The organism is Hyphomicrobium nitrativorans NL23, from assembly GCF_000503895.1.
GTDB classification, from domain to species: Bacteria; Pseudomonadota; Alphaproteobacteria; order Rhizobiales; family Hyphomicrobiaceae; genus Hyphomicrobium_C; species Hyphomicrobium_C nitrativorans.
Genome location: NC_022997.1, coordinates 816017 through 870794, shown reverse-complemented (window position 1 = coordinate 870794; position 54778 = coordinate 816017). Strand labels below are relative to the sequence as shown.

The 54778-nt window shown below is 62.8% G+C and carries 66 protein-coding genes (2 of these 66 cut by a window edge); 17 read left to right on the top strand and 49 right to left on the bottom strand.

The features are described from left to right. The 10 genes from W911_RS04095 to W911_RS04050 all read left to right on the top strand — a co-directional run. On the top strand, nucleotides 1–428 hold the final stretch of the coding sequence (locus tag W911_RS04095; protein WP_023786245.1) for a sensor histidine kinase. It extends 949 nt beyond the left edge of the window; 428 of the gene's 1377 nt are visible here — the last part of the coding sequence; the start codon falls outside the window, past its left edge; the stop codon is at nucleotides 426–428. A gap of 240 nt (nucleotides 429–668) precedes the next feature. Further along, on the top strand, nucleotides 669–1268 hold the full coding sequence (locus tag W911_RS04090; RefSeq protein ID WP_041316252.1) for a L,D-transpeptidase: 600 nt from the start codon (nucleotides 669–671) through the stop codon (nucleotides 1266–1268). Between the two features lie 217 nt (nucleotides 1269–1485). Then, nucleotides 1486–2529, top strand: a complete 1044-nt coding sequence (locus tag W911_RS04085; protein ID WP_081717624.1) for a flagellar motor switch protein FliG — start codon at nucleotides 1486–1488, stop codon at nucleotides 2527–2529. Beyond that, nucleotides 2529–3494, top strand: coding sequence for a flagellar motor switch protein FliM (locus W911_RS04080; RefSeq protein WP_023786243.1), 966 nt, complete (start codon nucleotides 2529–2531; stop codon nucleotides 3492–3494). Before W911_RS04085 ends, W911_RS04080 begins: the two co-directional genes overlap by 1 nt. 151 nt (nucleotides 3495–3645) lie before the next feature. After that, the gene (locus tag W911_RS04075) at nucleotides 3646–4179 is read left to right on the top strand and encodes a hypothetical protein (protein ID WP_023786242.1); all 534 of its coding nucleotides are present in this window, start codon (nucleotides 3646–3648) and stop codon (nucleotides 4177–4179) included. A gap of 38 nt (nucleotides 4180–4217) precedes the next feature. Further along, nucleotides 4218–4697: an Hpt domain-containing protein gene (locus W911_RS04070; RefSeq protein ID WP_041316246.1), complete on the top strand. Its 480-nt coding sequence runs from the start codon at nucleotides 4218–4220 to the stop codon at nucleotides 4695–4697. Beyond that, nucleotides 4694–6859: a hybrid sensor histidine kinase/response regulator gene (locus tag W911_RS04065; protein WP_051388508.1), complete on the top strand. Its 2166-nt coding sequence runs from the start codon at nucleotides 4694–4696 to the stop codon at nucleotides 6857–6859. Before W911_RS04070 ends, W911_RS04065 begins: the two co-directional genes overlap by 4 nt. Further along, a complete protein-coding gene (locus tag W911_RS04060; protein WP_023786241.1) occupies nucleotides 6856–7329 on the top strand; it encodes a chemotaxis protein CheW in 474 nt (157 codons plus the stop codon). The genes W911_RS04065 and W911_RS04060 overlap by 4 nt, the downstream gene beginning before the upstream one ends. Nucleotides 7330–7361: 32 nt before the next feature. Beyond that, nucleotides 7362–7727, top strand: coding sequence for a response regulator (locus W911_RS04055; protein ID WP_023786240.1), 366 nt, complete (start codon nucleotides 7362–7364; stop codon nucleotides 7725–7727). A 79-nt stretch (nucleotides 7728–7806) separates the two neighbouring features. Then, nucleotides 7807–8736, top strand: coding sequence for a CheR family methyltransferase (locus tag W911_RS04050; RefSeq protein ID WP_023786239.1), 930 nt, complete (start codon nucleotides 7807–7809; stop codon nucleotides 8734–8736). A 34-nt stretch (nucleotides 8737–8770) separates the two neighbouring features. Here W911_RS04050 and W911_RS17170 read toward each other — a convergent pair whose 3' ends face one another. Further along, nucleotides 8771–9565, bottom strand: coding sequence for a lysozyme (locus W911_RS17170; RefSeq protein WP_023786238.1), 795 nt, complete (start codon nucleotides 9563–9565; stop codon nucleotides 8771–8773). A gap of 172 nt (nucleotides 9566–9737) precedes the next feature. Between W911_RS17170 and W911_RS04040 the strand changes: the two genes are divergently transcribed. Beyond that, nucleotides 9738–9998 (top strand): hypothetical protein, encoded by a 261-nt coding sequence (locus W911_RS04040; protein ID WP_023786237.1) that lies wholly within the window; start codon nucleotides 9738–9740, stop codon nucleotides 9996–9998. Nucleotides 9999–10214: 216 nt separating this feature from the next. Further along, the gene (locus W911_RS04035) at nucleotides 10215–10439 is read left to right on the top strand and encodes a hypothetical protein (RefSeq protein WP_023786236.1); all 225 of its coding nucleotides are present in this window, start codon (nucleotides 10215–10217) and stop codon (nucleotides 10437–10439) included. A 403-nt stretch (nucleotides 10440–10842) separates the two neighbouring features. Here the strand turns inward: W911_RS04035 and W911_RS04030 are convergent, their stop codons facing one another. The 19 genes from W911_RS04030 to W911_RS03940 all read right to left on the bottom strand — a co-directional run bounded on the left by W911_RS04030 (nucleotide 10843) and on the right by W911_RS03940 (nucleotide 28181). Further along, nucleotides 10843–12330, bottom strand: a complete 1488-nt coding sequence (locus W911_RS04030) for a flagellar hook-length control protein FliK (protein ID WP_023786235.1) — start codon at nucleotides 12328–12330, stop codon at nucleotides 10843–10845. After that, complete coding sequence (locus tag W911_RS04025) at nucleotides 12330–13553, bottom strand: chemotaxis protein MotC (protein WP_023786234.1); 1224 nt, start codon at nucleotides 13551–13553, stop codon at nucleotides 12330–12332. The genes W911_RS04030 and W911_RS04025 overlap by 1 nt, the downstream gene beginning before the upstream one ends. Beyond that, nucleotides 13550–14704: a flagellar motor protein MotB gene (locus W911_RS04020; protein ID WP_023786233.1), complete on the bottom strand. Its 1155-nt coding sequence runs from the start codon at nucleotides 14702–14704 to the stop codon at nucleotides 13550–13552. Before W911_RS04020 ends, W911_RS04025 begins: the two co-directional genes overlap by 4 nt. Continuing rightward, nucleotides 14701–15390: a hypothetical protein gene (locus tag W911_RS04015; protein ID WP_023786232.1), complete on the bottom strand. Its 690-nt coding sequence runs from the start codon at nucleotides 15388–15390 to the stop codon at nucleotides 14701–14703. Before W911_RS04015 ends, W911_RS04020 begins: the two co-directional genes overlap by 4 nt. Next, nucleotides 15387–17066, bottom strand: coding sequence for a flagellar basal-body MS-ring/collar protein FliF (fliF, locus tag W911_RS04010; protein ID WP_023786231.1), 1680 nt, complete (start codon nucleotides 17064–17066; stop codon nucleotides 15387–15389). Before fliF ends, W911_RS04015 begins: the two co-directional genes overlap by 4 nt. 264 nt (nucleotides 17067–17330) lie before the next feature. Beyond that, nucleotides 17331–18290: a flagellin N-terminal helical domain-containing protein gene (locus W911_RS04005; protein ID WP_023786230.1), complete on the bottom strand. Its 960-nt coding sequence runs from the start codon at nucleotides 18288–18290 to the stop codon at nucleotides 17331–17333. A 173-nt stretch (nucleotides 18291–18463) separates the two neighbouring features. Then, a complete protein-coding gene (locus W911_RS04000) occupies nucleotides 18464–19399 on the bottom strand; it encodes a flagellin N-terminal helical domain-containing protein (RefSeq protein WP_023786229.1) in 936 nt (311 codons plus the stop codon). A gap of 197 nt (nucleotides 19400–19596) precedes the next feature. Next, nucleotides 19597–20523 (bottom strand): flagellin N-terminal helical domain-containing protein, encoded by a 927-nt coding sequence (locus W911_RS03995; protein ID WP_023786228.1) that lies wholly within the window; start codon nucleotides 20521–20523, stop codon nucleotides 19597–19599. A gap of 185 nt (nucleotides 20524–20708) precedes the next feature. Then, nucleotides 20709–21446 carry a flagellar type III secretion system pore protein FliP gene (gene fliP, locus W911_RS03990; RefSeq protein ID WP_023786227.1) on the bottom strand — a complete coding sequence of 246 codons (738 nt, stop codon included), beginning with the start codon at nucleotides 21444–21446 and terminating at the stop codon, nucleotides 20709–20711. Then, nucleotides 21443–21940 (bottom strand): flagellar basal body-associated FliL family protein, encoded by a 498-nt coding sequence (locus tag W911_RS17165; protein ID WP_023786226.1) that lies wholly within the window; start codon nucleotides 21938–21940, stop codon nucleotides 21443–21445. The genes fliP and W911_RS17165 overlap by 4 nt, the downstream gene beginning before the upstream one ends. A 29-nt stretch (nucleotides 21941–21969) precedes the next feature. Then, entirely contained in the window at nucleotides 21970–22746 is a 777-nt protein-coding gene (gene flgH, locus W911_RS03980; RefSeq protein ID WP_023786225.1) for a flagellar basal body L-ring protein FlgH, read from the bottom strand. Continuing rightward, a complete protein-coding gene (locus W911_RS17160) occupies nucleotides 22743–23777 on the bottom strand; it encodes a MotE family protein (protein ID WP_023786224.1) in 1035 nt (344 codons plus the stop codon). The genes flgH and W911_RS17160 overlap by 4 nt, the downstream gene beginning before the upstream one ends. Further along, on the bottom strand, nucleotides 23774–24886 hold the full coding sequence (gene flgI, locus W911_RS03970; RefSeq protein WP_023786223.1) for a flagellar basal body P-ring protein FlgI: 1113 nt from the start codon (nucleotides 24884–24886) through the stop codon (nucleotides 23774–23776). Before flgI ends, W911_RS17160 begins: the two co-directional genes overlap by 4 nt. After that, the gene (gene flgA / locus W911_RS03965) at nucleotides 24883–25428 is read right to left on the bottom strand and encodes a flagellar basal body P-ring formation chaperone FlgA (protein WP_081717622.1); all 546 of its coding nucleotides are present in this window, start codon (nucleotides 25426–25428) and stop codon (nucleotides 24883–24885) included. The genes flgI and flgA overlap by 4 nt, the downstream gene beginning before the upstream one ends. A gap of 24 nt (nucleotides 25429–25452) precedes the next feature. Further along, entirely contained in the window at nucleotides 25453–26241 is a 789-nt protein-coding gene (gene flgG, locus W911_RS03960) for a flagellar basal-body rod protein FlgG (protein ID WP_023786221.1), read from the bottom strand. Between the two features lie 28 nt (nucleotides 26242–26269). Then, entirely contained in the window at nucleotides 26270–26611 is a 342-nt protein-coding gene (fliE, locus tag W911_RS03955; RefSeq protein WP_023786220.1) for a flagellar hook-basal body complex protein FliE, read from the bottom strand. After that, nucleotides 26611–27030 carry a flagellar basal body rod protein FlgC gene (flgC, locus tag W911_RS03950; RefSeq protein WP_023786219.1) on the bottom strand — a complete coding sequence of 140 codons (420 nt, stop codon included), beginning with the start codon at nucleotides 27028–27030 and terminating at the stop codon, nucleotides 26611–26613. The genes fliE and flgC overlap by 1 nt, the downstream gene beginning before the upstream one ends. A 3-nt stretch (nucleotides 27031–27033) precedes the next feature. Next, on the bottom strand, nucleotides 27034–27414 hold the full coding sequence (gene flgB, locus W911_RS03945; RefSeq protein WP_023786218.1) for a flagellar basal body rod protein FlgB: 381 nt from the start codon (nucleotides 27412–27414) through the stop codon (nucleotides 27034–27036). A 131-nt stretch (nucleotides 27415–27545) separates the two neighbouring features. Continuing rightward, a complete protein-coding gene (locus W911_RS03940; RefSeq protein WP_023786217.1) occupies nucleotides 27546–28181 on the bottom strand; it encodes a MarC family protein in 636 nt (211 codons plus the stop codon). A gap of 240 nt (nucleotides 28182–28421) precedes the next feature. Here W911_RS03940 and W911_RS03935 point away from each other — a divergent pair, with 240 nt between their 5' ends. Then, nucleotides 28422–28697: an usg protein gene (locus tag W911_RS03935; RefSeq protein ID WP_023786216.1), complete on the top strand. Its 276-nt coding sequence runs from the start codon at nucleotides 28422–28424 to the stop codon at nucleotides 28695–28697. Between the two features lie 85 nt (nucleotides 28698–28782). Here W911_RS03935 and W911_RS03930 read toward each other — a convergent pair whose 3' ends face one another. The 4 genes from W911_RS03930 to motA form a co-directional block, all read right to left on the bottom strand. Continuing rightward, nucleotides 28783–29268 (bottom strand): hypothetical protein, encoded by a 486-nt coding sequence (locus W911_RS03930; protein ID WP_023786215.1) that lies wholly within the window; start codon nucleotides 29266–29268, stop codon nucleotides 28783–28785. An 11-nt stretch (nucleotides 29269–29279) separates the two neighbouring features. Continuing rightward, nucleotides 29280–30362 (bottom strand): flagellar biosynthesis protein FlhB, encoded by a 1083-nt coding sequence (flhB, locus tag W911_RS03925; protein WP_023786214.1) that lies wholly within the window; start codon nucleotides 30360–30362, stop codon nucleotides 29280–29282. 71 nt (nucleotides 30363–30433) lie between these two features. Further along, nucleotides 30434–30832 (bottom strand): flagellar motor switch protein FliN, encoded by a 399-nt coding sequence (fliN, locus tag W911_RS03920; RefSeq protein WP_023786213.1) that lies wholly within the window; start codon nucleotides 30830–30832, stop codon nucleotides 30434–30436. A gap of 100 nt (nucleotides 30833–30932) precedes the next feature. Then, complete coding sequence (gene motA / locus W911_RS03915) at nucleotides 30933–31805, bottom strand: flagellar motor stator protein MotA (protein ID WP_023786212.1); 873 nt, start codon at nucleotides 31803–31805, stop codon at nucleotides 30933–30935. A gap of 174 nt (nucleotides 31806–31979) precedes the next feature. Here motA and W911_RS03910 point away from each other — a divergent pair, with 174 nt between their 5' ends. From W911_RS03910 to fliI, 3 genes are all read left to right on the top strand, one after another. Further along, nucleotides 31980–32768, top strand: a complete 789-nt coding sequence (locus W911_RS03910) for a DUF1217 domain-containing protein (protein WP_023786211.1) — start codon at nucleotides 31980–31982, stop codon at nucleotides 32766–32768. Then, complete coding sequence (gene flgF / locus W911_RS03905; RefSeq protein WP_023786210.1) at nucleotides 32768–33493, top strand: flagellar basal-body rod protein FlgF; 726 nt, start codon at nucleotides 32768–32770, stop codon at nucleotides 33491–33493. The genes W911_RS03910 and flgF overlap by 1 nt, the downstream gene beginning before the upstream one ends. A gap of 119 nt (nucleotides 33494–33612) precedes the next feature. Beyond that, nucleotides 33613–34959 (top strand): flagellar protein export ATPase FliI, encoded by a 1347-nt coding sequence (fliI, locus tag W911_RS03900; protein WP_051388668.1) that lies wholly within the window; start codon nucleotides 33613–33615, stop codon nucleotides 34957–34959. Nucleotides 34960–35008: 49 nt separating this feature from the next. Here fliI and W911_RS03895 read toward each other — a convergent pair whose 3' ends face one another. The 15 genes from W911_RS03895 to W911_RS03830 all read right to left on the bottom strand — a co-directional run bounded on the left by W911_RS03895 (nucleotide 35009) and on the right by W911_RS03830 (nucleotide 45912). Next, a complete protein-coding gene (locus W911_RS03895; protein WP_023786208.1) occupies nucleotides 35009–35458 on the bottom strand; it encodes a hypothetical protein in 450 nt (149 codons plus the stop codon). Next, nucleotides 35455–35916 carry a hypothetical protein gene (locus W911_RS03890; protein ID WP_023786207.1) on the bottom strand — a complete coding sequence of 154 codons (462 nt, stop codon included), beginning with the start codon at nucleotides 35914–35916 and terminating at the stop codon, nucleotides 35455–35457. The genes W911_RS03895 and W911_RS03890 overlap by 4 nt, the downstream gene beginning before the upstream one ends. A 5-nt stretch (nucleotides 35917–35921) precedes the next feature. Continuing rightward, on the bottom strand, nucleotides 35922–36323 hold the full coding sequence (locus W911_RS17155; protein ID WP_244438585.1) for a rod-binding protein: 402 nt from the start codon (nucleotides 36321–36323) through the stop codon (nucleotides 35922–35924). Between the two features lie 43 nt (nucleotides 36324–36366). Beyond that, nucleotides 36367–36774: a hypothetical protein gene (locus W911_RS03880; RefSeq protein WP_023786205.1), complete on the bottom strand. Its 408-nt coding sequence runs from the start codon at nucleotides 36772–36774 to the stop codon at nucleotides 36367–36369. Between the two features lie 6 nt (nucleotides 36775–36780). Then, on the bottom strand, nucleotides 36781–37539 hold the full coding sequence (locus W911_RS03875; protein WP_023786204.1) for a flagellar biosynthetic protein FliR: 759 nt from the start codon (nucleotides 37537–37539) through the stop codon (nucleotides 36781–36783). Beyond that, nucleotides 37536–39623 carry a flagellar biosynthesis protein FlhA gene (gene flhA, locus W911_RS03870; protein WP_023786203.1) on the bottom strand — a complete coding sequence of 696 codons (2088 nt, stop codon included), beginning with the start codon at nucleotides 39621–39623 and terminating at the stop codon, nucleotides 37536–37538. The genes W911_RS03875 and flhA overlap by 4 nt, the downstream gene beginning before the upstream one ends. A gap of 190 nt (nucleotides 39624–39813) precedes the next feature. Next, nucleotides 39814–40080, bottom strand: coding sequence for a flagellar biosynthesis protein FliQ (gene fliQ, locus W911_RS03865; protein WP_023786202.1), 267 nt, complete (start codon nucleotides 40078–40080; stop codon nucleotides 39814–39816). Continuing rightward, nucleotides 40077–40508: a flagellar hook assembly protein FlgD gene (gene flgD / locus W911_RS03860; protein ID WP_023786201.1), complete on the bottom strand. Its 432-nt coding sequence runs from the start codon at nucleotides 40506–40508 to the stop codon at nucleotides 40077–40079. Before flgD ends, fliQ begins: the two co-directional genes overlap by 4 nt. Next, nucleotides 40509–40937 carry a flagellar biosynthesis repressor FlbT gene (locus W911_RS03855; RefSeq protein WP_023786200.1) on the bottom strand — a complete coding sequence of 143 codons (429 nt, stop codon included), beginning with the start codon at nucleotides 40935–40937 and terminating at the stop codon, nucleotides 40509–40511. After that, a complete protein-coding gene (gene flaF, locus W911_RS03850) occupies nucleotides 40934–41281 on the bottom strand; it encodes a flagellar biosynthesis regulator FlaF (RefSeq protein WP_023786199.1) in 348 nt (115 codons plus the stop codon). Before flaF ends, W911_RS03855 begins: the two co-directional genes overlap by 4 nt. Before the next feature lie 37 nt (nucleotides 41282–41318). Then, a complete protein-coding gene (locus W911_RS03845) occupies nucleotides 41319–42338 on the bottom strand; it encodes a flagellar hook-associated family protein (protein WP_023786198.1) in 1020 nt (339 codons plus the stop codon). 8 nt (nucleotides 42339–42346) lie between these two features. Beyond that, nucleotides 42347–43813 (bottom strand): flagellar hook-associated protein FlgK, encoded by a 1467-nt coding sequence (gene flgK / locus W911_RS03840; RefSeq protein ID WP_023786197.1) that lies wholly within the window; start codon nucleotides 43811–43813, stop codon nucleotides 42347–42349. 31 nt (nucleotides 43814–43844) lie between these two features. Next, nucleotides 43845–44447, bottom strand: coding sequence for a flagellar hook-basal body complex protein (locus W911_RS19070; protein ID WP_482793284.1), 603 nt, complete (start codon nucleotides 44445–44447; stop codon nucleotides 43845–43847). A gap of 2 nt (nucleotides 44448–44449) precedes the next feature. Continuing rightward, nucleotides 44450–45136 carry a flagellar hook-basal body complex protein gene (locus W911_RS19065; RefSeq protein ID WP_482793282.1) on the bottom strand — a complete coding sequence of 229 codons (687 nt, stop codon included), beginning with the start codon at nucleotides 45134–45136 and terminating at the stop codon, nucleotides 44450–44452. Beyond that, nucleotides 45133–45912 carry a response regulator transcription factor gene (locus W911_RS03830; protein WP_023786196.1) on the bottom strand — a complete coding sequence of 260 codons (780 nt, stop codon included), beginning with the start codon at nucleotides 45910–45912 and terminating at the stop codon, nucleotides 45133–45135. Before W911_RS03830 ends, W911_RS19065 begins: the two co-directional genes overlap by 4 nt. A gap of 282 nt (nucleotides 45913–46194) precedes the next feature. On the opposite strand from W911_RS03830, the gene W911_RS03825 reads away from it, so the two are divergent. Beyond that, nucleotides 46195–46668 carry a hypothetical protein gene (locus W911_RS03825; protein ID WP_023786195.1) on the top strand — a complete coding sequence of 158 codons (474 nt, stop codon included), beginning with the start codon at nucleotides 46195–46197 and terminating at the stop codon, nucleotides 46666–46668. 21 nt (nucleotides 46669–46689) lie between these two features. Here W911_RS03825 and W911_RS03820 read toward each other — a convergent pair whose 3' ends face one another. The 10 genes from W911_RS03820 to grpE form a co-directional block, all read right to left on the bottom strand. Next, a complete protein-coding gene (locus W911_RS03820) occupies nucleotides 46690–47145 on the bottom strand; it encodes a hypothetical protein (protein WP_023786194.1) in 456 nt (151 codons plus the stop codon). A gap of 110 nt (nucleotides 47146–47255) precedes the next feature. Continuing rightward, nucleotides 47256–47981, bottom strand: coding sequence for a tRNA (guanosine(37)-N1)-methyltransferase TrmD (trmD, locus tag W911_RS03815; RefSeq protein WP_023786193.1), 726 nt, complete (start codon nucleotides 47979–47981; stop codon nucleotides 47256–47258). A gap of 111 nt (nucleotides 47982–48092) precedes the next feature. Then, complete coding sequence (locus W911_RS18285) at nucleotides 48093–48251, bottom strand: hypothetical protein (protein WP_023786192.1); 159 nt, start codon at nucleotides 48249–48251, stop codon at nucleotides 48093–48095. A 113-nt stretch (nucleotides 48252–48364) separates the two neighbouring features. Continuing rightward, on the bottom strand, nucleotides 48365–48652 hold the full coding sequence (locus W911_RS03810) for a DUF1330 domain-containing protein (protein WP_023786191.1): 288 nt from the start codon (nucleotides 48650–48652) through the stop codon (nucleotides 48365–48367). A gap of 27 nt (nucleotides 48653–48679) precedes the next feature. Beyond that, nucleotides 48680–49417, bottom strand: a complete 738-nt coding sequence (gene pyrF, locus W911_RS03805; RefSeq protein WP_023786190.1) for an orotidine-5'-phosphate decarboxylase — start codon at nucleotides 49415–49417, stop codon at nucleotides 48680–48682. A gap of 93 nt (nucleotides 49418–49510) precedes the next feature. Next, on the bottom strand, nucleotides 49511–50326 hold the full coding sequence (locus W911_RS17150) for an outer membrane protein (RefSeq protein ID WP_023786189.1): 816 nt from the start codon (nucleotides 50324–50326) through the stop codon (nucleotides 49511–49513). A 109-nt stretch (nucleotides 50327–50435) separates the two neighbouring features. Then, nucleotides 50436–51026, bottom strand: coding sequence for an NADPH-dependent FMN reductase (locus W911_RS03795; RefSeq protein ID WP_023786188.1), 591 nt, complete (start codon nucleotides 51024–51026; stop codon nucleotides 50436–50438). Between the two features lie 37 nt (nucleotides 51027–51063). Next, complete coding sequence (gene dnaJ, locus W911_RS03790) at nucleotides 51064–52212, bottom strand: molecular chaperone DnaJ (protein WP_023786187.1); 1149 nt, start codon at nucleotides 52210–52212, stop codon at nucleotides 51064–51066. A 199-nt stretch (nucleotides 52213–52411) separates the two neighbouring features. Continuing rightward, a complete protein-coding gene (gene dnaK, locus W911_RS03785; RefSeq protein ID WP_023786186.1) occupies nucleotides 52412–54331 on the bottom strand; it encodes a molecular chaperone DnaK in 1920 nt (639 codons plus the stop codon). Nucleotides 54332–54710: 379 nt separating this feature from the next. Then, nucleotides 54711–54778, bottom strand: partial view of a nucleotide exchange factor GrpE gene (gene grpE, locus W911_RS03780; RefSeq protein WP_023786185.1) — the 3' portion only. It continues 619 nt past the right edge of the window; 68 of the gene's 687 nt are visible here — the last part of the coding sequence; its start codon lies beyond the right edge, outside the window; the stop codon is at nucleotides 54711–54713.

The window sequence follows — 54778 nt, the reverse complement described above, 5'->3', positions numbered from 1 at the left end:
TGAGCGACGCTGCCGAAGCCTACGCGCCCGTGATCGAGGACTCGGGCTATCGCCTCACGTGGAATATCGCGGGGACGCCGGCGGCGACAATCCGCGGCGACCACGAGTTGCTCTTGCAGCTCGTCGCCAACCTGATCGAGAACACGCTCCAGCACACCCCTGCGGGTACGACGATCACGCTCGCGCTGTCGGTCACGTCGCGCGGCGCCGTCGTTGTCGTCGCCGACGACGGCCCCGGCATCCCGGCAGCGGAGCACGAGAACGTCTTCCGCCGCTTCTACCGGCTGGAGCGGGAGCGTTCGAGCCCGGGACACGGCCTGGGCCTCAGCCTGGCACGCGCAATCGCAGACCTCCACGGCGCATCCGTCGCCCTCGGCGACAACAAACCGGGCCTCAAAGTCTCGGTCTCGTTCCCTGTCGTGACCTGACTTCGCGGAGCGAGCAAGCCTCGCACCGTTTCCGCGTAATGCATTAGGAATAGATGCAGAAAAACAACAATCGTTTCCGTCCCTCGCCGTGATGAGGGAAATTCCTGAGTTGCGCGGCGCACGCGACGAAGGCACGTTGCGTAGCATATCTGCGGAAGACGATAATCTCCGCGAAGTAGAGCCCGATTGACCCGCAGGTGCCCGCCGTCGCGGACCTGCCGAAAAGGGGAGGCTTCCCGCATGGCAACGGCCCGTTCCAGGATCATCTCTCTTCCCGCGCCCGCGCCGCACCTGGCGCTGTTCATGGCGGCTGTCGCGCTCGTTGCGTGCGCCCTCGCGCCGTCCCGCGCCGCGGCTCAGGATTTCTTCTCGTTCCTTTGGGACGGCGGCTCTCGCCAAACGGTCAAGTTCAGCAACCGCTATGAACCCCGCCAGCTCATCGTCTCCTTCGGCGACCGCAAGCTTTACTGGGTGCATCGCCGCGGCGAAGCGATCAGCTATCCGATCGCCGTCCCGCGCGAGCAGAGCCGTTGGCAGGGCGTCACCAGTGTCTCCCGCAAGGCCGTCAACCCGCCATGGGCGCCGACCCCCGCGATGCTTCGCGAAAACCCCAAGTTGCCGAAGTGGGTACCCGGCGGACATCCGCAAAACCCCATGGGCGCCCGCGCGCTCTATCTCGGCAGCTCGGCCTACCGCATCCATGGCACCGACGCGCCCTGGTCCATCGGCACAGCCGTCTCCAAGGGCTGCATCCGCATGTACAACCACGATGTGATCGACCTCTACCAGCGCGTCCCCGTCGGCACGCGGGTAACGGTGACGTGGCAACGCTTTAGCTGAAGCTGACCCGAGGGTTTCCGGGACACAACAGACCGGCTCGGAACCGCCGATTTGAGTTGTAGCGCACCTCGTCTCGCAAGCTTCGCTCAAGCCAAATCGTGGAAGCCTGTAACGAGCTTTGACGCTTCGCTCGGCCACGCCGAGACGCTGCCGAAGCTTCGAGATCGAGCCCGGGCCGGACGCGGCCACGGGCAGGCGGCGCCGACTAGAGCGACCAATGACCCAGGCCAACGCCGAGAGACGACCGAGCCGAGGCGAAGAGCCAGCCGAATCTGTGGAACTGACCGGCCCCAAGAAGGTGGCCGCGCTCCTCCTGTCCATGGACAAACAGGTCGCCTCACGCATCCTCAAGCACTTCGACGAAGACGACATCAAGCTGATCGCGCAGACCGCGACCGATCTCGGCGCCGTCACCAAGGAAACGCTCGATGCGTTGATCGAGGAGTTCGCCCAGCATCTGCGCACCGGCGGCGACCTGATCGCGACAGCGCATGAGGTCGAGCAGCTTTTGAACGGCGTCGTGCCTCCCGAGCAGATCGCCGAGATCATGCAGCAGGTACGCTCGAAGTCCCTGCAGTCGATCTGGATCAAGCTCGGCGAGGTCCCCGAGCTCTCGACCGCGCAATATCTCGCGAAGGAGCACCCGCAGGTCTCGGCCCTGGTTCTCTCGCGCACGCCGCCCCATTATGCCGCCGCAGCCCTCAAGATGCTCCCGGGCCCGCTGCGCAACGAAATCATGCGCCGGATGCTCTCGATGAAAGTCGTGCTCGAACGGCCGATCCAGCTTCTCGAAGGCGCCGTCAAGGAAGAGCTGCTCTACAAGAGCGCAAAGAATGCCGGTCCCACCATTCACGCCCGCCTTGCCGACATCATCAACAAGATGGAACGCAAGCAGATGGACGAGATCCTGAGCGATCTGGATGAGCACCGTCCGAAAGAGGCAGAGATGGTACGAAGCCTCCTGTTCACGTTCGACGATCTCACGAAGCTCTCGCCGCCCGCTCTCGTCACCCTGTTCGACGGTGTTCCGACCGACCGCACCATCATGGCACTGTATGGCGCCGAACCGCGCATGATCGAACTCATCCTCGAAGCCACGCCAGGCCGCGCGCGCCGCATGATCGAGCAGGAAGTCGCCACCGGCAAAAAGCCGTCGGCCAAGGAAATTCAGAAAGCCCGCCGCGCGATTGCCGACACCGCCATGGAGATGATCGAGAAGGGCATCATTGAGATCGGCAATCCGGAAGAGGAAGAGGATTGATGGCCGACGAGTATACCGAGATCCGCGAATCCGGCGGTCAGCCCGGAACCGACAAGCTTCTAGAGCCGCCCAAGCTCGAAGTCGAACGGCTGCACGTTCTGAAAGGCATTCTCGAACGTCTCGTGACTACGCTTTCGGAACGGTTCCGCGAATATTGCAACGTGCCCTCGTCGTTCTTCGTCAACCAGCTCGAAAGCGGCAATTCGTGGGACGTGCTCGAATCCTACGAAGACAGCATCGCCGGCATCTACTACAGCCGTCAGTGGGACAGCAAGATCGTCGTCGGCCTTGACCGCCGTTTCATTTTTTCGCTGATCGACGCCGCGTTCGGCGGAGACGGGTCCATGCCGCCGTTTGAGGCGGATCGCCCGTTCACGTCCCTCGAAGCACGCCTTGCGCGAAGCGTCTTCGGCATTGTCGTGCCTGAGCTGGAGTATCTCGTCTCCACCATCACGCCGGTAACCTTCGAACTCGAAAAGCTCGAAACCAAGCTCGACTTCCAGATCCTCGGCCAGACCGACGTTCCCGTGATCGCCGTCCAGGTTCTTTTCCAGATCCTCGATAACGGCGGACGGATGTTCATGATCATCCCGCAGTCGGCGCTCTACCCGATCCGCAAACTGCTGGAGCGCACCCGCGCGCTCGACGGCGCCAACGTCGACCCCGACTGGCAGAAAAAAATGCAGGACGGCCTTGCATCGGCAAGCATGGTCCTGACGGGGGTGCTGGAAGGGCCGGAACTCACGCTCGGAGACATCGCCGCCTTGAAGCCCGGCCAGATTCTGCGTCTCAATGCCGATCCGAAGAGCTTGATCGGTCTCGAATGTCAGGACGAGCGCATCTTCTGGTGCCGCTTGGCCCAGTCAAAGAGCCAGTTCGCTCTCGTTGTAGAGCAACCTATCGATCGCCAGAAAGAACTCGTCGCCGACCTGATCGGCACCCCTGTCCGCGCGCCTCCGAGCTAACGACCCGGCAACGGTTGCGCCAGCTCCTTCAGACTACGGCATTTTTATCCATCAGAATGCGCCCTTTTTCTCGGCGGTCGTAACGCATTGTTAGTCAACGCCGTGGAGTATCGTCCTTCATGTGACGAAACTTCAACGCGGGCAACAAGACATGGCAACGACCGACAGTGCGACCGGGGCTCAAGATACCAACAGGGCTTCACTGGAAGAGCGCGCGGCAAAGCTCGTCAACCCCGCGTCTGGCATCGCCAACGATTATCTCAACCACTTCAACGAGATCCTGCTTCTGATCGAGAACCTGCCGACTCTCCTCCCCGAGATGCTCGACGAGTTGCTCGAATGGCGCCCCGTCACCTATCGCGAATACTTCGCCAAGTCGGCTCTGCCCGGCTCGTCCGCGGCCCTTGAGATCTACGAGGGCCTGGACGAGGGCTTCCGCCGCGATTTCGAGAGCATCATCGACGGCATCAACGCCATGGCGACCGCCTCGATCGACGTCATCAGCGCCCACCGCGGCCCCGAGGGCGACATCGACCCGTCGCGTGTCTCGGACTTCTGTGAAAACGCCTCCTGTGCGATCCGGAGCGCCCTCAACCGCGCGTCCGACCTCGTCAACAATGGAAGGGCCAATCCGGTCGAGACGCCGCAAGGCATGGCCGACCGCCTGATTCCGTGCGTCGCGTAAAACAAAGACAACAACGCCGTCGCTGAGGGACCCGCTCCATGGACGAGCTACTGAGAGACTTTCTGACCGAGACCACCGAGCACATCGAGGGTGCCGAAACGCAGCTCGTTCATTTCGAGCGCAACCCGTCGGACGCCTCGCTGATTTCGAGCATCTTCCGGCTGGTTCACACCATCAAAGGCACGTCGAGCTTCTTGGGGCTCGATCGCCTTGAGCGCGTCGGCCACGCGGCCGAGTCCGTGATGGGTATGCTGCGCGACGGCGTGCCCCCCACCCAGCATTCGGTCACCATCATCCTGGCCGCCATCGACCGCATCAAGACGATCATCGAGGAGATCGGCCAGCACGGCGGGGAACCCCCGGCGACGACAGCGAGATCATCAACGCGCTCGAAGCTTATTATGCCGCCGGAACGGAAGCCGCCACCGCGGCAGCCTCGGCGGAGGCGAACGCCGAACCCGCGCCCGCGCAGGCCGCAGACAGCGCTCCGAACGCCGAGCCTGAACCCGCCCTCGTGATCGAGGCCGCAGCCGCCGTCGCGGAAGCCCCGAAGGCCGAAAAGGCGCCCGCGCAGCAGGCGCAGCCCGCTCCCGCCGCTAAGCAGGAGGAAACGAAGGGTGCGCAGGCGAAGACCGCCGCCAACCCGAATCAGGAAACCATCCGCGTCTCGGTGGACACCATCGAACGCATGATGCAGCTCGTCTCCGAGCTCGTTCTCTCGCGCAACCAGCTCCTGGAGTTGGCGCGTCACCGCGAGGACGACGCCATCAAGACGCCGCTCCAGCACCTTTCCACGCTGACGAGCGATCTCCAGGACGCGGTGATGCGCGCGCGCATGCAGCCCGTCGGCCGCCTCTACGCCAACCTGCCCCGCCTCGTGCGCGAGCTTTCGACGAGTCTCGGCAAGAACATCGACCTCGTGACCGAGGGCGCCGACACCGAGCTCGACCGTCAGCTCATCGAGGTCATCCGCGATCCGCTGACTCACCTCATCCGCAACTGCGCCGACCACGGCATCGAAAGGCCGGAAGAACGTCTCGCGAGCGGCAAGCCCGAGCGCGGCGAGATCCGCGTTTCGGCAGCCCATGAGGCCGGTCAGATCACCATCGACATTGCCGACGACGGCAAGGGTCTCGACATCGAGCGCATCAAGGCAAAGATCACCACGCAGGGCCTCGCGACGGAGCAGGATCTCCGCAGCATGAGCAACGAGGAGATCTATCGCTACATCTTCGAGCCCGGCTTCTCCACGGCCCAGGTCGTCTCCAACGTCTCCGGCCGCGGCGTCGGCATGGACGTCGTGCGCTCCAACATCGAAGCCATCGGCGGATCGGTGTCGTTGTCGTCCGCTCCCGGCAAGGGCAGCCGCTTCTCCCTCCGCATCCCGCTGACGCTCGCCATCGCGCCGGCGCTGATCATCGAGGTCGCGGGACAGCGCTTCGCGCTTCCGCAGACATCGGTCGTAGAGGCCGTCAGCCTCGGCAAGAACTACAAGGACCTGATCCAGAACGTCCAGAACGCGCTTGTTCTAAAGCTGCGCGAGGAAGTGATCCCCGCCGTCGAGTTGCGCGATGTCGTCGGCTTCTCCGCCGCGAGCGAAAGCGAAGAGACGGAAAAGCTCGCCGTCGTCATGCGCGTCGGCACGGATTCGTTCTGCGTCATCGTGGACGGCGTGGCCGACATCCAGGAAATCGTCGTCAAGCCGCTCTCCGCCTCGCTGTCTCACCTCAAGGTCTTCAGCGGCCACACCATTCTCGGAGACGGCTCCGTGGTGCTTATCCTCGATCCCGCAGGGATCGGCGCCAACCTCGGCATCGAGAAATCGACCGACAAGAAGCGCACCGACCTGCGCGACCAGGGCGCCCTCGAACGCCGCCGCCTCGTCATGTTCCGCGCCGGCCCCGGCGCTCCGAAGGTTCTGCCGCTCTCGCTCGTGTCGCGCATCGAAATGGTCGAGACGAGCCGCATCGAAAGCTCCGACGGCCGCCTTATGGTCCTGCTTCAGGGCCGCCTGATGCCGATCGTGCCGATCTCCCATCACATCGACATGTCGAAGCCCTCGTACCCCGTTCTCGTGATCGCCACCGAGAAGCGCTCGATCGGCCTCATGACGGACGAGATCGTCGACATCCTCGAAGAGAAGCTCGAAATCCAACTCGCAAGCGCCAACTCCGACATCGTCGGTTCCGCGGAAATCCGCGGCGAAGCGGTGGAACTTCTCGACGTATCGCACTTCATCCGGATGGCGGACCCGCCGACCAGCACCGGCACAAGCCCGCAGCGCATTCTCTTCGCGGCTGACGACCAGCTCGTACGCGACATGCTGTGCCCCGCACTCGCCGCAGCAGGCTACAACCTGTCGGCAGCCGCAGTCCCGGCCGACATCAACGAGCTTGTCGGGCAGTTCTCCGCCTACGATGCCGTGATCGTCGATTTCGACGCCCCGGCTTTTGCACTCCCCGGCGCCCTCGCCGCATTGAGAGATCGCAAAAACGCGAGCCTTATCCCCATCGTCGGCGTGGCGACGCATGCCACTACCCGCGCGGCGCGTAAAGCGACAGACAACGGCCTCGTCGCGCTCCTGAGCAAACACGACCGCCAGTCGCTGCTCGAAACGCTCGCGTTCGCGCTCGATACCGCCGCCGACGCCAAGGCTTCCAGCATGGAGCTTGCCGCATGAGCAGCATGAGCGCCGCCGTTCAGATGGTGTCGGACGTTCCGACCGCAGGCGAAGAGAGCTATTTCACCGTGTTTGCAGGCGGCGAGGCCTTCGGCCTTTCCGTCCTCCAGGCTCAGACGATCTTCCGCATCACGAGCGTGACCCCGATCCCGCTCGGCCCGGCCGACATCGTGGGCCTGGTGAATTTGCGCGGAAAGATCGTGACCGCCGTCAGCCTTCGCCGCCGCCTCGGGATCCCGATGGACGACGTGCAGAACGCGCTTGCCATCGGCATCGAGCATAAAGGCGAGAACTTTGCCCTCATCGTCGACGAGGTGGGCGACGTCCTCACCCTTGACGCGTCGATGAAGGTGCAGATCCCCGCCCACTTCGACCCGGCCCGCTCGCGTCTCATGACGGGGCTTTACAAGGTCGGCAACCTTCTGATCCCCGCTCTCAACATCGGGGCCCTCTTCGACTTTACGAACTGATGCGTACTTCTGTGTAGGTGAAGGTGAGTATCATGAAGACAGCTTTGGTGGTGGACGACAGCGCGTTCATTCGCAAGATCGCACGTCAGATCCTCGACGGCATGGGCTTCGAAGTGGCCGAAGCTCAGGATGGCGAAGACGCTCTCACGCAGTGTCAGGCTGAACTTCCCGATCTCATCCTGCTCGACTGGCACATGCCGGTCATGAGCGGCCTCGAATTCCTGCACAAGCTTCGCAAGATGCCGGGCGGCGGCGATCCTCAGGTTGTCTTCTGCACGACCGAGAACACGCGCGATAAGATCATCACCGCGCTCGAAGCTGGCGCCACCGAATACATCATGAAGCCGTTCGACCAGGAAATCATCCGCACCAAGCTCGAACAGATCGGCATGGTTTGAGACGTCATTCGATGCCTTGCGGTCCCCGCGAGACGACGAACCGCAGCAGGCTCAACCTTCTGGATTAGTGAAGCGTACCATGTCCCAAGCTTTCGAAGCTCTTTGCGAATTCCTGCGCCGCTCGTCCGGATTGGTGATGGAGAGCTCCAAGCAATATCTCGTCGAAAGCCGCGTCATGCCCATCGTGCGGCGTGAACGGCTCTCAGGCCTCGATGAGCTCGTGCTTATCCTGCAGCGCAAGCAGTCGCCCAAGCTCGCCAAGGACGTCATCGAAGCGATGACGATCAACGAAACGTACTTCTTCCGCGACAAGACGCCGTTCGATCAGTTCCGCAACCTCATCTTGCCCGCACTCATCGCCTCGCGCCAAAAGGATCGCCGCCTGCGCATCTGGTCGGCCGCCGCCTCCTCGGGACAGGAAGCCTACTCCCTCGCCATGATCCTCGACGAGCACGCGGCCAAGATGCCGGGCTGGAAGATCGAGATCGTCGGCACCGACCTCTCCGAGCCGGTCCTCGAAAAGGCGCGCAAGGGCATCTATTCGCAGTTCGAAGTCCAGCGCGGCCTGCCGACTCCCATGCTGCTCCGCCACTTCAATCAGATCGGCGAAAGCTGGCAGATTTCCGAAGCGATGCGCAGCAAGGTGACCTTCCGCCAGCTCAATCTTCTGTCGGACTTCACGTCTCTCGGGCGCTTCGATCTCATCTTCTGCCGCAACGTGCTCATCTACTTCGACGCCGCCCTCAAGGCCGACATCCTCAGCCGCATGACGCGCATCCTCGCGCCCGACGGCTTCCTGACGCTCGGCGCGTCCGAAAGTCTGATCGGCCTCAAGACCGATCTCGTGGCCCATCCCGAACAGCGGGGCATATTCGTTCGCCAGACGAGCGCGCCGCAAACGCAGCTTCAAGCCGCTCGGCCCGTCACGCCGCAGCCCGCGGCCAGTGCTCTGCCGCCTGGCTTTGCCGCAACCGCCATGGCCGCCGCACGTCTGCGCACGACGGGCTAAACAATCTTTTCAAGATGAGAAGAACGCGTCAGGATTAAATCCGGCGCGTTTTTTCGTTCTCGCCATCCTTGTTGGGCATGGCCAGTTCACTTCCGCGGCCGAGTTGCGCGGCGCGCGCCATGTCCGCCACCCGCTCCGACGTCAGCCGGTCCGCCTCTGAAAGCGCGAGCAACGCATCGCTCGCCGCGCGCGAGAGTGCGGCTGCGGTGGTCGTCCCGGCCATCTCGCGATCGACGCGCGATGTTTCGGCGCCGGCGCCCGCCTGATCTCCCGCCGAGTGCATCGCACGCGCCATCCGCTTTTGAATGAGATCCGTCACGCGTTGCGCGCTCTGATCGCGATCGCCGCCCGCAGACGTTGCCGCCGCCACCAGTTGCCCTAACCGATCGCTTGCCTCGCCCTGCGCGAGCTGGACGGCTGCCGGATTCCCGATCCACTGCGCTTCCGCGGTCCGTCTGCGCACGAGACCAGGAAGCACCTCGCCGCCCGCCTTGTTGTACTTCTGAAAGATCTCGCGCACCGTATCGAGATCGCCGGCCCGCACGGCCTCGCCGAGGCCGCTGCGAACCCATGTGGTGCCCGCGTTGTAGGTAAGCGACGTCAGGGCCGCTTTCGTCCCCTCGTCGACTTGCGGCGCCGCACGCTCGACGATCTGGCGAGCTTCCGAAATTTCGGCCTTGAAGCGGCGTTCCGCCTCGGCACGGTCGATCACCTCGCCGTCGAAGCGCGCCCGCGTCCCGTATCCGTTCGAGAATTGCGCGTAATCCCAGGAGGCCTTCGGCGTGAAGCCCTCGAAGTTGCGGATCGCATCCAGATAATAACTGTGCATGGCAGGGGTCTCTGGCCTCCGGCCTCCCTTGTTAAGGCCAGGCGCTTGCGCAAGGCTGATCCCACGGGGCGTTCATGGGATACGAGCCTCCTCACCCATGACCCGAGAGTATCCGGCCCAGACTTGGCACGGCAGTTGCGTAAAACGGATCATGTCTTCGTTTGGTGCAACCATGCAGCTTTCTGCTAACCTTCGCGCTCGTATCTCCGCCCTCGGCGAGCTCTCTCGCCCGCTCGGCGAAACGCGCGCCACTGTCCTTGCCCGCGACCTCGCCGGTGCCGTCGCAAATGACGTTGCGCGCGGCCGCGATCCCGAAGCCACCATCGACGATTGGATCCGCCGCATCGCGACCGAGATCGTCGCCCGCGCGCCCGCCCAGCCGAAACCCAAAGGGCCACGGCGCCTCGCAGACGTGCTGCCGGAAGTCCACTGAATCGCTGCGGAAACCTCGCAAACGCTCGCCTGCGCGCCCGGTCACGGTTGATGCACGATCACCATGTGTCCTATCCCGGCACGCAAGATCCGTACAATTTGAAGCAACTTTTCCTCCCCCCTCTAAGTGGCCCTCAAGACCACTACGGTAGAAAGGATGAGGCTGCTGCAAAGTCGCAGCGCGCCATCACAAAGAAGTTGCAGGGTCGGGCCTACAATGTTCCAGAAAGTCAACGCGACTACGCTTCGTCAGCGCCGCGATAACATTCGTGAGTGGCTGGAAGAGGAAGCACCTTATACGGATGTCGATCAGCGCCATCTCGATGCGCACACGCCTGAGCGGGCCTATTGGCACCATGGCTACCAGGCCGCGCTAACCGACATCTTGGCTATGCTCGTCCCTGAAGTCGGAAAAACCGACACCTCGGACATTCAAAATTAGTACCGGCAGGCCGGTCGGGATGCATCCGGTTTCCCGGTGGCTGGAAGTCGTGGAACAGGTCGCATTCGGCATGGAATGCGGCCTCCATGGAGGTCAGACATCTGTACTTGAACAGATTGCCTGAGCCGATGAGCTGAAGCAGCCGATCGCGAATATCGCGGTCGGCGCGCCCCACATAATCCACATAGAACCGGCCGTCCGGTCCCTTGTGTCCCAAAACGAAGGCCCCCGGCGCGACGCGCGGAATGGCATTGGTGATATCGTCGTAAGCGAGCCGGAAAGGCCCGAGAAGTCCTGTGCTTGACATCGCTCTCGCCGCTCTTGGACCAGACGGAAACGGAACCACGCTCATCACGCAACTCGCACCTAAAACGCCGACACACAAAACGCACCTAACGGCCGGTTAGACATAGACGCCATCGACGCCCTTGTGAGCGGCGGCCGTGTTGTCATCGTTACCGCCGGAACCGGATCTTTGATGATCGCCGCCCGAAGGCCGGCCCGAACGTCCATCACCTGATGAATCTTGCGAACCCTGGTTTTGGTTCCCAGAGTCTTGGAATCCAGCCGAACCGCTGTCGCCAGGCGCCGCGTAGCCACCCGGCCGCACGCCGTCGCCCTGGACCGCGGTAATCGTCTCCACCGTATAGCCTGCCGCCGAAAGCGCGCTCGTGAGCTTGGCCTGCTCCCGCTCGATGAGCGCCCTCGTCTCGGCGTGTTGCGCCTCCACATGGATGGAGATCACGTTGTCCTTGAGCTGCATCCGCACGGTCACCGCACCGAGGTTCGCAGGCTTGAGTTCCAGATTGAGCACCTTGACCACGCCCTCGGATGACGGCTCGCCGAGCCCGCCCGCGGTCAGCTCCGAGCGGATGCGGGCCGCGATCTGATCGGCGGCGGGATCGTGAGCGGCAGCCGCACCCGGCGTACCGCGCGCCGTGTTTATCGCTTGCAGTCCAACACCCTGCATAGCGGAAGCAAAGTTGGCGCCTGTCGCCTGCCCGCCCGTGCCCGAGTTCCGCCCGTCCTGCTGGCGTCCCTCTTGTCCGTGCTCGCCAAGCCCGGCACCGCCCTGTCCCCGCCCATCGGCGGCAAAGAGCGCACCGCGCCGTCCCGTTCCGAGTTCCGTTCCAAGGCGGGACGTATCATCGCCTTGGGCTTGGGCTTGGGCGCGCGTGCGCTCCAGAACCTCGCCCGCCGCATCGGCCTGAGAGGACAACACCGCCGCATTGCTCGCCGCGGCATTGGCGTCACTCCGCACCGTCGCTGCAAGATCCTGCTCCTGCGCAAGCGCGGTCGTGAGTTCGGGAGACATGCGGGCAAGAGCAAGATGGCGCTCCTGTCCAAGCACGGTCACCACCGTTGCGCCGCCGGTTGCATTCGCCCCCTGCGCGCCATCCGATCTCATGATCGCAAGCAGACGCGCCGCGTCGAACACCTCTCCGTCATTCTCCGCCGTGCCTGGAAGCCAGGGGCCGCCCTCCGCGTCCGCGCTTGTTTGTGCTGCCGCTTCGCCCTGTCCCAGCAGCGCCTGCAGCCGCGCCACGAGAGATGCCGGTTGATTTGCGGCCATGCCGCTCTGGCTCGCAGGTGCGCCGCGCCGCGCCTCGGCCGCCTGCACCGGAGGTGTGCCCATCGGTGCCGCATTCTGCTCGGCCGTGCCGATTTCAGTGCCGGTCCCGGACGCCTGCTGCGGATCGGAGTTCGACGGGGTCTCGTCCTGCCCCTGTTTCCGGGGCCGGGACGCCGCGGCATCCGGCGAGGCCTTCGCCGCGTGGTCGAGCGTATCGCGGAACGACGCCCCTCCACGCTCGCCGCCCGCCCCCGAAGCCGACGGCCGAGAGGACGACGGCGAAGACAATCCTGGTGCCAAAGCCTGTGCAGCGGTCACTAGAGCGACCCTCCCAAAAGCGTATCGATATCCGACAGCAAAGTCTGAGCGTTGCTAACCGATGACGGAACCTCCGCGTCCGGTTCCTCCCCGGCTTCCGGCCATGCACCGACCGACCTAGAAACGGCGAGGGCCGCGGCATGAACCTCCCGATCGGCCGCATCGAGTGCCGTCAGATCGACCTCGCGAAGCAAAGCCACCCCCGTCTCGAACTCATCCGTAGCCACGCGTGCCGCACCTTCGTACAGAAGAGCGCGCGCCATCTGCCGGCTTCCCGCATGCGAAAGCTCACGCGCCTTTCCGGCCGCGAATTTCGCGATGTCGAGATTGCCGCCCTTCGTCGCCTCTTGCGCGATCGCGAGATAAAGACCGACACGCTCGCCGGCCGGCACCTTCATCAGCTCGGTCTGCGTGCGCGAAATCCATTCCGACGCCCGCTTGAAGTCCTGTCGTGCCACACCGGCAAAGAACTGGCGGCGAAAACTTTGCGCGAACAGCGAATTCGGAAAGCGTCGCGAATACTGGTCCGTCAAAACATCGAAGCGCTCGATTTCCCCTTCGCGCGCGACCAGCAGGATCTCTTGCCTCAGCGCGGATTCCTCGATCAGCGTTCCGGGCGCCAGAAGACGCGCCTCATCCAATCTCTGAATGGCGTCCTTGGAGTTCGTTCGCGCCAGCAACGTTCCTTGAATGAGCGCAACCATCCCACCGAGAACAGGATCGAGATCGCGCGCCTTGATCGGATGCAACAGCCCAAGCGCATCCCTCTGGCGTCCCTCCCCGTACGCGAGCGCGCCGCGCAAAAGCCGACGCTCCACGTAGGGCGTTTTGGTTCGGCCGATGACGATCTTCAAAACCGCAGGATCGCCGCCGGACAGCGCGAAAAACACGGCCGCACGCACATTGCGCACGTCGTCCCAGACTTGGACGGGTAGGCCCCGCAATTGACTGCCGAGATCTCGCAGAATCTGCCGCTGCTGCTCGTGCGCCGTCGTGCTGCCGACCGCCACTTCATCCTGAACCGAGCGCAGCGCGCGAATGAGAACATAGGGCTGCTGATCCGCTTCCACCGCGGGCAGCTCGGGCCACAGCGGAACGACGGCAGCCGCAGCTTCCGCACCCTCTGCATCGGGCTCGCCGTCTTGCGGCGCATCGGCGGCGAGAGCAAGAGAACAGCCGAGCGTCAAAACAGAAGCCGCGAGAACGATCGCACGGAACATCATGACGCATCGTCCCTGATCAGGATCTCGATGCGGCGGTTTTCTGCCGCGTTCGGATCGGATTCGATCTTGAGGTCGCGATCCGCGCGCCCCTCGATGCTCTCGAAGCGGCCTTCGTCGACACCCCCGCGCGCCAGCATGTAATACGCGACCTTTGCGCGCGACATCGACAGTCGCCAGTTGTTGTTTCGCTCGCTGCGGAACGGCCGGGCGTCGGTATGGCCGCGCACCACGATGCGCCCTTCGCGCTCGGCCAGAACCTTCGCGATTTTTTCCATCACGACGACCATCTCAGGTTTCGGCTCTGCGGAAGCGCTCGCAAACATGCCGAAACGGAAATCGTCCGTCAGGCTGATCAGAAGCCCGTCGGACACCCTCTCGACATCGATGCTCGGTCTCTTCTCCGGAGAGATGCCGGCAAGCTCTTGCCCAAGCTCCGCTTTGAGCGTGCTCACTTCTCGGCGGGCCTCCTGGGACGCGGCCTCTTCCGCCGCCGAAGCCGGCGCTTTCGCCATCTCATCGGGCGCATCTGTCGGATCCGGCTGAAGGCCGGGGTCGTCCAAAGTCAGCGGCGCGCGCTCACCCGTCTCGGGAATGACCTGCCGGTCGGCAAACGGCTCGAACGGATTGCTGAACCCTTCGCCGCCACGCGCTGTCGTTTCGGATTGCCCTCGCGTTCCCTGCTCCGTGTCACCCTGAGACGCCTCTTGCGCAAGCCGCGCGAGCACGCCGTACGGATCGTTGAACAGCTCTTCTTCCGCCTTCTGCGGATCGCCTTCTTCGAGCACGCCATCGCCGCCGCGCTTATGGCCGCCCTGTTGCGTATCCTTACCCTCGACCTCACTGACCGTCGCGCCCTGATCGGTGGGCCCCTCAGCCAACGGAGCCGACTGTGCGGCGTCCCGCTCTTCCTGGACGCCTTTGCGTGTCGGAATTTTCGAGTTGAGCTTCATCGGATTGAAATAGGTGGCGATCTGCTGGATCTTCTCCTTATCGGAGACGTTCAGCAGCCACATCACGAGGAAGAACGCCATCATCGCCGTCATGAGGTCGGCGAAGGCAATTTTCCACGCGCCGCCGTGATGACCCTCGTCACCGTCGCCGCCACGCCGCCGGACAATGACGACTTCGTGTGGAACTTGCCCGTCGCTCATTCCGCGCCTCCCGTCGGGTAAGGCGGATTTTCCAACTCTGCGACAGAACCTTCCGCGCCCGAAAGAGTGGAGGTTGCGGGTTCCGCCCCGGCCTCGATAAACTTGCCCCAGGCACCGATGCGTGTTTCGAGAACCGTTTCGTCCGCATGGACAACGAGATCGACACGCTCGGACACAACGAAGCTCAAAGCGGCATCCACCTCGCCGACGCGAGCCTGCAATGCGGAAAGAAGATCGGACGGACCGGAAATCGCAATGCGCGTATATGCGCCCTTCGCCAGCATTTCCGTGAGCGTTTGCGAGAGAGCCGAAACAGCAGCGCGACGAACCTCATCGGCAAAAATCGGCTTCAGAATTCGTCCGACCTGCTCCGCAACCCGTTGCTCGACATCCATCAAGCCAGCGTGAAAGAGGTTGCCGAGCCGCCCGCCCTCGTCTACGGCCCACTTCTGCCGTTCCGACGCAAGCCTCTCCTCGAACGCCGCATCCTTGGCGGCAAGCAACGCGGCATATTCCGCGTCCGCAGCAGCACGTCCGTCGAGAATGCCGCGCGTGCGCGCTTCTTCTATGCGCGCTTCCGCTTCGACAGCCGCGTTGCGTCCCGGCCGCCCCGTGTCGTCCTTCGTCCGGACGGCGTCTCCGGAAATCTCCGTGAGGTAATGACGGACCGGAAAAGTAGCCGTCATGCCGCACGCTCGCGCATCCACTGCTTGAGGATGTTGGCGGCCTGCTCTTCGTCGAGCTGCACCATCTGCTCAAGCCGGCGCTGCGAAAGACGCATCACATCGCTCGTGATGTCTTCGATAAGGTTCGGCTCGCGTTGCGCCTTGATGCCGAGCAGCTCGGCCGTTGCAGCCGACTGTGAAAGCGCCGGATCGCCGTCGTCGTTGGCGGTCAGCAGCGAGCCGTCATCGGCTTCCCCATCCGCAGCCAACGCGCCGCCCGCAACCTGGTCCTCGCGCTGATCGAGCAGCGCCCGCGTGACCGGCCGGACGCCGAACATCACGACGATGAACACCAAACCGAGCACGGTGAGCGCCTTGATAAGCCCCGTCGCGAGGCCGATCAGAGGCCCGACCAGGCTTGCCGAGCCGGACATATCGGACAAGCGCGAATCCTCGGCAAACTCGACAGCGACCACGCTGATCTGATCGCCGCGCTCGGTATCCACGCCCGCCGCCGTCGCGACAAGACGCTCCACCTCTTTCACCTGCGCCTGCACCGTCTCCGGATCGGCGGAAACGCCGAGCGTCTCCAAAAGCCGCTTCCGGTTCACGACGACGGCGATCGTCAGCGCATCGATGCGATAGCCCTCGCTGATCGTCGATGTCGTCTTCGTGTTCAGCTCGAAGTTGCTGAGATCCTCGCGCCGGTCGTTCTTGCGCAGCGATTGATCGCCGCCTGCGCCGTTCGCACCCTGATCCGGCACGTTCTGCTCGACGCCGACCGGATTGCGCGACGTCGAATCCTGCTGACTGCCGCTTTCCTTCACCACGCGAAGCGAGCGCTCGACACGCGAATCCGGATCGAACGTCGTCTCGTTGGTCTGGCGCTTGTCCATGTTCAGGCGCGCGGCCACACTGACCTCGAAGTTATCGAACCCGAGATAAGGCGTGAGCGTCTTGCGAACGTTGTCGCCGAGATCCTTCGAGATCGTCTTTTCGAGCTCGATCATGCGGCTCGATGCCGTCGATGCGCCGTCCCCTGCGGAGGCCAGCACCGTCCCGTCGGTGTGCAGAACGCTGATATCGTCGATGGTGAGCCCCGGCACCGCAGCCGCCACGAGATGGCGAATGGCACGCGCGGTCGAGGCGTCCGCCGCCACTTCCGTCCGAATGACGACGGAGGCAGAAGCCGGTTGCCGCCCACGGCGGAAAGAGCCCGTCTCCGGCAGCACGATGTGCACGCGCGCGGCCTTCACGCCCTTCATGGCCTGGATGGTGCGCGAAAGCTCCCCTTCGATGGCCCGGACGCGCGTCACCTCTTGCATGAAGGACGTCAGACCGATGGGACCAAGCTTGTCGAACAGCTCGTAACCGGCATTCGAGCTTGCGGGCAGGCCCTTTTCAGCGAGAAGCATTCTAGCCTGCGCGGTCTCGCCACGCCGCACCATCACCCGCGTACCCTCGGAATTGACGTCGAAGGCAATGCCCGACTCGCGCAACGCAGCGCCGATACGGCTCACGTCCTGCGAATTGAGACCGGAGTAAAGCGTCTCCATATCGGATCGGCTGAGGTAGTAGCTGCCAAGCCCCACCGCAGCGAACACGGCAAGACCGACGACGCCGAGCGCTGCCAGGCGCCTCGGGCCCAGGGCAAGCAGATTGCCCCAAAGTCTCTCCAGTTGTTCAACCCCGAGCATTGCTCAGCCAACCCCCAACCAACCCATTGTGCGCTCTAGCGGAATGGTGCACCGGGATTCTGAGGGATCAAGCTTGCGCGGGGTTTGCCGCGCCAAACGTTTGCGCCGAAAAGAAGCGGAGCGAGGCACGGGCATCACCACGCCATCGCCTCCGCCAGCACCAACTGCGCCGAGCGAAAATGCGAAGGCCACGCCGGGGCGGGGTGGCGTGGCCTTCTTGGGGGCTCGGGTGTGATGGGGAGCCGGGCCCTGGAAATACCTGGATTAGCCCTGGAACAGTCTCAGGATCATCTGCGCCGACTGGTTGGCGATACCGAGCGCCTGCACGCCGAGCTGCTGGCGCACCTGCAAGGCCTGCAATCGCGTCGATTCTTCGTTCATATCGGCATCGACGAGCTGTCCGATGCCCACATCGATCGAATCGATGAGCTTGCTCACGAAGTCCTTCTGCAAGCTGATTCGCGACTTGGCGGCGCCGAGAAGCGTCGCGGCATCCGTCATGCTCCGGAGCGCCTTATCGACGATCTCCGCCATCTCCTTGAGCGCAAGGAGATCGTCCGGATCGTCGGTGATCCAATCGATCGTGAGCCCTGTGCTTTCGCCCGCAATCGAAATCTCGTTGTTCGGCGCAGTTGCGTTCGTGAGAGTGTGTGTCTTGTCGAGCAGACCGCCTGCGGAGGCCGAGGTCCCCAGATCGAACATCATCGTGCCGCCCGGCCCGACATCGACCTCGATCGTGCCGATCGAGATCGTCCCGCTGCTGTCACGGGAGAAAGAGGCCACGATCGTCTTGGAGTCGGGCCCCGTATCCGAGTTCCCCTGGAGCCAGTTCTCGCCTGAGAACACAGCCGACTGCGAGGTATTCCTCAGCTCGGCCTGTAGCTCCTTGATCTCGGTCTGGATCTTGTGGCGGTCGAGACCGGGTGCCATCGCCGCAACGAGCTTGGCGTGGATCTTACTGACGGTTTCGATCGAACTGTTCAGCGCGGTAGCGGCCACCTCCACCGTCGCGGCGCCGAGCCCCAGCGCGTCCTGAACCGTCGAGACCGCCATGTTGTCGCTGCGCATGGTCGTTGCGATCGACCAGTAAGCGGCGTTGTCGGAGGCGTCCTTAACCCTCAGCCCCGTGGAAACACGGTTCTGCGTGACCAACAAATCCTTGTTGGTCTGGCTCAGGGTCTGCAGCGCGGTCATCGCCGCGATGTTCGTGTTGATGCTGCTCATGCCAGCGCCCCTTTACCGATTCGTAAGACATTCTTTCTTTCGAACCTTGTGCGGGGATTGCGAGCATAACGGAGGGTCAGTTGTAGGAAGACGGAGCACGCGGAAAGACAAAAGCCGCGCTCCGGGAGGGAGCGCGGCTTTCGCCTTGAAAGCGTGCGTCGCCAGCGCGAGGCTTACTGGAAGAGCCTCATGATCATCTGAGCGGACTGGTTGGCGATACCGAGCGCCGAGATACCGAGCTGCTGGCGAACCTGGAGAGCCTGCAACCTGGTCGATTCCGCGTTCATATCGGCATCCACAAGCTGCCCGACGCCAGTATCGATGGCATCCATCAGGCTCTGTGCGAAGTCCTTCTGGATGTCGATGCGCGTCTTGACCGCACCGAGCGAGCTGGCCGCGTCCGTCATCTTATTGATGGCGCTATCGACGCCCTCGATCATTTTCACGAGGTCGGCGAGATCCTCGGCATTGTCTTCGAGAGCGGAAATGTCGAGATCGAGAACCGTCACGGTGCCGGTGCCGGTTGCGAGCGCGATGTCCGAATCGAGGATACCGCCGGCGGAAGCACCCGTGTCGGTATCGACGAGGCGCATCGCCTCCAGGTCGACCGTGATCGTACCGATCGAGATGCTGCCGTCCGAAGCGCGCGAGAAGGACGACACGATCGTCCGATTCTCATCCGCAGCGTCGGCACTGTTGCTCTGGAGCCAATTCTGGCCGTTGAACGTCGCACCCTCGACGACGGCCTTGAGCGAGTCTTGAAGTTCCGAGATTTCCTTCTGGATCTTCGTGCGGTCCACGCCCGGCGTACGGGCAACCATCAGCTTATCTTTGATCTCGCCGGCGATCTTGATCGCGGTCTCGATGCCCTTGGCGGCGATTTCCGCCGTGGCGGAGCCGAGGCCGAGCGCGTCCGCAACCGTCGAGATCGACGAGCGGTCGCCGCGCATCGTGGTCGCAATCGACCAGTAGGCCGCGTTGTCCGATGCATCCGCAACGCGCAAACCCGTCGAGACACGGTTCTGCGTCGTGAGAAGTTGCTTGTTGGTGGCGTTGAGGCTCTGCAACGCGGTCATCGCCGCGATGTTCGTGTTAATGCTGCTGCCCATGTCAGGTTTCCCTTCCGACCCGTATGTCCCGCTCCAAGTCGGGCTTTCAGAATCGAAGGTAGGGCAGCTTTACTTACCGAACTGTTAACGGGTGTCCTAAAACGAACAAGCCGTCTAAAGCAGGATCTCAAAGAGGAAAGGCCGCGCCCCAAGGGACACGGCCTTCCAGGATCGGTGGGTTTCGAAGGGACCGAACTTTACCGGAAGAGCGACAGGATCGACTGGGCGCTCTGGTTGGCGATACCAAGAGCCTGGATGCCCAGCTGCTGGCGAACCTGCAGGGCCTGAAGGCGGGTCGACTCTTCGTTCATGTCCGCGTCGACGAGCTGGCCGACACCCTTGTCGATCGCCGCCATGAGGCTGTCGGAGAAGTCCTTCTGGATGTCGATGCGCGTCTTGACGGCGCCCAGCGTGCTGGCCGCATCCGTCATCTTTTCGATGGCCGCGTCCACGCCCGAGATCATCGCTTCGAGGTCGGCGAGATCCTCCGTGGTGTCTTCAAGCGCCGAGATGTCGAGGTCGAGAACCGTCACGGTGCCCGTGCCCGTAGCCATCGCGATGTCGGCGTCGAGAATACCGCCGGCAGACGCACCCGTCGACGTGTCGACGAGACGGGTCGATTCGAGATCGACCGAGATCGTGCCGATCGAGATCTTGCCGTCGGAACCGCGCGAGAACGACGACACGATCGTACGGGCGTCTTCGTCGTCGCTGCTGGTCTGAAGCCAGTTCTGACCGTTGAAGCTTGCACCTCCGACGACGGCCTTCAGAGACTCCTGAAGCTCGGTGATTTCGGTCTGGATCTTGGCGCGGTCAACGCCCGGCGTACGGGCGGCAAGCAGCTTGTCCTTGATCTCGCTGGCGATCTTGATCCCGGTCTCGATGCCCTTGGAAGCGATTTCCGCCGTCGCGGAGCCGAGGCCGAGCGCGTCCGAAACCGTCGAGATCGACTGACGGTCGTTGCGCATCGTGGTCGCGATCGACCAGTAAGCGGCGTTGTCGGAGGCGCTGGAAACGCGCAGACCCGTCGAAATGCGGTTCTGCGTCTGAAGAAGTTCGGAGTTTGTGGACCGGAGGGTCTGCAACGCGGTCATTGCCGCGATGTTGGTGTTGATGCTACTCATATCGCTACTACCCTTACACTACGCTACGCATTCAGGCCGTAACGACGGCCAATCATTCCACCGCGGCGGCGTGCCAAGGATGTCCCCCTAACCCAGCTGCCACAGACTTCAGCATAACGAGCATATATTGCGCGCCGGTTAATAGGCGCCGCTGCTTTAGCTGGGTCGGGTTGAAGATAATCCCGTCAAGGGAACGACCGGACGAGCCCACCCACCAACAGGTTCCACCCATCGATCAGCACAAAGAACAGGATCTTGAACGGCAAACTCATGACCGTTGGCGGCAGCATCATCATGCCCATGGACATGGTTAAGGTCGCGACAAGAAGATCGATGACGAGAAAAGGCAGCACGACGAGAAAGCCCATCTCGAAGCCTCGTCGGAGTTCCGAGATCATGAAGGCCGGTATCAGCACCCTGAGCTCGACCTCCGCATTCTCGTCACGCGGACCGAAACGCTCCTCGGCGAGATCCTGAAAGAGTTCGAGGTCCCGCGGCCTGACGTTGGCCTGCATGAACTCACGCAGCGGCTGCGTAATCTGGGTATAGGCCTCCTCCTCGCTGATCTGGTTCTCCATGAACGGCTTAAGGCCGTTCTGCCAGGCCCGGTCGAACGTCGGTGCCATCACGTAGAACGTCAGAAACAGCGCAAGGCTCACGAGCACCATGTTCGCCGGCGTTGTCTGCAGACCGATGCCCGAACGTAATAGCGACAACACGATCACGAAGCGCGTGAAGCACGTCACCATGACGAGAAGGCCCGGCGCCACCGAGAGGACGGTGATCAGGAGCACGATCTGCACCATCCGCCCGGTGGTGCTTTGCTCGTCGGACGGGATCAGGTTCTCAAGGTTGAGCCCCTGCGCAAGCGCAACGCCGGGAAGGAGAACGAAGAGCAGAGCGAGGAGGGCGCGAAGCGTCATTCCACAACCACTCCATGGATGATGACGTCCTTGATCCGGCCGGGATCGCGAATGGTGGCGCGGTCCTTGAAGTCCTCGCGCAGGTTTTGGAACCCGCTCGCTCCCTGGAACTGGGTAAGCGTCGTGGTTCTGAGGTAAGCGAGAATATCTTCGGCAAGCTGGGCAGCCAACAGATCGGAACCAGGCTCTGTATCGTCGACCAGGATCGACGCCTCGACTCGCATCCACGCGGTCGACGGCTCGGAAAGGTTGGCGACAATCGGCGCAAGCGCCACGAGCCGCGCCGTCGGAGACGCAGCGGGAGCCGCGGGCGCGGGCGCCCCGGCGGGTGCTTCGACCTTCTCTTGAGGGATCGCTCCTGCCCGGGATTTCAGTTGGGCATCGATATAGAAGCCGAACCCCGCGCCACACGCGAGCGCAAGCACGGTCACGACGACGACTCCGATAAGTCCGCCGCCGCCCTTGCCTTCGCCCTTCGTGTCCTTCTTGGCCAACGGCCGCTCCCCTACAATGAGTACGCAGCCTAGAACGGCGTCAGAAGATCGAAGAGCTGGTGGACCACCGCTGGCTGCTGCACTTCCGAAATCCGGCCGCGCCCGCCGTAGGAAATCCGCGCCTCCGCGACCTTCTCGTACGCGACCGTATTGTCCGTCGAAATGTCGCGCGGCCTCACGATCCCAGCCACGCTGAGTTCGCGCACCTCGAAGTTCACGCGAACTTCCTGGCTCCCGCTGATGATAAGATTGCCGTTCGGCAGCACACCCGTAACGACGGCAGCGACCAAGAGCTTGATATCCTCGGATCTGTTGATGCGGCCCTTGCTGTCCGTCGAAGTCCCGGCATCGACCTGCGCATCGAGCGAAAGATCGCCCGACACCGCCGTCCCTCCCGACGTCGTCGCGTCATAGATCAGCTTCGGCTTCAGCTTGGCCTTGGAGTCGCGCGAGCGCTTCGAATTGTTGTCGATGCTCGCCTTGTCTTTGATCGAAATCCTCACCGTCACCACATCGCCGATCTTGCGCGCTCGCGGATCGCGGAACAGATCCGCGCTCGCATCCTGCCAGATCGAGTTTCCGGGCCGGTAAGCCGGGCGCGGCGCCGGTTCCGCAGGAAGCGGCATGCGGTTCGCGAGCAAACCGGAGCCGACAGCGCTGAGCGCCGGCTCGCGCCCGATATCGGCCGGATCGACGGCGCAGGCACCCGACAGCATGGCGAGCGTGAGCGCGACGACACCTGGCGCCGCGCGCGAGAGCGTCGGCTTTGGCCGGGAACTGAGCGGTATGATTGCGTGCCTCGTCATGATTCAGGGCGCCCCCGCGCGCTGGCTGCATTGCCGGGCGTCGCCGCCGCATCCCGATTCCGTGCACCCGACGCCGCACCGCGTGCGGCAGCACCTCTGCGCGCGGCAGGTTTGGTCCGCGCAGCGCCCGCAATGACGCTCGCGATCTTCGCGGCCTGAGCAGGTTCCATCTCGCCCATGATCTGGCTTGCGACCTTGGTTTCGAGCTTCGTCACCACAGCCGCCGCCGTCTCCTCGTCGATCGCCGCCAACTGCGCCGCCGCCGCGTCGGCGCGCATGCGCGAATAAAACCCCACCAGCTTTTCGTGAGCCTTACGCGAGAACTCGTCGCGCCGTGCTAGCCACGTCTTGTATTCCTCGGTCTTGGCCGAGAGCTGCTCCGCGCGCTTGTTGAGCTCGGCCTCCATTTCCTGGATCTTCTTGGCTTGCCAGGCGAACCGCGCATCCGCGGCCGTATCGGCCGTATTGAAGCAATATTGCTGCGCCGCCGTGGCATTGGGAGGCAGCGCGTCCAAGGGACCGGGCCGTGAAGGCGGCGCAGACGCATCGTCGGCCGCATCGGACGCGGAAGCTGCCGGCTCGCTCTGAACCGTTCCCGTTACGATACCGCCACGCGTCGGCCGGATCGGAGACAGCCCGTCGGCGACAGGCGAGGCACGGCTTTGCACCGCATCCGTCCCAGATTTCGGCGTCGCGGTCGCGCGCCGCTGTGCGGGACGCCGATCCGGAATGGCTCCCGTCACCAGAGGCGACCAGGCGCCTTGCGGAAGCGGGTCGTTGGGGACCGCGGCGGACGGCTGCCCAGGGGGCGGAAATTGGCGTGGATCGACCATAACGGGCAACTGCTGATGCCCTTGCAGCGCACCGCCAGGCGCGGTCGCGACAATGGGGTCCCAGTTTCGCTGGGCAGCGGCAGGCGCCACGATACCCCCTGCGAAGCCGAGCACACCCAACGCCAGACCGAGCGCGAGCAGACGCCCCCCGCTCGCTGCACCGTTTTCGTTTCCGCGCTCCGCTTCCAGCCACCTCATTGCACCACAAGCTCCGCTTGAAGCGCACCGGACGTCTTGATGGCTTGCAGAATGGCGATGATGCCCATGGGCCTGAGACCCATCATGTTGAGGCCTCGCACCAGCGTTTCGAGGTTGGTGCCGCCCATGATGGCGAGGTTTGCGCCTTCCTGGTTCACGGTCACAAAGGTCTCCGGCACCACCACGGTTTCGCCGTCGGAGAACGGCTCGGGCTGCGAGACCTGCGCGCCTTCCGTAATCCGAACCGTGAGGCTGCCGTGCGAAACCGCCACCGTCGCGATCTGCACGTCCCGCCCGATCACCACGGTTCCCGTTCTCTCGTCGATCACCACCCGTGCAGGAGAATCCGCCTGCGTAACGAGTTCGCCGACCTCGGAAAGAAACCGCGCCGCGCTCACGTTGTGCGGCCGCCTCAACGCCACGCTCCTGAGATCCTGCTCGCGCGCCGAAGGCCGTCCGTAACGCGCCTTGGTGTAGTCGTTGATCACATCCGCAATGCGAACCGCAGTGGTAAAGTCCGGGTTGCGCAGTTCGAGCACGAGCGTCTCCTCATCGTCGAGGGAACCCGCAACCTCCCGCTCCACGAGTGCGCCATTCGGAATGCGTCCCGTCGTCGGCACATTCTGGCTGAGCGTTTCCGCGCGGCCCTGGATTTGGAACCCGCTCACCGCCACGGGGCCCTGCGCCACCGCGTAGATCGCACCGTCTGCGCCATTGAGCGGCGTCATGACGAGCGAACCGCCCGCAAGCGACGTGGCATCGCCGAGCGAAGAGACCGTCACGTCGATCCGGGCGCCGCGCCCCGCAAACGGCGGGAGATCCGCCGTCACGAGCACAGCCGCGACATTGCGTGTCCGCGAAGCGGAGTCGCGCACGTTGACGCCCATCTGATCGAGCATCGATTCGAGCGACTGCGCCGTAAAGGGCGCATTGCGCAAGCTGTCCCCCGAGCCGTTGAGGCCCACGACCAGGCCGTAGCCGACGAGCTGGTTGGCCCGCACGCCCTGAACGGCTGTAATATCCTTGATCCGCGTCGTGGCGTCGGCCGCCCCCGGCGCAAGCGCAGCAACGGCCGCCAAAACGAGAAAAAGTGTGGCGCAGCGCGTCATGGCAGCCCCACGCGAACCGTGCCGTCCCCCTGCACAACGCCGCGGATCGTCGTCCCGCTGTCGGTGTTGCGCAAGCTGATGACTTCACCCGCAACACCCGCCTGAAGCGGCATCGCCGTCGCCGAGATGATGAGCGAACCGGACTGAAAATACACGACCGCTGGCCGCCCCTGCACCACCGCATGTGGCTCGCGCACGGCCGTGGCTGCGATGGGCAAATGCGGCAGCAGCGTCTGGCGCGCAACTCTGCCGACGAGATCGCCCTGCGATCCGGCGAAGCCGCGACCTTCATACTCCGCGCCGAAGAACGGCCGATCCGACAGCATGTTTTCGGTGATGACGTCGCCCGGATAGATCGTGACGCGCGGCACCGGCAGCACGTGCTCCTGCGCAAGCGTCTGCGTCGGCTCCATGTCGTCTTCGTAGTCATACTCGCCGGCCCGCAACGGGCCCGCGACCACGGCAACACCGACGAGCGCGCACGTCACGACCCCAAGCCAGCCCCGCATTCTGGAAATGACGGGTCTCCGGACCTTCGCCATGATCGTCACCGCTCCCCTACACGCTTACCGCATGTTGTTGGCCACCGTGCCGTACATCGAATCCACCGTCTGGATGACTTTCGAGTTCATCTCGTAGGCGCGCTGTGCCGAGATGAGCTGCGTGATCTCCTTCACGGCATCGACGTTCGAATTCTCAAGGTAGCCCTGATGAATGCGCCCGAAGCCCGGATCGCCTGGCACGCCGGTGACAGGATCGCCCGAAGATTCCGTCTCCCGGTAAAGGTTGCCGCCCAAGGGCTCCAGACCCGCATCGTTGACGAACGACGCAAGCGTGAGCTGGCCGATGAGCTGCGGCTCAATCTGCCCGTCAAGTGTCACGTAGATCTCGCCCGTCTCGTTGACGATGATGTCGACGGCATCTTGCGGCACCGTCATGGCCGGCTGCACCTCATAGCCGTCCAGCGTCACGATCTGGCCCTGGTCGTTCTTGTTGAACGCACCATCGCGCGTATAGAACGTCTCGCCGTCGGCCCCCGTGATCTGGAACCACCCACGGCCGTTGAGCGCGAGGTCGAGCTTGTTCGTCGTCTGCGCGAGCGAACCCTGCTGATGCAAATGGCGGATCGCAGCCGTCCGCACGCCAAGGCCCACATAGGCGCCTTCCGGAAGGTTTGCCGCGCCTCCGCGCGCCGGCGCGCCGAGCGCCCGCTCTGCCTGATAGAGAAGATCGGTGAATTCGGCACGCGTGCGCTTGTAGCCGGTCGTATTGATGTTCGCGATGTTGTTCGCGGTCACCTCAAGATTCGTCTGCTGAGCGTTCATGCCCGTCGCAGCAATCGCAAGCGCTCTCATGGACGTGTCCTGACTTTCAATTCACGGGCTAGATAGCCATACGGCTGACTTCGAGATAGGACGCGACGACTTTGTCGCGGATGGCGATAGCGGTCTGCAACGTCTGCTCGGCATCCATGACGGCCTCGACCACCTGCTGCGCCGTAGCCTGACCGCGAACGCCTGCAACCGCCGTCTGCTCGCTCGAACGCAACGTACTGATGGCTTCGAGCGTCATCTGCCCGAGCACAGCGCCGAAGTCGCTCGGCAATGGCTCGGTGCGAACGGGCGCCGTCTGCGGAGTGGGCGCGGGTGCCACGGGGGTAGGCTGCGCGAGGCCGTATTGGCTTCCCGTGCCGACACTCGGAAATCGCCCAACGCCGTCCAGCATTACGAGCTCCTGAGCAGATCGATGGTCATCGACATCATGGAGCGTGCCTGCTTCACGACTTGCAGGTTCGCTTCATAGGATCGATTGGTCTCGCGGATGTCGGCAAGCTCGACGAGCATGTCGACGTTCGGAAGCTTGACGTTGCCGTTCCCATCCGCCGCAGGATGGCCGGGGTCGTATTCGACGCGAAACGGCTTACGATCCACATCGACGCGATCGACTTTGACGAGCTTCGCACCCATCGCTTCGTCCATCGCAGCCTGGAAGCTCACGGTCTTGCGCATGTAAGGGTCGGCGCCGGGCGTATTGCCCGTCGATGACGCGTTCGCAAGGTTCTCCGAGACGATAAGCATACGCCGCGATTGCGCTTCGAGGCCCGAGGCCGCCACTTTGACGGCAATCCGAATTGGATCGATCATGGCTTACCCCTTGGTCGATGCGAGCAGCATGCGGTGGAACACCTTCATCACGCCGGTGTTACGCGAATATTGGCCCGTCACTTCGCTCGCCTTGAACAACTGCTCTTCGAGGCTCACGCTGTTTCCGGAATGCAAGACGGCCCACTGCGACTCTTCCTGAGTTTGAGCGTCGCTTCCCGTGCCGCTCGCAGGGCTCAAGTGGCTGGCCTGCGTTTTCTGCATCTTGAGGCCGGTCGCGTTGAGAACGGCCTCGAAAGGCTCCACGTCGAGCGCCTTGTAGCCGGGCGTGTTCACATGCGCGATGTTCTGCGCGATCACCGACTGGCGCACGCCGAGCCAGCGATTCTGCTGAGACGCGATCGAAAAGAAATTTGTAACGTCCATGAGAGCGCGCCCCGCCTTGAGCCACTCTCCGTTTTAGGTCTGCAATCTTGTCCGAAGCTTGTGAGCGGACGGCGAACGGGGCCGAAACCCTCGACGGCTGAAAGTGTTAACGCACTGCGGCCCGAAAGCCTCTATCCGCGCGAAACGAGGCCGCTCCCAGCAAGACCGGCAAAGAGCGCCTCGACCGCGATGGCGGCGAGCAGGATGCCGAACACGCGCATAAGCACCCGCTGCGCGGTCACACCGAGGTAACGGGAAAGCTCGTGTGCGAGCAGAAGCAGCACGAGCGTGACGCCCATGACGACGCCCAGCGCCGAGATGGTCATGGCAAGCTCCACCGTATTGCCCTCGGCGTTCGCCGCCAGCAAAATACCGGCGCTCATAGCCCCCGGCCCGGCGAGCAACGGCGTCGCCAGCGGAAACACGGCGAGATCGTCCTTTTGTTGCGCCTCCTCCCCTTCCGGCCGCGACAGCTTGAACACGCTGGTCGGCCGGGCGAACACCATATCGAGCGCAATCATGAGCAGGATGATTCCGCCAGCCGTCTGCAGCGCGGGAATGGAAACGCCGAGTTGCCGCAGCAGCGGCCCGCCCGCCAGCGTCGAGATGACGAGGATCAAGCTCGCGATAGCAGTGGCCCTGAGCGCGATCCGTCTCCGCTGCGGCACCGGCACGCCCGAGGTGAATGCCGCAAACAACACCGCAGCCTCGATCGGCCCGACCGTCGCGAAGAACGTCGTGAAACTTGTGAGTGCCGTACCGAACATCCGCACACTCCGATCGCGAAAGCCCACCCGTCGCGGACAGGCATAGCAGCTCGCATCCCGAATACGAAAACATGGGCCGCGCACGTCGCCCGCGGCCGGGGAGGACGCCGCGCAATCCACGCCCCTGTTAGCATCCGCCGGAATTTGCTGCTAACAATATGATATTTAACAGAAATATTGATTTTTCTACGCGCTCAAGTATCCTGCTTCCGTGAACGACGCAAGACCCGGAGCAACACTTTGAGCAAGGCCGACAACGATTTTGTCCGCATGCTTGCGGGCTACAGCCTCACCACCGCAGAGATCATCTATCGCCTGCCCGACCATCCCGCTCTGATGCAGAGCTACATCTGGCAGGACTACGATCTCCACCCACGCTTCCCGAAATTGAAAAGCTTCCTGGAGTTCTGGTCGCGCAACCTGGAAGGCAAGCTGCACCAGGTGCTCGTCGCGCACGCCGGATTGATCAAGCCGCACGAACTCCGCCTGATCGGAACCGAGCTCAAGCTCAACTGAGCGAACGATCAGAACCGGAACGCGTCCTGCGTGGAGTGCTTCCGGAAAAGCAGGAACCGGCCTTCCAGCATGATCGAACAAAAGCTTAGAGCCGGACGTCCCCATCTGCCGAGGCGCCCGCCTGAGACGCCGTCTTGCTCCCACGCGAACGCGGCACGACGCGCGCATCCTCGATGGCTTCGACGAGCCGGCACGTATTCTTGTCGGGATCGTCCGAGCCCCCTTCGAACGACACGTAGCTGAGGTCCACGCCCGCGTGGAACGCTTCGAGTACGAGGCGGAAGTAAGCGGAAACGTTAAGGTGATGAAACTCCATGTCGAGCGAGACCGACGGCGCCCGGTCCCAGGGAAGATCGACTTCGCCCGATAGTCCGAAGGTGATCGTCCCCGGCTTGAAGAACATCTCCGTCGAGGAATTCACGAGATTGCGGATATTCCCGAACTGCTCGGTCCGAAGAAACGCGATAAAGTCCGCCGGATCGACGAGCCTCAGCTCGGACGCCACGTCCCTGAGGCCGTCGGCAAGCGCCTTCTCGCGCTCACGCGAATAATCTTTGCCCTGCTTCAGCATGGTCTCGATCCTCACATGGCCGGTCGGGCCGTCTGTCCTTTTTGAGCGAAGAACAGAATGATTCCGGCGACCGCCTTGTAGAACTCCGGTGGAATCATCTTATCCACCTCGACGCTTGCGTAGAGCGAGCGTGCCAGCATCCGATCTTCGTAAATTGGGATGCCGTTCTGCTCCGCGATGAAGCGGATCTTGAGCGCAACGAGATCTTTTCCTTTGGCGACAACGACTGGCGCGCCGCCTTCTTCCCGCACATAGCGCAAAGCAACCGAGTAGTGTGTCGGGTTGGCAACGATCAGCGTCGCCTTCGGCACGGACGCGATCATCCGCCGCCGCGCGCGATCGCGCTGCATGGAGCGCAGCTTCATGCGGATGAGCGGGTCGCCTTCCATCTGCTTATGCTCATCCTTCACCTCTTGCTTTGTCATGCGCAGATCGCGACGCCAGGAGAAGCGCGACCACGCAATATCCGCCGCAACGAGGAAGGCCACCGTGATAATCACGGCGACCAGCACTTTGATCCCCATCTGCTTCATGAGCTCAGGGATCGCAACGGGCTCCATGAACAGCGCATTGATGATGTCGCGATCCGCGTTGCGGAGCGCGATATAGCCGGCAATGCCAACCGTCAGGAATTTGAAGACGCTCTTCAGAAATTCGACCATCCCCTTGAGGCCGAAAATGCGCGTCCATCCTTTGACGAGGGAAATGCGTTCGAGCTTGGGCTCGATCCTGGTGCCGACGATCCTCGGCTGGTTCTGCACCACGGAGGCCGCGACACCGGCGAACATGAGAAGGAGCACGATAGGACCGACCATCTTGATCCCCTCCATCCCGACGATAAACAGAAGTGCCGAAGCGTCCGCACCGGACTTGAGCGAAAACGCCTCCGGCCGATCGATGAAACTCGCCAGAGAATCCCGAACGTTCAAAACGCTGCTGGAGAGGAAGAAGTAGAGTGCGCCGAGCGTCGCGATAAGGCCCGCCAGCGTCGCGACCTCGCGCGATGAAGCGGTCTGCCCTTTTTCCAGGGCATCGCGAATCTTCTTCTCTGTCGCCTCTTCTGTTTTACTTGCTTTGTCTGGCTGATCAGACATCGGGAGGCGCCCTCAAAGGGAACGGCGTAAGCAAATGAAAAACGAACCCGTCGGCCACGGCCGAATGGGGATCAAACGACGCGCGTCCCCGTCCCGGTCCCGATCACTTCCGTAAGCGACACGCCGAACCGCGAGCTGTCCTCGTCAAGAACGACGACCTCGCCCCGTGCGATGACGCGGCCGTTCACCACCACGTCGACCGGCTCGCCAACCTTCCGGTCGAGCGGCACGACGGCGCCGCGCCCGAGCTTCAGCACATTGGCGACCGGCATCGTCGCCGAACCGAGCACGACCTTGACCGACACCGGAATCTGCAAAACGGTCTCAAGATGATGCGGCTTCTGCCCCGCGGCAGTCTGCTGCGCAGCGGACTTGAAAAGAGCGTCCGCCGAGTTCTCTGGCGCTGCCGGATCCATGATCGATTGCAGCTCCGCTGCGGCGGGACGAATATCGGAACCCTCTTGGCTCATCGCGATCTACCTGGCCTGCGTTCGCATTGCGACTTCGGGACGGGGTCACAGTGTATCAGGCGCCGCGCCCCGTGGCACGCACGCCTTCAAGCATGGCGGTCTACGCCGCCTGAGCCTCGCCGCCGCCTCCGAGCGTCTCGGCCTCAACCTCGTCGATCGTCGGACGCTCGTAAGCCGAGATGGTCTTGCGTCCATATTCCACCGCAACTTGCGGCATGGCACCATTCATGAACGCCAGCAAAGTTTGCTTCGCGACGATGTAGAGGCGCATCTGCTTCTCGCGGCCTGTCTTCACCTTGCCTGCTAGCGGTGCAAAAACGGCATACGAGAAGAAAATACCGGCAAACGTTCCGACCAGTGCGGCACCGATCAAGTGTCCGAGTACTTCGGGCGGCTCGGAAATGGCGCCCATCGCTTTGATGACACCGAGCACGGCGGCAATGATGCCGATGGCGGGAAGCCCGTCCGCAACCGTCGTCAACGCATGATACGCCTTGAGCCTGTCGCTGCGCAGCGTCTGGATTTCTTCGTCCATCAGCGCCTCCACCTCGTGCGTGCGCGCATTGCCGATAATGATGAGGCGGCAATAGTCGCAGATGAAGGTGGTGAGATCCCGATTCTTGAGGACCGAGCTGAACTTCTGAAAGATCGCCGATTCTTCCGGCGTGTCGATATGCTTTTCGACTTCGTTGCGCGGTTTCGAGCGCAGCTCCCGCATGAGCGAATAAAGAAGCCCCATGACGTCGAGGTAATGGCGGCTCGTAGGCGCAGCGTTGCCGAATGCCTCGCCGAGACCCTTGAGGGAATCCTTGATGACCTTCATCGGATTGGCGACGATGAACGTCCCGAGCGCCGTGCCCAGAATGATGACGAACTCCCACGGCTGCCACAACACGCCGACATAGCCGCCCATGGCCACGTAGCCACCGAGCATGCAGCCGAGCGTAATAATCAGACCGAGGATAATCGTCACCGGCTAAACCCCGCGTTAAGCCCTGTTAACGTATTTTTAGCCGGGACCTCCTTGCGCGAGCCTGATCAAGGCCTTGGCCAAACGGCCGTCGGCCCTGATCTGGTCGCGGGCTAAAGTCAGCCTGAGACAAGGCGGAACCACGAGACTGGCAACCCGAGACGCGAGGCCCGAGCCGTGCTCACCACATCGGACAGTTACAGACTGGTTTCCCAAAATCTCACGAGATCGCTCACCACGCTCGCGAAAGAGCCCCAGGTGGCGCGCGAGTCGAAGAACTATTTGGAGAAGATCGGCGAAATCAAAAGCGTCGACGATTTCATGAAGAACGACCGGGTCTACCGATACGCCATGAAAGCGTTCGGCCTTGAGGACATGGCCTACGCCAAGGCCTTCGTACGTAAAGTCCTGACCGAAGGCGTGTCGGACCCGAAGGCCTTCGCCAACACCCTGACGGATGTCCGCTTCAAGGACTTGGCCGCGACGTTCAATTTCGCAGCGAACGGCGAAGCCGCCACCGAAGGCCACGACGCTCGTCAAGGCACCGTGGACCGCTTCGTGCGCCTGTCGCTGGAACAACGCTCCGGCGAGCAGAACGAAGGCGTCCGCCTCGCCCTCTACTTCGCCCGCAAGGCCCCGAACCTCACGAGCGCAATGGGCCTCCTCGCCGACCGCGCGCTCTTCAAGGTTGCGCAGACCGCGTTGGGCTTTGCCGCCGAGACGGCCCTCATGGACGTCGACAAGCAGGCCGACATGTATGCGAAACGCATCAATGTCGCCGACTTTAAGGAGCCAAAAAAGCTCGAAGCGTTCATCACCCGCTTCACGACCATGTGGGAGATGAACAACCGTGCGCCGCAACAGCAGTTCACCAACCTCACGCCGTTCATGGCGGGCGGCGCCCCCATCGGCATATCGAGCGATGTGCTCGCCAGCATACAAACCCTGAAGCTCGGAGGACGTTAATGCAGCCTAGCCTCTACGTGTCGCTGTCTGGCCAGATGGCGATGATGCGCCGCCTGGAGACGGTCGCCCACAACGTGGCGAACACAACGACGGCGGGCTTTCGCGCGGAAGAGGTCAAGTTCGAGCAGTTGATCTCCGACAAGACGGACGCACCCACCGCGTTCGTGTCGCCCGGTAACACCTACCTCTCACGCGAAGCAGGCCCCGTGAGCCGCACGGACAACCCCCTCGATGTGGCCGTCAGCGGCGACGCATGGCTCGCGTTTCAAGGTCCGGGCGGCATCGTTTACACACGCGACGGCCGCATGACCATGACGCCCGAAGGCGCGCTTACGACCCTCACCGGCTACCCGCTTCTCGATGTCGGCGGCGCACCGATCCAGCTCAATCCCGCAGCCGGCGCGCCCGTCATCGCCCGCGACGGCATGATGACTCAGAACGGCAACCAGATGGGCGCGCTCGGCCTCTTCACGATCCCGGAAAACGCCCGCTTAAGCCGTCACGACACCTCCGGCGTGATCCCCGACGTCGCGGCCCAGCCTGCGCTCGACTTCAACCGCGTGGGTATTCTTCAAGGCTTTACGGAGCAGTCGAACGTCAATCCCGTCTCCGAGATTTCGCGCCTGATCCAGATCCAGCGCTCGTTCGATTCCATCAACAACGCCATTTCCCAGTCCGAGCAGACGTTAAGCGAGGCCGTGCGGACCATCGGCGAAACGAGCTGACGGAGGTTCGACGCGATGACCGCCCCTGACGCTAAAACGCATCCATGACCGACACCCCGACAGTGACGACGCCGGACGCGTCCGCCGCCCCCCACCGCGATGCGACCGCGCTCGACCGCATGGAAGATCACATCGGCCGCGCGGCAGCTTCGCTCTCGCTCGTCCGCGTGGGAGGCGTCGTCACCCAGGTAACCCCGGCCTACGTGCAAGTGTCCGGGCTCTCGCGCCGCCTGAAGCTCGGCGACCGCCTGAGTTTCGAAACTGGCCCCACCCTGCAACTGGGCGAAGTCGTGCGCATCGACGGCGCAGGCGCCACCATCAAGCCCTTCGACGTCAATCTCAAGATCGGCCCCGGTGAAATCGCCTGGCAGCATAGCGACCAAAGCCTGCGGCCCGACGTCTCGTGGAAAGGCCGCGTCTTAAATGCGCTCGGCGCGCCCATCGACGGTCTCGGCCCGCTCGCGGAGGGCGCGCGCGCCTACGCCTTCGACGCCGAACCGCCCTCCGCGCTGAACCGAGACCGCGTCCGCGAGCCGCTCCGCTCCGGCGTACGTGTGATCGACCTTTTCACGCCGCTCTGCGCCGGCCAGCGCATCGGCATCTTCGCAGGTTCCGGCGTCGGCAAGTCGACGCTCCTGTCGATGCTTGCAAGGTCACAGGGCTTCGACACGGTCGTGCTCGCGCTCGTGGGCGAGCGCGGCCGCGAGGTGCGTGAATTCCTGGAAGATGCGCTCGCGCAGAACCGTGCCCGCGCCGTCACCGTCGTCTCGACCAGCGACGAAAGCCCGATGATGCGGCGCCTCGCGCCCAAGACCGCGCTTGCCGTAGCGGAGTTCTTCCGCGACAGGGGCGAAAGCGTGCTCCTCATCGTCGATTCCGTAACGCGCTTTGCTCATGCCACGCGCGAGGTCGCCCTCGCCGCGGGTGAAGCCCCCGTCGCCCGCGGCTATACGCCTTCCGTCTTCAGCGAGCTGCCGAAACTGCTCGAACGGGCCGGCCCCGGCCTCGAAGGCACAGGCTCCATAACCGGCGTATTCTCGGTTCTCGTCGACGGCGACGACCATAACGACCCCATCGCCGACAGCATCCGCGGCACCCTCGATGGCCATATCGTGCTCGATCGCAAGATCGCCGACCAGGGCCGCTATCCCGCCGTCAACGTCCTGACCAGCGTCTCACGTCTCGCGAATGCGGTCTGGTCGGAGGAACAGCGGAAGCTCGTGATGATGCTCCGCGCGATGATCGCTCACTTCGAGGACACACGCGACTTGCGCCTCATGGGCGGCTACCAGAAAGGCGCCGATCCCGAACTCGATAAAGCGATCGACATCGTACCGAAGCTCTACGAGAGCATGAAGCAGACCATGTTCGATCCCCAAAGCACCGATCCCTTCCAGGAGATCGCACGCGCGCTGTCCGAGCCGAAGGAAGACCCGAACGCCGGCCAAGCCGCCCCGCCCGGCTAGAACCGTCTAGATTTTTCAGGAGAGATCGCGGCCCAGCTTACGTGGGCGATTATCCCCGCATCTCGTTCTTCGGGATGTAGGAAAGCTGGTCGATCAGCACTTCCTGCACGATGGGTAATCCGAGCCGGCCGTTCACATTGTCGGCAAGCGCTTTCGCAAGTGCCGGCAGATCCTGCTTCTTCATGTTCTGAAAATTGATCTGCTCGCCCGCGTAGATAGTCTTGAACGCCTCGTCCAAAACGTAAATTTCGGGATCGATTGCGAGCTTGCGCATCGCCGTGACGTCGACCGTGAACACGAACTGCGCCACCATATAGCCCTGAATGGCCCCGTTGCCGATGATCGGCACGTTGATGGCCTTCGTCCGGTATTCCTCGATCTTCAGCTCGGCCTGCGCGCCGTCACCTGTCTGGGCATTCTTCTGCCATTCCAGCACGCCGAACACGGCGCCGAGCGTCACGACGGACGCCCACAGGCCTGTGGCGAGAAGCTTGATCATAGCTGCCTGTAGGCGGAAGAGATTGCCTGCGTGTACGTCCCGTCGGATTCGGACTGCCGGATCGCGTCGGCCATGGACGCGGAAATCTCACGCACGGCTTCAAGGTGCAGCTTGAGCACGGCCTGATTGACCAGGAGCTTCTCCTTGAGCGCGCCGATGCGAGCGGCAATCTGAGGGTTGGCCTCCACGCCCGATATATTGCGCATCCAGCGGGTCAGCTCCAGAAGCGCCTGGCTCTTGCGGTCGTTGAAGCCCTTGAGATCGATCGTCTCCCGCTGCTTCAGCGCCTTCGTCTCCTGATCGACGATCTCCTCAAGCCGCTGGATCGCGATTTCGAGCATCGAGATCGGCGCGGAGCCGCCAACCGGAAGCCCCGCCATGGAGGCGGGAGGAAGAGACGGCGATGCCTGGGTCGCCGTCGAATAGTTTTGTGCGGGATCGGCAGGACGCTGCAGCATGGGTTTTACGCTCCGGACTTGGGCTCATCGTCAGGCGACGCGAACGCCGCCGCATCGAGTGTGGAAAGATGGTTCAGCACGTCGAGAGACACGGACGCCGGTGTTCGCGCGGGCGCCGCACCGCCAGTCCTCACGAGATCCGCGATTCCGAGCGCTCCGCGTTCCGCAACCTGCTCGGCCATCTTCTCGGCCATCATGGATCGCCAGAAATCCCCCGCCACGCCCGAGCCGAAAACGCCTTCGGCTTCCTTCGGCATCATCTCCTGAATGAACGTCTGGAGCACGAAGGATTCGAACTTCTGCGCCGCATCCGGCGCGTTACGCACGCGGCCCGCACGCGCTTTAAGCGCCGTCTCCACGCTCGAAGACGCGTCGGTAAGGGGTCGGATCGGAAGGTCTGCGCTCAAAAACATGCCTCCGAGGCGCAACAATTTGAGCCCTGAGGATGACTCAGCGGTCTTGCTCGGAGCTTGCGCCGCTCTGCGCAAAACCTGCCTCCAAGAGGCGTTCGAGTTCCAGCCGTTCGTCGGTCCGCTTCAATTCCTCGCCAAGCTCGGCCGAGAGCCGTTCCGAGTTGCTGAGGCGCGCGCCATGCTCGCTCAGCACGCGCTGCTGCGCTTCGATCAGTGGAGCAAGCCGCGCCTCCTCCAGCCGTAGCGCCTGAACACGCCGCACGGTCATGTCCAAAAACAACCCGTGCAGCGCATCTTCACTCGAAAGCGAATTCGTAAGGTCGCGCTGATCGTCCTGGCACTGCTGCACCTTCTGCTTGAGGCGCACATACTTGAGCTCTTCGAGCGCATGAAGCTTCTTCTGGACTTGAAGCACCCGTTTCAGGGTCTTGACCCGATCCCGCATGCGCCCTCACCCGTTTTCCAGAAACGACTGAAACCCGGAAATGAACAGCATCAGCGCCTCGCTGAACGTGAAGAAAAGAATGAAGAGCCCGCCCGCAACCATGAACGGCATGGTGATGAAGTACACGGGGATCATCGGCGTCATCTTATTCAGGATACCGGATAGAAAGTTGACGATGAGCGAAAAGACGAGAAACGGCGCGGTCAGCTGCGCGATCAGAAAAAACGAATCCGACGCCGCATCCGTAATCTTTCCGAGCGCGAACCTCGGATCGAACAGCTCGCTGACCGGAATCACCGAATAGGATGTCACCAGACCCCGCAGAACCTCCATGTGCAACCCCGTCGCGAACAGAAGAACGGTCGCCGTCAGGGTCAGAATATTGGCCACGGCCGGCGCCGGCTCGCTCTCTTCCAGAGCGTTGTCCGGCATGCCGCCGAAGCCCGAAAGCATAGCCGCAGCTGTTCCCATGAATTGGAGGGACAAAAAGAAAACCCGCATCATCACGCCGATGGTCGCCCCGACCAGCGTTTCGGATGCAATGAGTTGAAGGATTTGAGGGGGCGCGGCGTCCGCGAGATCGGCTTCGAACACGGGAACGATCAGCGGCGCCAGGACCAGCGTCGTCGACACGGCAATGTAAAGCCGCACCTGAAATGGGATCCGCGGACTGCCGAACCCCGGCATGAGCATGAGACAACCCGCAATCCTGCAGAACACCACAAACGTCAGAAGAACCGCTCCTGACGTAATCGTCGTCGTCACGAGATGGTGCCCATCGATTTGACTTGCACGCCGCGCGCGATTTCAAGGTGCGACAGCACCGGCAGCGTCGGGAACAGCCGCTCCGTCACCATCCGCACATAGGGCCGCGCGTCCGGCGCCGAAACCAGAACGAACTGATGTCCCTGATCGAGATGCCCGCGAATAACCTTCGAGGCTTCGGCGCCGAACTGCTCGATGAGCCTCGGGTCGATATCGAATTCAACCACCTCGCCCTTGGCGTCGCGCTTGAGGCTCTGGTGAAATGCGAGATCCCAACGGTTGCCGAGGCGAAGAACCTTGAGAACGCCATTGTCCGCGAGGTCGCCGCAAATCTGCTGCGCCATCCGCATCCGGACATGCTCGGTGAGCTGCTCGGCGCGCCGGACGTGCGGCGCCACTTCCGCGATGCTTTCGAGGATGAGATGCAGGTTGCGGATCGAAATCCGTTCGGAGAGCAGCAGCTTGAGCACCGCCTGCAGACCGGAGTAGGAAAGCTGCGACGGAATGATTTCCTCGACAAGCCGCTTGTACTCGGGCTCCAGCCGATCGATGAGCGCGCGCATATCCTTGTACGAGAGAAGCTGCGACAGGTTCCCGCGGATCACCTCGCGCAGATGCGTCAGCATCACCGACATCGGATCGACGGGATTGAAGCCCTCGCGCTTCACCGTATTCGCAAACATTTCCGATACCCACATTGCCTTCATGCCGAAGGCCGGCTCGCGCGCCTCGTCGCCTGGCACGTCGGGCATCGGCCCGTCGCCGGTGATGACCAGAACATCGCCGATGCGGAGTTCCTCCGAAGCCACCACCGTCCCGTGGATCTTGATCTGGTAAGTCTTGCCGGGGATCGAGATGTCGTCGGAGATGCGAATTTCCGGAACGACGAAACCATACTGCTTGGCGAACGCCCGGCGCATCCGCCCGGCGCGATGAGCCAACTCTCCCTGTGAAGCAAGCAGCGTCGACGAAAGCTGCTTTCCAAGCGCGATCTCGACCTCGGCCGTCTTCAACTGCTCCTTGACCGATTGGCGCGCTTCCTCGATGGAAAGCCGCTCGGCCTCCTGCTCGATGGCGTCCGCCTTGGCCTTCTCCTCCGCAAGCTTCTTCGGGATGGAAACGGAGATGAAGATGAGCACGCCCGAGATGATCGCAAACGGCAGGAACGGCAGGCCCGGCGCCACCGCAAGCGCAAGCAGCGTCGCACCCGCGACGCCAAGCGCGCGGGGATAGTTGCCGAGCTGGGTAAACACGGTCGATTCGGCGGAACCCCGCGTTCCGCCTTTGGAGACCAGGAGACCGGCCGCAAGCGAAATGATCAGAGCCGGGATCTGCGTCACGAGGCCGTCGCCCACCGACAAGCGAACGAACGCATCGGTCGCAGCGCCCAGCGTCATGTCATGGCGCGTCACGCCGATGATGATGCCGCCGAACACGGTGACCGCCGTAATGATGAGGCCCGCAATCGCATCGCCGCGCACGAACTTCGAAGCACCGTCCATCGCGCCGAAGAAGGAGCTCTCTTCTTCCAGCTCCCGGCGCCGGCTCATTGCTTCCTTTTCGTCGATGTTTCCCGCCGAAAGATCGGCGTCGATCGCCATCTGCTTGCCGGGGATGGCGTCGAGCGCAAACCTCGCGCCCACCTCCGCGATGCGGCTCGCACCCTTCGTGATCACGAGAAAGTTCACGGTGATCAGGATCACGAAAACAACCACGCCGATGACGAAGTCGCCGGCCATGACGAAATTCGCGAAGCCGGCGATCACGTGTCCCGCCGCCATGGGTCCGTCCGCGCCTTCCGAAAGGATGAGACGGGTGGTGGCCACACTGAGCGAGAGGCGCAGCATGGTCGCAATCAGAAGCACGGTCGGAAAGGCGGAGAATTCGAGAGGGCGCTGAATCCACAGCGCCACCATCAGAATGAGAACGGCGAACGCGATGGAAAATGCCAGCCCGACGTCGACCAGCACAGGCGGCAACGGCAAAAAGAGCACCGTCAGAATTGTGACGATACCCATCGCAAAGAAGACGTCGCGCCCGATTTTTCCGCTCGGCGCGCCTTCGATTGCGGTTGTCGTGGCCATGCTGTCCCCTAGACCATGATCGCTTCGTGCCCTATCGGCCCGAAGCGTGAATCATCGGTCTCGTCAAAAGCCCGGAACTCAAGCGCCAAGACTGGCCGACCAACCTTGTGCGGAGGTCACCACAAGGGGGGAGGCGCAAAAAAACGTCGGAAAGACAAGCACCTGCCGCGAATGAGGTTGCAGGAGCGCCTTAAAAGCCGTTGGGAATCCGCGCGTATGTCTGCTCGGCAAACGTGAAGATCACCGACCCCATGAACGGCGCGCTGAGCGACATCACAAGCAGGATGACGACGATCTTCGGCACGAAGGTCAGTGTCATTTCCTGGATCTGCGTCAGCGCCTGCAGAAGTGCGATCGCAATGCCCACCCCCATCGCCGCAGCGACGGCAGGAGACGCGGCGACCAGAACTGTCCAGATCGCCGCTTGGCTAAGGTCGAGCGCATCGGCCGGATTCACGCGGCGGCCTCTTCCTTGGGAGGCGTGTCGGAAATCTTGATCCCCGATTCCAGCATGATATGCCGGCCGTCTTCCAGTTCGGCCACGGTGCCGTCGGAGAAGGCTTGCACGGCCACCACTTTGCCCGCGATCGAACCGTCGAAATTGCTGACGTATTTGCCGATCAAGGCGTCGGCCTGATTGAGCCCGATCGACGTGATGAGCGCATCCAGCTTCGAGTTGATCTTGACACTCTGCTCGACGCCCGAAAACGACGCGAGCTGCGCCACGAACTCCGTCGAATCCATCGGCTTTGTCGGATCCTGATTCTGCATCTGTGCCACAAGAAGCTTCAGAAACGCGTCGTAACCGAGCGTCGACGCGCCGGTGCTCTGGGCCGCGGTATTCTGCTGCGTCCCTGTGGTTGCTGTGCTGCTTGTGACGTCCATTTATCCTGCCTCCACGATCCTGAGTTCCGCATGCTTGTTGCGGCCGAGGATCTGATCCTCGATGGGTACCAATGTCCTCAACATCTTGAGCGCCGGGAAAACGGCGCCCTCCGCGACCTGCCACCGGATTGCCGCGAGACCCGCCAGGATTTCTGCGTTGGAAAAGGCGCCCGAAAGCGCGTCCATCGTCTGAGTAAAAATCTCGCGCGTTGTTTCCATGCCGTCCGGCTCCAGCACCATCGTCTGGAGAATGTAATAGAGCTGACGGAGCGGCGTGACCGTTTGCTGCGCGTGAAGGATCTCGTGCTCAAGGAGATAGGGCACGTCGTTGAGGATATCGAACGATCCCCGCCCATCCCACGCCAGAACCGCGCCGTTGATGAAGACCCGTTCGCCCGGGCGCAGCGTGACACGCGTCGCAACGCTCATTGCAGGCCCTCCGAAATGGTGCGCGATACGTCGATCAGCCCGGCGAAATTCGACGAGCGCCCGAGGCGGATTTCCTCGCTCTCGCGCATCACCCATAAGCCCACTGAAATCAGATCGGCTCTGAGCTTCTGCGGCAAACCGTTCTCGGAGCTGGCGAGATCCTCGATGAAGATCCCCCACAGCTTGCGAACGAAAAAGATGGCGTCGATGGCCTCCCGCGATCCGGCGCCGGCGCGCTCGGCATCCTGCAACATCGCAATGGATCTTTCGAGCGCGGTGCGTTCCTGAAGACGCCCTTCCCTCGGGGATTCGTCGAGAACCTCGTTGTAGGCGATCTTATACATTGGGCATCCTAAGTCTCCGGAGGTGTCCCGACACGCCTCAGATGTATTTCAGTAGGCTCAGATTCTGCAGTTTCGCGGTCAACGCATAAGCCGTTTCGAGCTGCGTCAGCAGTGTGTTCACTTTGACTTGCGCCTCGTACGGATCGACACCTTCAATGGCCACGATGTGCTCGTTCAAAAGTCCGATCTGCACATCCATGCGGTCGTTTGCCGATTTGATCCGCTCCTGCGAGGTGCCGAGAGAGGCACGGATCGCCGTAAGCCCTCCTTCCGCCTGGCCGACAAGCGCCATCGCCGTATCGATGACGGTGATATACGCGGCCTCGCTGAGCTCATTGAGCGGAAGATCGGCGATCATCGCATAGGCGGAAGTGAGAAGACGGAAGGGCTCCTCGTTGGAGTTTGTCGCCGTCGCAATCCGCTCGTTGTTCGTAATTCGGCTGGTGATGTTCCGGTCCGATGCATCCGACAGATCGGACCAGTTGCTATCGTCCATGAACATATCGTTGAACGCGCCATCGAGAAACGCCTTCATGTCGGCCGCGGTAATGTTCTCCGGTGCGCCCATCGCGTCGAAGGTCAGCGCCAGGTTCGTCTGCGTCGCCGATCCGGGGTAATCGGTCATCGGCCTCACGTCGGTATTGACGCCCGAGAAGATGTAGGCGCCGTTCACCGCCGTATTCAGCGACGCCGTCAATGACGTCAACTTGGCCTTAGCGTCGGTCACGGCAACGCCGGAGTTCGAAGGCGATGCGCGCGCGGCCTGCAACGTCTGCACGAACTTGCTTGCCGCGTCGGCCATGGCGTTGAGCTGCACCTGGCTAAGTTCGAGCCGGGACGCGGCCACCGAGTTTGTGTCCTTGAATGTCTTGAGACGATCCATTTCGTTGCGGAGAGACAGTGTCCGCTCGGCCAGATAACCGATGCTGAGCCCGACGTCCGCATAGCGCCCGGAGTTCGCTTCCTTCTGCGCCTCGGCGATCTTGAACTGAAGGTTCATGCGCGACTCGCGCGTCGCGTTGATCAGGCCCATGGTCGAGACGGGTGTCGTTTTCATGGCCTAGCCTACCTGATCGCCGCCAAGAGCGACGTGAACATGGTATCGATCACGCCGACCAGCTTGGAGGAAGTTTGGAACGATCTTTCGAGATCGAGCATCAGCGCCAGCTCCTCCTCAAGGTTGACGCCGGTGAGATTGGAAAACGACTCGTACGATCGTTGCAGCAGCGTGCTCTGATAAGAATAGGCGTCGTCCGCCACCTTGCGCGCTTCCTGCAGCCAGGCCGCAGACGCGCCTGCAAACCCGGTGACGGACGTTCCAGCCGCAAGCTTTGCCGCGGGATCGAACGCATACGTCTCGCTCATATTGCCGATCAGCTCGTCGATGCGGTCGGTAAAGCTCGCTTCGGCTAATCCATTGTACCTGTAATCGGCACCATTGATGCCGCCGTCCCTGAGCAGCACGGCATCGCCGCCGAGATCCGGATCGACCGCGGAATTGACCCTGATGCTTCCGGACAACCCTGAAATCAGCGTGCCGGCCGGAGGCACGGCCGGCGAGCCGGGCCACGTGAACAGACCCGTCTGGTCGGGGCCGCCGCCACCGGACTGATCGCTTTCCGCGAACGCCGTGATGAGAACGCGCGCCATTTCGTCGAGCTGCGCCTGATAGGTCAGCGAGATGTCGTCGCGCGCCTCGACGAGCCCAATGAGCCTGCCCGACTGGAGCGGCATCGTGGCGTTCGCCCCCGTCACCGCAACGCCGTCGATAATAACCGCGTTGCCGGGAACTCCCGGCGTCAGATTGAGCGTACGCTGAAACTCGACAGATCGCGGCGATCGATCGAACAGCGTCACCCCGCCGTCCGTGTAAATCGCCATGTCGTTGTTGTCGCGAGCAACGGTGCGTATACCGATTTCGTTAGACAGGTTCGCGAGGATCTCGTCGCGCTGGTCGAGATAGTCCGTGACGTCCGACCCCGAGATCGTGCCCTTCACGATCGTGTCGTTCACGGTCTTAAAATCCGCGAGCAGCGAGTTCACCCGATTGACGGACGCCTGAATGCCCGTCTCGGATTCGTTGCGCACCTGCTGGATGATGCTTGCCGCCCCGTTGAGACCATCCGCGAGATCCCGCGCCGAGCGCACGGCCGCCTCCGCCGCGAGCTTGCTGTGCGGCTGTGCGGAAAAGGTCTGCAACGCGTTCGAAAAGCTGTTCATCAACGCACTCGGCGACCCGCCCAGCTCGACATCGTTGATGGTACCGTTGAGAAAATTGAGCGCGTCGAGGCGCGCGCCCTGCGTCGCCGCCGCTGCGCTCGACGTCAACACCTTGCGGAACAGCACCGGCTGCTCCGCGCGTATCACCTGGGACGACTTGACCCCGGAGCCGGGGACGGTCACGACCGAAACCGACTTCTTCGAATAGAAGGGCCGATCCGCGTTGGCGATGTTCCGCGAGACGATGGACGTGCGTTCGCCAGTCACGAAGAGGGACGAGTTCGCGGTGCTTAAGCTTGCCGAGAGGCTCATCGCCTACACCCCTTCCCTCAACCCAGGCGCATTAGCGCTTGAGGTTGACGAGCACGTCCATGAGTTCGCCGCCGGTCTGGAACACCTTGGAATTGGCCGTGAAGGCGAACTGCGATTCGATCATTGTGGTTAGTTCCGTCGCGGTATCGACGGTCGATTTTTCGAGCTGCGAGGCACGAATGTCGCCAAACGCCCCGGTGCCCGGGAACCCGAGCTGCAAACCGCCGGACGTCGCGCTAATCGAGTACACGTTGCCCGCTTCGGGCGTAAGATTGTCGGGACTCGCCACCGTCGCCAGCGGGATCTGATAGATCGCCTGCCGCGCGCCGCTGCCGTACACCGCATAGAGTTTGCCGTCAGACGAGAACTCGACGTACTCGACAGCACTCGGCTTGTTGCCGTTGAAGTTGGTGGAAAGCGGCTGGAACCCGTCGGCAAGCTCGGTCGTCCCGCCGACGTCGATCACGAGGCTCGAGCCGTTGGGCACGTTCAACTGGATCGTATTCGGCGCAGGACCGGCCGGTGTGACGCTGGCGAACTGACCGTTACCGTCGAACGTCATGATGGCGGTGCGCAGTGGCCCGGAGCTGTACGGAAACGTCGTCGTTGGATTCGCGGTGCTCGAGTCGAAGATCGTTACCTCCCAGGTGGGGGCGGGCCCATACCCGTCTTCGAATAGTAAACGTCGAGAACCACTTCGCGACCGATGTTGTCGACGACAACCATCGAGGTCTTCGCCGAGGATTCCGAGTTCACGAGGTTGTCCGACGGCCGAAGGCCCGCCGGGACCACAGCCGCATCCTCAGGCAGGTTGAAGGCGAACGTTCCCGCCGTCGTCGGCGTAGCTTCGAGCGACACGCTGGATACATTCACCGCCTGCAGGCCCGTCGTGCCGTTCGCAGAGACGGTCGGTGTTTGCCCAGCCGTGAGCGGATAGCCGAGCAGGTAATAACCGCCCGCGTTGACGAGGTTGCCGTCCTGATCCTTCACGAACGAACCGGCGCGCGTCAGATAGCTCGCATCGTTATTGCCGGTACCCGAGCTGACGAGCAGGAAGCCGTTGCCGCTCACGGCAAGATCGGTTTTCGATGTCGTATAGTCGAAGCCGCCCTGCTGGCTGATGCCGTAGCGGATCTGCGTATCGACGCTGCCCGGCTGATAGCTTCCCTTGCCGCTCTCCAGCACCATGGTCGAGAATTCGACAAAGGATCGCTTGTAGCCATGCGTACTCGCGTTGGCGATGTTGTCGCCAACCGAAGCCAGACGGTTCGATTGAGCGGCCATACCGGACACACTGGTCCGCATCATGCCGGAGATGCTCATGCGACGGGATCCTTTGAGAAGCGCTCGGACTCCTCAATTAGACCATTCCCATCTTGCGTGAAGCTGGCGGGCACGGCCGCTTCGCTTCGCTTTTCGGGTGCAGCCTCGACCATCAGCCGGTAGCCGAGATAGCGCTTGGAATCGATCGGATCGTATCCGAGCCGATGCCTCAGCCGCTTCCTGAGCTTGCTGATATGGCTTTCGACCACGTTCTCGTCGATGTCCTCGCTGAAGAGGCCATAGACCGAGTTGAAGATCTGGGTCTTGTTGATTCGGCAACCTCGGTTCGAGACCAGATATTCGAGGATGCGCCGCTCGCGTCTCGGCAGTTGCAGAACCTCTCCACCGATCTCCGGATCGCGCCCATCGAAGTAGACGCGCATGTCGCCCACGTCCGTGTAGTCCGCCTGCCCGCTCGCCCGCCTGCGGATCGCCTTGACCCGCGCGATGATCTCGCGAACGTGGATCGGCTTCCTCACGACATCGTCGACACCGGAAGCGAACAGGTCGAGCGTCTCCTCAAGAGAGCGGTTCTCGTTCATCGCGATCACCGCCGTCACCGACGACCGGCGCCGAATCAGCTTCGCAAGCCCGCAGCGATTCGCACAATCGCCCAGCAGGAAGGCCTCGATGGAGCGCATATCCTGTTCCGAGACAGCGCTCACCCAACCCTCGAATTCTCCCGGCGCGAGCCCACACGCCGAGATCCCTTCTCTACTGAACCAGGACGCATACCCTTCCGTTACGGTCACTCGCTCGTCCACAACGACGATCATGTGATGTTCCCCCGGCCATGTCGGCATCCCCCAAATCAATTACGCAAACCCCACCTGTCCGGGATGCAGTGATTTGCGAATCTAGATCAACGTTTTGTTGAGGATTTCTCAGATTCCAAATCGAATCGCCCTTGATGTGTTGCGCAAAGGGGCCAGTCTCGGTCAGGAGAGTCGCCTTCCGAAGGGGCCGCTACGGAGGGAGCCCGCCCTTTCTCTCAAGCTTGGCGCAAGGCGTGTCGTCTCTACTGAATACCGCACTGGAGGGAGCCTCGGAGCGGCGACATGCACCACACGGACGGCCATCCGGCCTGGGCGAGATGGCTTGGCCTTGGCGTTGCATCTGCGCTCACGATCCTGGGCGGCGCTCACGTCGCCCTCGGCAACAGCCCCGCGGCCATCGTCTACGTCCGGCCCGGCATGAACCAGACCGAGCTGCAATCCGTGCTCGGCCCGCCCCAGTACATCCAGGTGAACGGGCTGCGCCAGGCCTGGCAGTACTGCCCGAACCGTTTCTTCATCCGCTTCCTCGATCGCCGCTGGCGCAAATACGTCACCCATCGCGAAGAGATGTTCATCACCGTCTGGTTCTACGATGGACAGGTCGAGCACATGCGCGCCTACCCCGACGGCGTCATGGGCGAATGCCAGGACTTCTTCGCCGCCTTCCGCTGGGAAGACCGCATCGAAGGCATCGGCATCGGCGCCGTGCAGGAGGACTATCTGGAAGTCGATGAGTACGGCCGCTCGATGAAGTGAGGCAGCACGCGCCGCCGCGAGTCACGACCGCGCCGCGCGCTTTAAGGCGAGGTCGATCGCGGCGTTCACCTCCGCCATCGCGTGCAACGCCTCCTCGCGCAGATCCAGCGGCACCCGATCCGGGTGATGATCCGCCGCAAACTGCCGCCTCAGCCGGGCGAGATCCTTGGACGTGAGGCCTTTCTTTTCCAGCTCCGCCTTGAGCGTCCGCACGGCCTCAGCCGGCCGCACCGCGGGACTTGGCGGCCCCTGGTCCGCACCGTCGTCGTAGGCGCGCTTAAGCGCCCCCTGCGCGACATACCCCGGCGCCACCGTGATATCGCCGAAGCTCGCGACCGACCGTGCGGCCCCCGATCGTCCCGCCGTCAGCTCTTCGAACGAAACGGGCTCCCCGTCGGGATCCAGCCGCACATCGTCGAGCGCCTGCTCGAAAGCATGCTTGCGCTGTCGCCTTCGAAGCCGCGTTGGCCAGACCAAGATCGCTCCTTCCCGGAATGCACCGCATCCCACGTTTTTTGCGATCCTGATGTCGTTCGCTTATTCGGGCCTTGCGTGCCCCGCGACGGGGCGTCGAAGACAAGCCGCAACTATCGCCGCTTGTCCCGGCCCTCCAGGAGATCGGGCCGCTTCTCGCGCGTCACGCGGAGGGCCTCCTCGCGCCGCCACTTCGCGATCTTTGCATGATCGCCCGAAAGCAACACCTCTGGCGTCGGGCGTCCTTCCCACTCGCGCGGCTTGGTATACTGCGGATATTCGAGAAGACCGTCCTCGAAGCTCTCTTGCGCGAGGCTCTCCTCCGCGCCGAGCACGCCCGGCAAAAGCCGCACACAAGCATCGAGCACCACCATCGCCGCAAGCTCTCCGCCCGAGAGCACATAATCGCCGATCGAAACCTCAAGGATCTCACGTCCCGCGATCACCCGCTCGTCGATCCCTTCGAAACGCCCCGCAAGGATCATCGCGCCCGGCCCTTCGGCGAGACGCCGCGCGCGCGCCTGCGTCAACGGCTCACCCCTCGGCGACATGTAAAGCAGCGGCAGACCGGGATCGGCCGCACGCGCGTTGTCGATCGCTTGAGCCAGCACATCCGCGCGCATCACCATGCCCGCGCCGCCGCCCGCCGGCGTATCGTCGACGGCGCGATGACGGCCGATTCCGAACTCCCGGATCTGATGCAGCGAAAGCGACCACAGCCCGGCCTTCAGGGCCTGGCCGACCAGCGAAAGGCCGAGCGGCCCCGGAAACATCTCGGGAAAGAGTGTGAGCACCGAGGCGCGCCACGGCGGGCGGCCTCCGTCAGTAGGACGATGCATGGTCGGTCTCGGCCAGGAAAGGTCCCCAAGGAGGTGGGGCATCGATTTCCGGCCACACTACCAGAATTTAGCGGTTTCAGCGCAATGCCATTGAGATGACGGGCCTGCCCCTCAGAGGGACCGGAGCCCGTTCGTACAGGCGTGCAGCACATCTCCCACAAACGCAAAGAAGCCGCTGAGAAAGCGGTAAAGCGCACGCGCCAGCAGGCCGTCGCCCTGCTCGGCCAAAAAGCGAAAATGATCTTCGAGTTGGAACGTGAGCCTGGACATCGTGCAGCCTCCGTCAGGATCGATAATCCGCGCACGTGCAAATCTACACGCACGATATTTAATAGATCCTGAAGATAGATTCCGGCAGCCGCGCGACGACGCGAAGGCGATTGTCAGACGCCCTCGACCACGGTGATATCGAGCGTCCCGGCTCCCGCGCGCAGCGCCTTGGCCTCGGCATACTCCGGGCTCGTCGCATACCCCAGCGCGTGCTCGTAGCTCGGGAACTCCAGCACGACGTTCCGCTGCGTACCGTTGCCTTCGATGATCTCGCACTTCCCGCCGCGCACGATCGGCCGGCCTTCGAACTTGTCGAGCGCGATCTTGGATTTGGCCACGTACTCGGCCCACTTCTCCGCATCCGTCACGACGGCGTGCGCAATCAAGTATCCCTTCGCCATGGCTGTCTTCCCTGCCGATGTTTCTTTTTAATGAGGTCTCGTACCGCCCACGCCGCGCTTGGCGAGCGCCTCGCGGATATGATGGACGAAAGTCTGCGCCGCCGCCTTCGGATCGTCGGCCTGCGTAATCGGCCGCCCCACCACGATATGGTTGGCACCGGCCCAGATGGCGTGATCGGGCGTCATCACACGTTCCTGATCGTCGGTCGTGCTGCCCTGCAACCGGATGCCGGGCGTGACGATCAGGAAGTCCGGCCCCGTCACCGCACGAATTCCCGCCGCTTCCTGGCCCGATGCGATCACCCCGTCGCATCCTGCCTTGTAGGCAAGCTCCGCCCGCCGCAAGACCAGTTCGGCAGGCGTCGCCGTCGATCCCTGCTCCGTGAGATCCTCGGCCGTGAGATTGGTCATAACCGTCACAGCCAGCAACTTGAGACGGCTGTCGCTCCGGCCTGCAACGGCAGCCTTGAGCGTCTTCAGATCGTGCCCGTGAACGGTCAGGAAATCGACATCCAGCTCCGTCGCGTTGGACACGGCGCGTTCCACCGTGTTGCCGATGTCCAGAAGCTTCATATCGAGAAACACGCGCTTTCCCGCGCGCCTCAGATCGCGCGCGAGATCGAGCCCGCCCACAAACAAAAGCTCAAGCCCGACCTTGTAGAAGGAGACGGACTCGTCGAGCTCGGCCACGAGCCGGCGCGCCTCCTCGATGGTCGGGACGTCGAGCGCGACAATCAGTGAATCCGTTGCTGAGTGCTTGGTCATTCCGGGCTTCAGTGACATTGAACCGGCCCTAGCCATGCAGCAGTTGCGCCGCGCGCGCAAGTCTCCGGTCATCATCCCGAACGGGTGAGCCGCTCAATCATAAAAGCTGTAGTTGAGACCGATGCGCGCGATGCTGGCATTGATCGAGGCGGACGTGTCCAACGGGCTTCGCGTCGTACCTACCGGCGGAACGATCATGGCATGGGACGAGGTCTTCCCGAGATCGACGTAGAGATATTCCGCTTTCAATGACCACGACCCGTCGAGAGCAAGCTCAACGCCACCGCCGAGCGTGTAGCCGATCTTAGTGCTGGTATGGGAACTCGCACCCCGTGCACCTGCACGGCCTGCAACAACGAACTCGTCGTGGAAAGAATTCGACACCTTGACGTCAGCCACAGCAAGGCCGCCGGTGAGGTAAACGAGCAGGTTCGGCGATGCCAGCCACCCGAGGCGGCCACGAGCTGTAAACAGCCAATCCGCGGAGTAGGACGCGGAGACATTGTACGCGAGCGTAGGGAAATTAAGATACACACCATTGATCGCCCCCACATCGCCGCTGAGATCGAAAGCGCTGAAATCGACCTCGCCACCGACAACGAATTGATCGAAGCGGCGGTTCACGCCGAGTTGCGCGCCGCCCGCAAACGATTGCCCCTGCCCCGTCCCCGAGGCATCCCCTTCGACCAATGCGATGTTCACAAGATTTGAGAAATAGGATTGCGGTGACAAGGTCCCGGCATCTGATTCGATGTCGCCGCGGCTCCAGGCACCGCCCACAAAGGCGCCGATATAGACCCCGTTCCATTGTTCGGCCTGAGCAGGAACCGCGCCGGCGGTCGCCATGAGGATCAGTGCCGGGACAGCCATCAGTGCTGGCCGAACATGTGTCAGCGCCTGCCGAATCATTTTGCCTCCCGCTTTTGAGGCGAAGAGTACCAGTCCGACAACGGAACTCAAAGGCGGGGGCGGCGCTCACTGATTGAGACGCCTACAAACAGTCAGTGAAAGTCTTCCGTCACCCGTGCAGCACATGCGCAGCGCGCGCCAGTTTCTGGATGAGTCGCTTGAAGTTCTCCTGGCTGTCCTTGTTCTTCAAGTGGCCGTTGCCCTCGAAAGCATCCGCCGCACGCGAGACCGCGAACTGATCCGGCAGCACCAGCGCGCTCAAGCCCAGCTCCAGCACCGTACGCACGGCGTTGAGCCCGCGAAGCCCACCCATGCCGCCAGGCGATACCGAGCCCAGCGCGAACACACGCGTCTTGAAAACGGCGAGAGGCTCCTCGCCCTCGATCCGCACGCGGCTCACCCAATCGAGCGTATTCTTCAGTAGCGGCGTGATGGAGGCGTTGTACTCAGGCGCCGCAATGAAGATGCCCGTGTGCACCTTCATCAGCGCTTCGAGCTTCCGCGCGTTCTCCGGCACGCCTTCCAGCGCTTCCAGATCGCCGTCGTAGAGCGGCAGCGGATAGTCGCCGAGATCGGCAAACGTCGCGGCGAGCCCGTTGGCTTCGGCGATCTCGACGCCGAGCTGCGCGAGCCGTTTGTTGTAGGATGCGTCCCTCGCGCTGCCCGCGAAGAAAAGAAGCTTGGTCGACGACAGGCTCATAAACCCTCCGTGAGCACGTTACGACGAGACGAGAGGATCAGCCGCCCTTGCCTTCGAAGAAATCTTTGACGCGCGCGAAGAAACCCGCGCTTTCGGGGCTGGTGTCCTTGTGGCTCTCGGCCTCGAACTCTTCGAGCAGATCGCGCTGCCGCCGCGTGAGGTTCTTCGGCGTCTCGACATCCACCTGAATGTACATGTCGCCCACCTGCTTCGAGCGCAGCACCGGCATACCCTTGCCCTTGAGCCGGAACTGCTTGCCGCTCGACGTTCCTTCCGGGATGCGCACGCGGCTCGCCGTCCCGTCGAGCGTCGGCACCTCGATCTGGCCCCCGAGTGCCGCCGTCGTCATAGCGATCGGCACGCGGCAGAAAATGTCGGCGCCATCCCGCTGAAAGAACGAGTGCGGCTTGAGCGAGAGAAAGATGTAAAGGTCGCCCGGCGGCCCGCCGCGCACGCCCGCTTCACCGTCGCCGACGAGACGCACTTTCGTGCCATCCTCGACGCCCGCCGGGATGTTGACCTGAAGCGTCCGCTCGCGCATGACGCGCCCCGCACCCGAGCATGCCGGACACGGGTCGTCGATCACCTCGCCGCGCCCGATACACGTCGGACACGTCCGCTCGATGGTGAAAAAGCCCTGGCTCGCGCGCACCTTGCCCATGCCGCCGCACGTCGGGCACGGCACCGGCTTCGTCCCGGCCTTGGCGCCTGTGCCGGAGCAGACATCGCATGCGACGCTTGTCGGCACGCGGATCTCGGCGGCCTTGCCGTCGAACGCCTCTTCCAGCGTGATTTCCATGTTGTAGCGAAGATCGGCCCCCCGCTCGCGAGACGCCCCGCGGCGCTGTCCGCCGCCGCCGCGCCGTCCGCCCATGAACTCGCCGAAAAGATCGTCGAAAATATCCGACATGGAGGACGCGAAGTCGGGCCCGAATCCACCTTGCCCACGCGCCCCGCCCTGTTCGAAAGCCGCATGACCGAACCGATCGTAAGCAGCCCGCTTCTGCGGATCCTTGAGCGCTTCGTAGGCCTCGTTGAGATCCTTGAAGCTCTGCTCGGCGTCTTGGTCGCCCGGATTGCGGTCGGGGTGGCATTCCTTGGCCAGCTTGCGGAACGCGGACTTGAGATCCTGCTCACTCGCCGTGCGGGGAACACCGAGGATGTCGTAATAGTCGCGTTTGGCCATGGGACGGCATTCTATCGGGCAGAGCGCGGCGGGAAGCAAGACCTATGGCTGAGCGATTGGCGCATCCATCGCGCTCTGTCGGCCCGCCTGCCCCCTTGGCTCATGCAAAATGGGCTCATATGAAAAAGGCCCTCCTCCCGCCGAGCCACGACATTGAGAGCGCGGCAAGCGGAAGGAGAAGCCTGGAGAAAACGGGCCGTTAGGCCTGCTTCTTGTCGTCCTTGACCTCTTCGAAATCGGCGTCGACGACGTTGTCGTCGCTGCCCTTCGAAGAGCTGTCGTCGTCCGAGGATGCGTCGCCGTCACCGCCCTTCGCGGCGTAGATGGCTTCGCCGATCTTCATCGCGACCTGCGCAAGCGCGGTGGTCATGGACTTGATCTCCTCGGCGTCGTCCTTCGCGAGTGCAGCCTTCACGGCCTCGATGGCCTTTTCGACATCGGCCTTCACGGCTGCGACGGCCGCATTCGCCTCGTTCTCCTGAAGCTGCTTCTCGGTCGTATGGACAAGCGCTTCGGCCTGGTTCTTGGCCTCCACAAGCTCACGCTTCTTCTTGTCGTCGGCCGCGTGCTCCTCGGCTTCCTTCACCATGCGTTCGATGTCGGAGTCGGAGAGACCGCCCGAAGCCTGGATGCGGATCGACTGCTCCTTGCTGGTCGCCTTGTCCTTCGCCGACACATGCACGATGCCGTTCGCGTCGATGTCGAACGTGACCTCGACCTGCGGCACGCCGCGCGGAGCCGGCGGAATGCCGACGAGATCGAATTGGCCGAGCAGCTTGTTGTCCGCCGCCATCTCGCGCTCGCCCTGGCTCACGCGGATGGTCACCGCGTTCTGCCCGTCTTCGGCGGTCGAGAACACCTGGCTCTTCTTCGTCGGAATGGTCGTATTGCGGTCGATCAGGCGCGTGAACACACCACCCAGCGTCTCGATGCCGAGCGACAGCGGCGTCACGTCGAGCAGGAGAACGTCCTTCACTTCGCCCTTCAGCACGCCACCCTGGATCGCAGCGCCGATGGCGACGACTTCGTCCGGGTTCACGCCCTTGTGGGGCTCCTTGCCGAAGATCTCCTTCACGACCTGCTGCACCTTGGGCATGCGCGTCATGCCGCCGACGAGAACGACTTCGTCGATCTCGGCAGCCTTGAGGCCGGCGTCCTTGATCGCCTGCTCGCACGGACCGCGAGTCCGCATGATCAGATCGTCCACGAGGCTCTCCAGCTTGGCGCGCGTGAGCTTCATCGTGAGATGCTTCGGGCCCGTCTGGTCGGCCGTGATGAACGGCAGGTTGATCTCGGTCTGCTGCGAGCTCGACAGTTCGATCTTCGCCTTCTCGGCGCCTTCCTTGAGGCGCTGCAGCGCGAGCTTGTCGTTCCGAAGATCGATGCCCTGCTCCTTCTTGAACTCGTCGGCCAGATAGCTGACGAGCTTCATGTCGAAGTCTTCACCGCCGAGGAACGTGTCGCCGTTCGTGCTCTTCACCTCGAACACGCCGTCGCCGATCTCAAGAATGGAGATATCGAACGTGCCGCCGCCGAGGTCGTACACGGCAATCGTCTTGGCGCCGCTCTTCTTGTCGAGACCGTAGGCAAGCGCTGCCGCCGTCGGCTCGTTGATGATGCGCAGCACTTCGAGACCGGCGATCTTACCGGCATCCTTGGTGGCCTGACGCTGTGCGTCGTTGAAATAGGCAGGCACCGTGATCACGGCCTGCGTCACGGTCTCGCCGAGCTTCGCTTCGGCGGCTTCCTTCATCTTCTGCAGAATGAACGCCGAGACCTGCTGCGGCGAATACTGCTTTCCGCTCGCTTCCACCCAGGCATCGCCCGTCGGGCCCTGCACGATCGTGTAGGGAACGAGACCCTTGTCCTTCTCGACCAGCGCATCGTCGTAGCGGCGTCCGATCAGACGCTTGATCGCAAACAGCGTGTTGGTGGGGTTGGTCACGGCCTGGCGCTTGGCGGGCAGGCCGACGAGACGCTCGCCATCGTCCGCAAAGGCGACGATGGACGGCGTCGTGTTCATGCCTTCGGCATTCTCAAGAACCCGGGGCTTCCCCCCGTCCATCACGGCAACGCACGAGTTGGTTGTGCCGAGATCGATACCGATGACTTTAGCCATGTCTCCGTAATTCCTCTTCGTTGCGGCAGACCGTCCGGACCCAAGAAAGGCCGGCGTCCAGATTGTCCGTAAACCCCTCAAGCGGGGGCAATGGATACGGTCCCCAATGGAGAACAATTGATGATGGGCGGTTATATAGGGTGGTCTTTTCCGCGCGCAACGGGCGCGGATCACCGCCGCGTGATCAATTTATGGGGTCCTTGCTTTAACACTTCTCACGCGGGCTGGCGCAAGCCCTTTGTGCTCGCCCCGCGCCCGCAAAACACTGGCTATACTGTCTCTTTACTACCGATAAGTAAGGGCCACGCAGCCTGAGGCAGATGACCGCCCAGGCCGCGCGCGAGAACCCGGCCCGCCGGACCGGGACGGAAAACCCCGCTTACATCGCGTTATCGTTGCCAGGCGGCGGCTGAGAACCAGCGCCGTCCCCTGCATCCGATTGCGGAT

Bases quoted from the DNA above. Each gene is read 5' to 3' on its own strand.
- fliN (WP_023786213.1), bottom strand. From the start codon at position 30,832: ATGAGCCAAGAGGGTTCCGATATTCGTCCCGCCGCAGCGGAGCTGCAA.
- W911_RS04060 (WP_023786241.1), top strand. From the start codon at position 6,856: ATGAGCAGCATGAGCGCCGCCGTTCAGATGGTGTCGGACGTTCCGACC.
- W911_RS03855 (WP_023786200.1), bottom strand. From the start codon at position 40,937: ATGAGCGTTGCGACGCGTGTCACGCTGCGCCCGGGCGAACGGGTCTTC.
- W911_RS03895 (WP_023786208.1), bottom strand. From the start codon at position 35,458: ATGATCAAGCTTCTCGCCACAGGCCTGTGGGCGTCCGTCGTGACGCTC.
- dnaJ (WP_023786187.1), bottom strand. From the start codon at position 52,212: ATGGCCAAACGCGACTATTACGACATCCTCGGTGTTCCCCGCACGGCG.
- W911_RS04040 (WP_023786237.1), top strand. From the start codon at position 9,738: ATGCAGCTTTCTGCTAACCTTCGCGCTCGTATCTCCGCCCTCGGCGAG.
- W911_RS17160 (WP_023786224.1), bottom strand. From the start codon at position 23,777: ATGAGGTGGCTGGAAGCGGAGCGCGGAAACGAAAACGGTGCAGCGAGC.
- W911_RS04035 (WP_023786236.1), top strand. From the start codon at position 10,215: ATGTTCCAGAAAGTCAACGCGACTACGCTTCGTCAGCGCCGCGATAAC.
- flgI (WP_023786223.1), bottom strand. From the start codon at position 24,886: ATGACGCGCTGCGCCACACTTTTTCTCGTTTTGGCGGCCGTTGCTGCG.
- flgC (WP_023786219.1), bottom strand. From the start codon at position 27,030: ATGATCGATCCAATTCGGATTGCCGTCAAAGTGGCGGCCTCGGGCCTC.
- W911_RS04055 (WP_023786240.1), top strand. From the start codon at position 7,362: ATGAAGACAGCTTTGGTGGTGGACGACAGCGCGTTCATTCGCAAGATC.
- W911_RS17170 (WP_023786238.1), bottom strand. From the start codon at position 9,565: ATGCACAGTTATTATCTGGATGCGATCCGCAACTTCGAGGGCTTCACG.
- fliP (WP_023786227.1), bottom strand. From the start codon at position 21,446: ATGACGCTTCGCGCCCTCCTCGCTCTGCTCTTCGTTCTCCTTCCCGGC.
- W911_RS03930 (WP_023786215.1), bottom strand. From the start codon at position 29,268: ATGCTGAAGCAGGGCAAAGATTATTCGCGTGAGCGCGAGAAGGCGCTT.
- W911_RS04025 (WP_023786234.1), bottom strand. From the start codon at position 13,553: ATGATGTTCCGTGCGATCGTTCTCGCGGCTTCTGTTTTGACGCTCGGC.
- flgD (WP_023786201.1), bottom strand. From the start codon at position 40,508: ATGGACGTCACAAGCAGCACAGCAACCACAGGGACGCAGCAGAATACC.
- W911_RS04090 (WP_041316252.1), top strand. From the start codon at position 669: ATGGCAACGGCCCGTTCCAGGATCATCTCTCTTCCCGCGCCCGCGCCG.
- W911_RS04005 (WP_023786230.1), bottom strand. From the start codon at position 18,290: ATGAGCAGCATCAACACGAACATCGCGGCGATGACCGCGCTGCAGACC.
- flhB (WP_023786214.1), bottom strand. From the start codon at position 30,362: ATGTCTGATCAGCCAGACAAAGCAAGTAAAACAGAAGAGGCGACAGAG.
- W911_RS03810 (WP_023786191.1), bottom strand. From the start codon at position 48,652: ATGGCGAAGGGATACTTGATTGCGCACGCCGTCGTGACGGATGCGGAG.
- flgF (WP_023786210.1), top strand. From the start codon at position 32,768: ATGCAGCCTAGCCTCTACGTGTCGCTGTCTGGCCAGATGGCGATGATG.
- W911_RS19065 (WP_482793282.1), bottom strand. From the start codon at position 45,136: ATGAGCATCTCCGGCATGATGCGGACCAGTGTGTCCGGTATGGCCGCT.
- fliI (WP_051388668.1), top strand. From the start codon at position 33,613: ATGGAAGATCACATCGGCCGCGCGGCAGCTTCGCTCTCGCTCGTCCGC.
- W911_RS04015 (WP_023786232.1), bottom strand. From the start codon at position 15,390: ATGACGGCTACTTTTCCGGTCCGTCATTACCTCACGGAGATTTCCGGA.
- fliE (WP_023786220.1), bottom strand. From the start codon at position 26,611: ATGCTGGACGGCGTTGGGCGATTTCCGAGTGTCGGCACGGGAAGCCAA.
- W911_RS04070 (WP_041316246.1), top strand. From the start codon at position 4,218: ATGGACGAGCTACTGAGAGACTTTCTGACCGAGACCACCGAGCACATC.
- W911_RS04075 (WP_023786242.1), top strand. From the start codon at position 3,646: ATGGCAACGACCGACAGTGCGACCGGGGCTCAAGATACCAACAGGGCT.
- flgG (WP_023786221.1), bottom strand. From the start codon at position 26,241: ATGAGAGCGCTTGCGATTGCTGCGACGGGCATGAACGCTCAGCAGACG.
- W911_RS03795 (WP_023786188.1), bottom strand. From the start codon at position 51,026: ATGAGCCTGTCGTCGACCAAGCTTCTTTTCTTCGCGGGCAGCGCGAGG.
- flgA (WP_081717622.1), bottom strand. From the start codon at position 25,428: ATGGCGAAGGTCCGGAGACCCGTCATTTCCAGAATGCGGGGCTGGCTT.
- dnaK (WP_023786186.1), bottom strand. From the start codon at position 54,331: ATGGCTAAAGTCATCGGTATCGATCTCGGCACAACCAACTCGTGCGTT.
- W911_RS03845 (WP_023786198.1), bottom strand. From the start codon at position 42,338: ATGAAAACGACACCCGTCTCGACCATGGGCCTGATCAACGCGACGCGC.
- W911_RS17150 (WP_023786189.1), bottom strand. From the start codon at position 50,326: ATGATTCGGCAGGCGCTGACACATGTTCGGCCAGCACTGATGGCTGTC.
- W911_RS04000 (WP_023786229.1), bottom strand. From the start codon at position 19,399: ATGGGCAGCAGCATTAACACGAACATCGCGGCGATGACCGCGTTGCAG.
- W911_RS04050 (WP_023786239.1), top strand. From the start codon at position 7,807: ATGTCCCAAGCTTTCGAAGCTCTTTGCGAATTCCTGCGCCGCTCGTCC.
- W911_RS04085 (WP_081717624.1), top strand. From the start codon at position 1,486: ATGACCCAGGCCAACGCCGAGAGACGACCGAGCCGAGGCGAAGAGCCA.
- flaF (WP_023786199.1), bottom strand. From the start codon at position 41,281: ATGTATAAGATCGCCTACAACGAGGTTCTCGACGAATCCCCGAGGGAA.
- pyrF (WP_023786190.1), bottom strand. From the start codon at position 49,417: ATGACCAAGCACTCAGCAACGGATTCACTGATTGTCGCGCTCGACGTC.
- fliF (WP_023786231.1), bottom strand. From the start codon at position 17,066: ATGCTCGGGGTTGAACAACTGGAGAGACTTTGGGGCAATCTGCTTGCC.
- W911_RS03890 (WP_023786207.1), bottom strand. From the start codon at position 35,916: ATGCTGCAGCGTCCTGCCGATCCCGCACAAAACTATTCGACGGCGACC.
- W911_RS03830 (WP_023786196.1), bottom strand. From the start codon at position 45,912: ATGATCGTCGTTGTGGACGAGCGAGTGACCGTAACGGAAGGGTATGCG.
- flhA (WP_023786203.1), bottom strand. From the start codon at position 39,623: ATGGCCACGACAACCGCAATCGAAGGCGCGCCGAGCGGAAAAATCGGG.
- trmD (WP_023786193.1), bottom strand. From the start codon at position 47,981: ATGCATCGTCCTACTGACGGAGGCCGCCCGCCGTGGCGCGCCTCGGTG.
- flgK (WP_023786197.1), bottom strand. From the start codon at position 43,813: ATGAGCCTCTCGGCAAGCTTAAGCACCGCGAACTCGTCCCTCTTCGTG.
- W911_RS18285 (WP_023786192.1), bottom strand. From the start codon at position 48,251: ATGTCCAGGCTCACGTTCCAACTCGAAGATCATTTTCGCTTTTTGGCC.
- W911_RS04080 (WP_023786243.1), top strand. From the start codon at position 2,529: ATGGCCGACGAGTATACCGAGATCCGCGAATCCGGCGGTCAGCCCGGA.
- W911_RS03995 (WP_023786228.1), bottom strand. From the start codon at position 20,523: ATGAGTAGCATCAACACCAACATCGCGGCAATGACCGCGTTGCAGACC.
- W911_RS04020 (WP_023786233.1), bottom strand. From the start codon at position 14,704: ATGAGCGACGGGCAAGTTCCACACGAAGTCGTCATTGTCCGGCGGCGT.
- W911_RS03880 (WP_023786205.1), bottom strand. From the start codon at position 36,774: ATGCGGGATCGGGTCAAGACCCTGAAACGGGTGCTTCAAGTCCAGAAG.
- flgB (WP_023786218.1), bottom strand. From the start codon at position 27,414: ATGGACGTTACAAATTTCTTTTCGATCGCGTCTCAGCAGAATCGCTGG.
- W911_RS03940 (WP_023786217.1), bottom strand. From the start codon at position 28,181: ATGTTCGGTACGGCACTCACAAGTTTCACGACGTTCTTCGCGACGGTC.
- W911_RS03825 (WP_023786195.1), top strand. From the start codon at position 46,195: ATGCACCACACGGACGGCCATCCGGCCTGGGCGAGATGGCTTGGCCTT.
- flgH (WP_023786225.1), bottom strand. From the start codon at position 22,746: ATGACGAGGCACGCAATCATACCGCTCAGTTCCCGGCCAAAGCCGACG.